47 protein-coding genes (1 of these 47 running past the window's edge) are annotated in these 51259 nt (G+C 74.0%); 30 read left to right on the top strand and 17 right to left on the bottom strand.

What is annotated here, in order from left to right:
• Window positions 1-1051, bottom strand: a 1051-nt coding sequence (locus AB0I42_RS14065) for a discoidin domain-containing protein (protein WP_357537333.1), incomplete at its 3' end; no start/stop codon positions are given.
• Window positions 1052-1569: 518 nt separating this feature from the next.
• Between AB0I42_RS14065 and AB0I42_RS14060 the strand changes: the two genes are divergently transcribed.
• The 3 genes from AB0I42_RS14060 (at window position 1570) to AB0I42_RS14050 (ending at window position 3336) form a co-directional block, all read left to right on the top strand.
• Window positions 1570-2436 (top strand): ATP-grasp domain-containing protein, encoded by an 867-nt coding sequence (locus AB0I42_RS14060; RefSeq protein WP_357537331.1) that lies wholly within the window; start codon window positions 1570-1572, stop codon window positions 2434-2436.
• A 128-nt stretch (window positions 2437-2564) separates the two neighbouring features.
• Window positions 2565-2876 carry an STAS domain-containing protein gene (locus AB0I42_RS14055; RefSeq protein WP_357537329.1) on the top strand — a complete coding sequence of 104 codons (312 nt, stop codon included), beginning with the start codon at window positions 2565-2567 and terminating at the stop codon, window positions 2874-2876.
• Between the two features lie 13 nt (window positions 2877-2889).
• Window positions 2890-3336 carry a response regulator gene (locus AB0I42_RS14050; RefSeq protein ID WP_357537327.1) on the top strand — a complete coding sequence of 149 codons (447 nt, stop codon included), beginning with the start codon at window positions 2890-2892 and terminating at the stop codon, window positions 3334-3336.
• Here AB0I42_RS14050 and AB0I42_RS14045 read toward each other — a convergent pair.
• Both AB0I42_RS14045 and AB0I42_RS14040 read right to left on the bottom strand, forming a co-directional pair.
• A complete protein-coding gene (locus tag AB0I42_RS14045) occupies window positions 3330-4679 on the bottom strand; it encodes an ATP-binding protein (RefSeq protein ID WP_357537325.1) in 1350 nt (449 codons plus the stop codon). The two genes, AB0I42_RS14050 and AB0I42_RS14045, sit on opposite strands and share 7 nt — an antisense overlap.
• Window positions 4676-5368, bottom strand: a complete 693-nt coding sequence (locus AB0I42_RS14040; protein ID WP_357537323.1) for a response regulator transcription factor — start codon at window positions 5366-5368, stop codon at window positions 4676-4678. Before AB0I42_RS14040 ends, AB0I42_RS14045 begins: the two co-directional genes overlap by 4 nt.
• A 35-nt stretch (window positions 5369-5403) precedes the next feature.
• Here AB0I42_RS14040 and AB0I42_RS14035 point away from each other — a divergent pair, with 35 nt between their 5' ends.
• Window positions 5404-6009, top strand: a complete 606-nt coding sequence (locus AB0I42_RS14035; RefSeq protein ID WP_357537322.1) for a hypothetical protein — start codon at window positions 5404-5406, stop codon at window positions 6007-6009.
• 23 nt (window positions 6010-6032) lie between these two features.
• On the opposite strand, the gene AB0I42_RS14030 is transcribed toward AB0I42_RS14035, so the two are convergent.
• Both AB0I42_RS14030 and AB0I42_RS14025 read right to left on the bottom strand, forming a co-directional pair.
• A complete protein-coding gene (locus tag AB0I42_RS14030; RefSeq protein WP_357537320.1) occupies window positions 6033-6809 on the bottom strand; it encodes an ABC transporter permease in 777 nt (258 codons plus the stop codon).
• Window positions 6806-7810 carry an ATP-binding cassette domain-containing protein gene (locus AB0I42_RS14025; RefSeq protein WP_357537318.1) on the bottom strand — a complete coding sequence of 335 codons (1005 nt, stop codon included), beginning with the start codon at window positions 7808-7810 and terminating at the stop codon, window positions 6806-6808. Before AB0I42_RS14025 ends, AB0I42_RS14030 begins: the two co-directional genes overlap by 4 nt.
• Before the next feature lie 105 nt (window positions 7811-7915).
• Here AB0I42_RS14025 and AB0I42_RS14020 point away from each other — a divergent pair, with 105 nt between their 5' ends.
• Window positions 7916-8686: a TetR/AcrR family transcriptional regulator gene (locus AB0I42_RS14020; protein WP_357537316.1), complete on the top strand. Its 771-nt coding sequence runs from the start codon at window positions 7916-7918 to the stop codon at window positions 8684-8686.
• A gap of 49 nt (window positions 8687-8735) precedes the next feature.
• A complete protein-coding gene (locus tag AB0I42_RS14015) occupies window positions 8736-9371 on the top strand; it encodes a hypothetical protein (protein WP_357537314.1) in 636 nt (211 codons plus the stop codon).
• Here AB0I42_RS14015 and AB0I42_RS14010 read toward each other — a convergent pair.
• The gene (locus tag AB0I42_RS14010) at window positions 9326-10456 is read right to left on the bottom strand and encodes a glycosyltransferase family 9 protein (RefSeq protein WP_357537312.1); all 1131 of its coding nucleotides are present in this window, start codon (window positions 10454-10456) and stop codon (window positions 9326-9328) included. The genes AB0I42_RS14015 and AB0I42_RS14010 overlap by 46 nt on opposite strands.
• Window positions 10449-11624 carry a glycosyltransferase family 4 protein gene (locus AB0I42_RS14005; RefSeq protein WP_357537310.1) on the bottom strand — a complete coding sequence of 392 codons (1176 nt, stop codon included), beginning with the start codon at window positions 11622-11624 and terminating at the stop codon, window positions 10449-10451. The genes AB0I42_RS14010 and AB0I42_RS14005 overlap by 8 nt, the downstream gene beginning before the upstream one ends.
• A 174-nt stretch (window positions 11625-11798) precedes the next feature.
• On the opposite strand from AB0I42_RS14005, the gene AB0I42_RS14000 reads away from it, so the two are divergent.
• The gene (locus AB0I42_RS14000; RefSeq protein ID WP_357537308.1) at window positions 11799-12569 is read left to right on the top strand and encodes an enoyl-CoA hydratase/isomerase family protein; all 771 of its coding nucleotides are present in this window, start codon (window positions 11799-11801) and stop codon (window positions 12567-12569) included.
• 9 nt (window positions 12570-12578) lie between these two features.
• On the opposite strand, the gene AB0I42_RS13995 is transcribed toward AB0I42_RS14000, so the two are convergent.
• Window positions 12579-13202 (bottom strand): LysE family translocator, encoded by a 624-nt coding sequence (locus AB0I42_RS13995; protein ID WP_357537306.1) that lies wholly within the window; start codon window positions 13200-13202, stop codon window positions 12579-12581.
• 70 nt (window positions 13203-13272) lie between these two features.
• Complete coding sequence (locus AB0I42_RS13990) at window positions 13273-16395, bottom strand: amino acid adenylation domain-containing protein (RefSeq protein ID WP_357537304.1); 3123 nt, start codon at window positions 16393-16395, stop codon at window positions 13273-13275.
• 211 nt (window positions 16396-16606) lie between these two features.
• Here AB0I42_RS13990 and AB0I42_RS13985 point away from each other — a divergent pair, with 211 nt between their 5' ends.
• The 3 genes from AB0I42_RS13985 to AB0I42_RS13975 are packed head-to-tail and all read left to right on the top strand — an operon-like array spanning window position 16607 to window position 19571.
• Window positions 16607-17785 (top strand): argininosuccinate synthase domain-containing protein, encoded by a 1179-nt coding sequence (locus tag AB0I42_RS13985; protein WP_357537303.1) that lies wholly within the window; start codon window positions 16607-16609, stop codon window positions 17783-17785.
• A gap of 53 nt (window positions 17786-17838) precedes the next feature.
• Window positions 17839-18822, top strand: a complete 984-nt coding sequence (locus AB0I42_RS13980) for an aldo/keto reductase (RefSeq protein ID WP_357537302.1) — start codon at window positions 17839-17841, stop codon at window positions 18820-18822.
• Window positions 18819-19571 carry a hypothetical protein gene (locus tag AB0I42_RS13975; RefSeq protein ID WP_357537300.1) on the top strand — a complete coding sequence of 251 codons (753 nt, stop codon included), beginning with the start codon at window positions 18819-18821 and terminating at the stop codon, window positions 19569-19571. The genes AB0I42_RS13980 and AB0I42_RS13975 overlap by 4 nt, the downstream gene beginning before the upstream one ends.
• A 263-nt stretch (window positions 19572-19834) precedes the next feature.
• Here the strand turns inward: AB0I42_RS13975 and AB0I42_RS13970 are convergent, their stop codons facing one another.
• The gene (locus tag AB0I42_RS13970) at window positions 19835-20722 is read right to left on the bottom strand and encodes a universal stress protein (protein WP_357537298.1); all 888 of its coding nucleotides are present in this window, start codon (window positions 20720-20722) and stop codon (window positions 19835-19837) included.
• Between the two features lie 207 nt (window positions 20723-20929).
• Between AB0I42_RS13970 and AB0I42_RS13965 the strand changes: the two genes are divergently transcribed.
• Window positions 20930-21586, top strand: coding sequence for a CBS domain-containing protein (locus tag AB0I42_RS13965; RefSeq protein ID WP_357537296.1), 657 nt, complete (start codon window positions 20930-20932; stop codon window positions 21584-21586).
• A gap of 168 nt (window positions 21587-21754) precedes the next feature.
• Here AB0I42_RS13965 and AB0I42_RS13960 read toward each other — a convergent pair whose 3' ends face one another.
• Together AB0I42_RS13960 and AB0I42_RS13955 are read right to left on the bottom strand one after the other, a co-directional pair.
• Window positions 21755-22636, bottom strand: a complete 882-nt coding sequence (locus tag AB0I42_RS13960) for a universal stress protein (RefSeq protein WP_357537294.1) — start codon at window positions 22634-22636, stop codon at window positions 21755-21757.
• Between the two features lie 189 nt (window positions 22637-22825).
• A complete protein-coding gene (locus AB0I42_RS13955) occupies window positions 22826-23023 on the bottom strand; it encodes a ferredoxin (protein WP_357537293.1) in 198 nt (65 codons plus the stop codon).
• Between the two features lie 333 nt (window positions 23024-23356).
• Between AB0I42_RS13955 and AB0I42_RS13950 the strand changes: the two genes are divergently transcribed.
• The 3 genes from AB0I42_RS13950 (at window position 23357) to AB0I42_RS13940 (ending at window position 26737) form a co-directional block, all read left to right on the top strand.
• Window positions 23357-24301 (top strand): serine/threonine-protein kinase, encoded by a 945-nt coding sequence (locus tag AB0I42_RS13950; RefSeq protein WP_357537291.1) that lies wholly within the window; start codon window positions 23357-23359, stop codon window positions 24299-24301.
• 286 nt (window positions 24302-24587) lie between these two features.
• Window positions 24588-25697, top strand: a complete 1110-nt coding sequence (locus AB0I42_RS13945; RefSeq protein ID WP_357537290.1) for a hypothetical protein — start codon at window positions 24588-24590, stop codon at window positions 25695-25697.
• Entirely contained in the window at window positions 25694-26737 is a 1044-nt protein-coding gene (locus tag AB0I42_RS13940; protein WP_357537288.1) for a fibronectin type III domain-containing protein, read from the top strand. The genes AB0I42_RS13945 and AB0I42_RS13940 overlap by 4 nt, the downstream gene beginning before the upstream one ends.
• A gap of 93 nt (window positions 26738-26830) precedes the next feature.
• Here the strand turns inward: AB0I42_RS13940 and AB0I42_RS13935 are convergent, their stop codons facing one another.
• On the bottom strand, window positions 26831-27124 hold the full coding sequence (locus AB0I42_RS13935; RefSeq protein WP_357537286.1) for a hypothetical protein: 294 nt from the start codon (window positions 27122-27124) through the stop codon (window positions 26831-26833).
• Window positions 27125-27494: 370 nt separating this feature from the next.
• Here AB0I42_RS13935 and AB0I42_RS13930 point away from each other — a divergent pair, with 370 nt between their 5' ends.
• From AB0I42_RS13930 to AB0I42_RS13895, 8 genes are all read left to right on the top strand, one after another.
• The gene (locus tag AB0I42_RS13930) at window positions 27495-29288 is read left to right on the top strand and encodes a carbohydrate-binding module family 20 domain-containing protein (protein WP_357537285.1); all 1794 of its coding nucleotides are present in this window, start codon (window positions 27495-27497) and stop codon (window positions 29286-29288) included.
• A gap of 180 nt (window positions 29289-29468) precedes the next feature.
• The gene (locus tag AB0I42_RS13925) at window positions 29469-30314 is read left to right on the top strand and encodes a hypothetical protein (protein WP_357537283.1); all 846 of its coding nucleotides are present in this window, start codon (window positions 29469-29471) and stop codon (window positions 30312-30314) included.
• A 214-nt stretch (window positions 30315-30528) separates the two neighbouring features.
• Window positions 30529-31770, top strand: a complete 1242-nt coding sequence (locus AB0I42_RS13920) for an MFS transporter (RefSeq protein ID WP_357537281.1) — start codon at window positions 30529-30531, stop codon at window positions 31768-31770.
• A 201-nt stretch (window positions 31771-31971) separates the two neighbouring features.
• Window positions 31972-32679: a response regulator transcription factor gene (locus tag AB0I42_RS13915; protein WP_357537280.1), complete on the top strand. Its 708-nt coding sequence runs from the start codon at window positions 31972-31974 to the stop codon at window positions 32677-32679.
• Between the two features lie 220 nt (window positions 32680-32899).
• Window positions 32900-33775 (top strand): enoyl-CoA hydratase/isomerase family protein, encoded by an 876-nt coding sequence (locus AB0I42_RS13910; RefSeq protein WP_357537278.1) that lies wholly within the window; start codon window positions 32900-32902, stop codon window positions 33773-33775.
• Between the two features lie 46 nt (window positions 33776-33821).
• A complete protein-coding gene (locus AB0I42_RS13905; RefSeq protein ID WP_357537277.1) occupies window positions 33822-34847 on the top strand; it encodes a beta-ketoacyl-ACP synthase 3 in 1026 nt (341 codons plus the stop codon).
• A gap of 4 nt (window positions 34848-34851) precedes the next feature.
• Window positions 34852-35637, top strand: coding sequence for a CatB-related O-acetyltransferase (locus tag AB0I42_RS13900; protein ID WP_357537276.1), 786 nt, complete (start codon window positions 34852-34854; stop codon window positions 35635-35637).
• Window positions 35634-36428, top strand: a complete 795-nt coding sequence (locus AB0I42_RS13895) for an SDR family NAD(P)-dependent oxidoreductase (protein WP_357537274.1) — start codon at window positions 35634-35636, stop codon at window positions 36426-36428. Before AB0I42_RS13900 ends, AB0I42_RS13895 begins: the two co-directional genes overlap by 4 nt.
• A gap of 124 nt (window positions 36429-36552) precedes the next feature.
• Here the strand turns inward: AB0I42_RS13895 and AB0I42_RS13890 are convergent, their stop codons facing one another.
• Window positions 36553-37548: a LacI family DNA-binding transcriptional regulator gene (locus tag AB0I42_RS13890; protein WP_357537272.1), complete on the bottom strand. Its 996-nt coding sequence runs from the start codon at window positions 37546-37548 to the stop codon at window positions 36553-36555.
• Between the two features lie 308 nt (window positions 37549-37856).
• Between AB0I42_RS13890 and AB0I42_RS13885 the strand changes: the two genes are divergently transcribed.
• Genes AB0I42_RS13885 through AB0I42_RS13850 form a run of 8 tightly spaced genes read left to right on the top strand, consistent with a single transcriptional unit; the run spans window position 37857 to window position 48736 of the window.
• Window positions 37857-39476, top strand: a complete 1620-nt coding sequence (locus AB0I42_RS13885; RefSeq protein WP_357537270.1) for an ABC transporter substrate-binding protein — start codon at window positions 37857-37859, stop codon at window positions 39474-39476.
• On the top strand, window positions 39473-40441 hold the full coding sequence (locus tag AB0I42_RS13880; protein WP_357537268.1) for an ABC transporter permease: 969 nt from the start codon (window positions 39473-39475) through the stop codon (window positions 40439-40441). Before AB0I42_RS13885 ends, AB0I42_RS13880 begins: the two co-directional genes overlap by 4 nt.
• Window positions 40438-42444, top strand: a complete 2007-nt coding sequence (locus AB0I42_RS13875; RefSeq protein ID WP_357537266.1) for a dipeptide/oligopeptide/nickel ABC transporter permease/ATP-binding protein — start codon at window positions 40438-40440, stop codon at window positions 42442-42444. Before AB0I42_RS13880 ends, AB0I42_RS13875 begins: the two co-directional genes overlap by 4 nt.
• Window positions 42441-43280 carry an ABC transporter ATP-binding protein gene (locus tag AB0I42_RS13870; RefSeq protein WP_357537264.1) on the top strand — a complete coding sequence of 280 codons (840 nt, stop codon included), beginning with the start codon at window positions 42441-42443 and terminating at the stop codon, window positions 43278-43280. The genes AB0I42_RS13875 and AB0I42_RS13870 overlap by 4 nt, the downstream gene beginning before the upstream one ends.
• A 2-nt stretch (window positions 43281-43282) precedes the next feature.
• The gene (locus AB0I42_RS13865; RefSeq protein WP_357537262.1) at window positions 43283-45283 is read left to right on the top strand and encodes a CocE/NonD family hydrolase; all 2001 of its coding nucleotides are present in this window, start codon (window positions 43283-43285) and stop codon (window positions 45281-45283) included.
• Between the two features lie 35 nt (window positions 45284-45318).
• Window positions 45319-47085, top strand: coding sequence for an AMP-binding protein (locus tag AB0I42_RS13860; protein WP_357537260.1), 1767 nt, complete (start codon window positions 45319-45321; stop codon window positions 47083-47085).
• Window positions 47085-47981, top strand: a complete 897-nt coding sequence (locus AB0I42_RS13855; protein WP_357537258.1) for an enoyl-CoA hydratase-related protein — start codon at window positions 47085-47087, stop codon at window positions 47979-47981. The genes AB0I42_RS13860 and AB0I42_RS13855 overlap by 1 nt, the downstream gene beginning before the upstream one ends.
• Window positions 47978-48736: an SDR family NAD(P)-dependent oxidoreductase gene (locus AB0I42_RS13850; protein WP_357537256.1), complete on the top strand. Its 759-nt coding sequence runs from the start codon at window positions 47978-47980 to the stop codon at window positions 48734-48736. Before AB0I42_RS13855 ends, AB0I42_RS13850 begins: the two co-directional genes overlap by 4 nt.
• Before the next feature lie 115 nt (window positions 48737-48851).
• Here AB0I42_RS13850 and AB0I42_RS13845 read toward each other — a convergent pair whose 3' ends face one another.
• The 3 genes from AB0I42_RS13845 to AB0I42_RS13835 all read right to left on the bottom strand — a co-directional run.
• Entirely contained in the window at window positions 48852-49871 is a 1020-nt protein-coding gene (locus AB0I42_RS13845; protein ID WP_357537254.1) for a hypothetical protein, read from the bottom strand.
• 262 nt (window positions 49872-50133) lie between these two features.
• Window positions 50134-50907 (bottom strand): TSUP family transporter, encoded by a 774-nt coding sequence (locus AB0I42_RS13840; protein WP_357537253.1) that lies wholly within the window; start codon window positions 50905-50907, stop codon window positions 50134-50136.
• Window positions 50904-51259, bottom strand: partial view of an ABC transporter permease gene (locus AB0I42_RS13835; RefSeq protein WP_357537251.1) — the 3' portion only. The gene runs 550 nt beyond the window's last position; the window shows 356 of its 906 coding nt (coding positions 551-906); its start codon lies off the right edge, out of view — the gene reads right to left on this strand; its stop codon occupies window positions 50904-50906. Before AB0I42_RS13835 ends, AB0I42_RS13840 begins: the two co-directional genes overlap by 4 nt.

Raw genomic sequence — 51259 nt, 5'->3', positions numbered from 1 at the left:
AGCCGGTGACGCCGACGTTGTCGGTGGCGGCGTTCCAGGTGAGGCGGATCTGGCCGGTGGCCGGCTGGGTGTAGGCGAGGTTCGTCGGGCCGGACGGCGGCTGGGTGTCCCCGGTCGTCGGGCCGTAGACCTCGAACTCCGACAGTTGCGCGGCCGGCCACACATTGTTGGCCGTCACGTGCACCCGCAGGTAGCGCACCGTGGTGGTGTTGAAGTCGATCGTCACGGTGTTGTTGGCGGCCGGGTTGAAGACCCGCCCGGCCGACGCGGACACGGTGCTGAAGGTGCTGCCGTCGGTGCTGCCCTGCACGCTCAGCGTCTGGGTGCGGGTCTCCCAGCCGGCCGGCAGCTTGAGCACGGCCCGGTTGACGGCGACGGCGGCGCCGAGGTCGACGCGGAGCCACTGCGGGAAGGCGTTGTTCGCGCTCTCCCAGTAGCTGGCCTGGTTGCCGTCACCGGCGTTGCCCGGCCCGTACGGCGCGTTGCTGCTGCTCGACGTCAGCGGCCGGCCCTGGGCCAGGTTGCCGCTGCCGCCGGTGGTGGCGCCGTAGACCTCCAGTTCGGCGATCTGCGCGGCCGACCAGCCGGTGTTCGCGGTGACGTGCAGCCGGACGAAGCGGGTGTTGGTCGCCGGGAAGTTGATCGTCACCGTGTTGCCGTTGCCCGGGTTGAAGGCGTACCCGGTCGAGCCGACGATGGTGGCGAAGCTGGTCCCGTCCGGGCTGCCCTGCACGGCCAGGGTCTGGGTCCGGCTCTCCCAGCCCGTCGGGAGCTTGAGCACCAGCTGGTCGATGCCGACGCTGCTGCCGAGGTCGATCTGGGCCCACTGCGGGAAGGCGTTGTTGGCGCTCTCCCAGTAGGTGCCCGGGTTGCCGTCGTTGATCCGGTTGGCGGTGTGCTCGGCGTTGGAACTGCTGGCCGTGGCCGCCTTTCCCGCCGCCAGGTTGGGGCCGCCGGCCGCCGCGGCCGGCAGGGCCGGTGCCGCCGACACGGCGAGCCCGGTCGCGAGCGCCGCCGCGATCAGCCGCCACGCTGCATGTTTCCTTCTCATTCGTTCCTCAAGCTCTCATGGTCTCGGGGGTGTGCGAGGAGCCGGGACCTGGTCGGGTGGTGGCCGGGCGTCGCCGGTCGGGCCGACCGTCTGGTGTGGTTGCCGTGGCGCGGATCGTGGCGGCCGGGGGAGTGCCACGTGGTGTCGGGGGCGGTGCCCACGGTGGACCCCGGTCGCGCGGCGGGTTGGTCATCGCGGGCCTCCCGGTGACCGGTCCTGAACGGACGTGAACATGGATGGTGAGCCTGTCCAGAAGTTGCGGACAGAAGTTCGGTGTCAAACATGTCCTTGCCGCAATTTTGCGGAGGGTCGGCCAAATGTTTCAGACGCGCGACGGTCGCGTCAACGGTTGAAGTCGATGGATGTAGTCCTGGCCGGACCGTCGCGGCGATTCATGGTGATACGTCCCGATCGACACCACCCACCCCGCCGGCACCTCGCCGGACCCGTCGGCACCGAGCAGGTAGGGATGGCCCCGCCGGCCCGGTCCGGTGGCCTCCCTGCGGCACGATGTGCCGGTGATCCTGCTGCTGCCCGCCGACCCGATGCGCCCGCGCCGACCCGACGAACACTTCGCCGCCGAGGCGACGGCAGCCCGCGACCTGGGATTCGACGTCGTCCTCGTCGACCACGACGCGCTGGCCCGGCCCGCCGACCCCGAAGGGCCGGCGCCCGCCCGCACCGTGGCCCGCACCGCCGCGACCGGCGCAGCCTTCTACCGGGGCTGGATGCTGCGCGCCGGGCGGTACGCCGCCCTCGCCGCCGTGCTGCGCGAGCGGGGCATCGCCCTGCGCACCACGCCGGAGCAGTACCGCCGGGCACACGAGTTGCCCGGCTGGTACACCGACCTGGCCGACGTCACGCCGTACTCGGTCTGGACCACCGGCGCCGACCGGGCCGGCTTCGACCGGGCCCGCGCCGCGTTCGGGTCCGGTCCGGCGGTGCTGCGCGACCACACCAAGTCGATGAAGCACCACTTCGACGAGGCGGCCTACATCGCCGACGTCGCCGACGCCGACGCCGCGTGGCGGGTCGCGTCCCGGTTCCTGGAACTGCGCGACGACGAGTTCGTCGGCGGGCTGGTGCTGCGCCGCTTCGAGCGGTTCGTCTCGGCCGAGGTGCGCACCTGGTGGGTCGACGGGCGGCCGGCGCTGGTCACCGCCCACCCGGACACCCCGGACCGGCCGGCCCCGGCGGACGTCGACCTGTCCGAGGTCGCGCCGCTGGTCGCCGCCCTCCGGCTGCCGTTCGTCACGGCCGACCTGGTCCTGCGCGACGACGGCCGGTGGCGGGTCGTCGAACTCGGCGACGGCCAGGTCAGCGACCGCCCGGCCGGCACCGACTCGGCCGACCTGCTCGCCGCCCTGCGGCCCGCCGCCCGCTAGCCGGCGTCGAACCGGCCACCGGCCACCGGCCACCCGGGCGTACGGCAGACCGACCGCCCGTCGATACGGTGTGGTCGGCGGCGCGTACGCTTGCTCCACGGCAACTATCGGGACGAGGGAGAGCGGTCTTGACGCTGGCCATCACGCGCGGTGAGTCCGACGGCACGGCCGTACTGCGCCTGTCCGGCGAACTGGACATGGCCACCGTGCCCGTGCTCAACTCCGGTGTCGACGAACTGCTGGGCGACGGTCGGCACCACATCCTTCTCGATCTGGAGGGGTTGGCCTTCTGCGACTCCGCCGGCATGGCCAGCTTCGTTCGGGGCGACAACGAGTGCGCCGCACGTGGCGGCTGGCTGCGGCTGACCGGCTTCACCGGTCCGGTCGAGCGGGTCCTGCGGGTCACCGGGCTGGTCGAAGTCCTCAACTACGAACACTAGGCAGGTAGCAACGATGGTCGAAGCCCCCGCCACCCCCGTCCGGATCCTCGTCGTCGACGACGACGCCGGCGACGTGCTGATGATCGAGGAGGCGCTGGCGGACTCCGGCATCGACAAGACCATCGACATCGTCGGCGACGGTGAGGAGGCCATGGAGTTCCTGCGCCGCGAGGGCCGCCACCACGACGCCCAGCGGCCGGACATGATCCTGCTGGACCTCAACATGCCCCGGATGGACGGCCGTCAGGTGCTGACCCAGGTCAAGAGCGACGAGAGCCTGCGGACCATCCCGATCGTCGTGCTCACCACGTCCAGCGCCGACAACGACATCCTCGGCAGCTACACGCTCCAGGCCAACGCCTACGTCACCAAGCCGATCGACCTCGACGAGTTCAACGAGGTCGTACGGCACATCGACCAGTTCTTCGGCCGGATCGTGGTGCTGCCCCGGCGTCAGTGACCCGGCGCGCCGCGCGCCGGCTCCGGCCGGCCCCGGCGGAACCGCCGCCCCCGGCCGTCCGCCGGGGGCGCGGCAACCGGGCGGTACGACATCTCCACCCGCGCCCCGCCCAGCACGTCACCACGGTCGATGACCAGCCGCCCGCCTGCCTCGGCGGCGACCCGGCGCACGATGTCCAGCCCCAGCCCGGTCGACCGGGCCCCGCTGACCCCGCGCCGTACGGCCGACGCCGAGTCGGCGATCCCCGGCCCGCCGTCCTCGACGGTGAGCGCGTCGCGGGTCAGCGTGATCCGGAACGGCGTGCCGGCGGCGGTGTGCCGGAAGACGTTGCCGAGCAGGGCGTCGACCGCGCCGATGACGTCGGCCCGGCCGGCCGCCAGCCACACCGGCTCGGACCCGCCCCGCACCTCCCACCGCCGGCGCTGGTGGGTCGCCGGCACCGTCCAGAACGCCAGCCGGTCGGCCAGCACCTCGGTCAGGTCGGTCACCTCCGGTTCCGCGCCGGGTGGCGGCCGGCGGGCGCTGAGGATGATCGCGTCGATCTCCGCATCGAGCGCGTCGACCGACTCGCGTACCCGGTCGGCCGCCCCGCCGGGCGGTAGCGCGTCGGCGTCCAGCCGCAACGCGGTCAACGGCGTACGCAGCCGGTGCGACAGGTCGGCCGCCCGCTCCCGTTCGGCGTCGACCAGCGACACGATCCGGTCCGCCATCGTGTTGAACGCCGTACCCGCCTCGGCCAGCTCGACCGGGCCGGCGGGGCGTACCCGGGTGGTCAGGTCCTCGGCGCCGAACCGGCGGGCGGCGCCGGACAGCTCGCGGGCCGCGGTCACGACCCGGGCGCCGAGCCGGTCGGCGAGCGCCACCGACCCGGCCACCAGGACCGCGGCCAGCCCGGCCATCGCCAGCCACGCCGTGCCGACCCCACGCCGCAGGTCGGCCGTCGGCACGAACACCTCGACGACCGCGGTCCGGCCGCCGTCGAGCGCTGTCGGCTGCAGGTAGGCCAGCCCGCCCGGGACGTGCGCGGTCACCGGGTGGCGGCGGTCGCGGACCAGGGCCACGTCGGCGGCCGCGGCCCGGGGCGTGCCGACCGGTTGCTGGTCCGGCAGGTGCAGGACCAGCCGGTCGTCGGCGCCGGCGGCGGTCGTGGCGGCGGCGCGGGCCAGCACCGCCCGGTCGTCGGTGACCGCGATCGCGGCGACGATCGCGGTGGCCTGCTGGCGGGCGTCGGCCAGCGCCCGGTCGTGCGCGATCTGCTGCGCCAGCAGGGCCAGCGGCAGCAGGAACGCCAGCGCCACCATCGACGTCGCCGCGAGCGCGCCGCGGACCAGCGCCGACCTCACGACGGACCGACGAGCATGATCCCCACGCCGCGTACGGTGCGCAGCAGCCGGGGCTGCGCCGCCGTCTCGCCCAGCTTGCGGCGCAGCAGCGAGATGTGCGCGTCGAGGGTCTGGTCGCCGCCGACGAACGGCTGCCGCCACACGTTGACGAACAACTCGTCGCGCGGCACCACCCGGCCGGCCCGCTCGCCGAGGTACGTCAGCAGGTCGAACTCCTTGCGGGCCAGCAGCAGCGGCTGCCCGTGCAGGGTCGCGGTGCGGGTGTTCGGGTCCAGCCGCAGCGGCCCCACCTCGACCGGCGGCGGCAGCTCCGACCCGGCCGGCACCGACCGGCCCCGGCGCAGCACCGCCGCGATCCGGGCCTGCACGTGCGCGGCCGAGAACGGCTTGGTCACGTAGTCGTCGGCGCCGGCGTTGAGCAGCCTGATCACGTCGTTCTCGCCACGCCGGGCCGTCGCCACGATGATCGGCACGTCGCTGACCGCGCGGATCATGACGAGGGCGTCGGCACCGTCCATGTCGGGCAGTCCCAGGTCGAGGATGACGACCGCCGGTGGCCGGGCGGTCACCTCACGCAGCGCCGCGAGGGCACTGTCCACCGGGCAGACCGCGTAACCGGCCTCGGACAGCGCGTGGGTCAGCGCGCGCCGGATCGCCGGGTCGTCTTCGACCAGGAGCACGAGGGGCATGGTGGCACCGTACCGACGTTGACAAGATGGGCGGCATGGGTGGATGGCGGGCGGTGGGCCGGTTCGCGGCGTGGGCGACGGCCACCGCGCTCAGTGCCGGGCTGGTCTGGCTCGGCCTCCAGCCGGTGCTGCGGACCGCCGTACCCGACCGGGTCGAGGTCGAGACCGGCGCCGCGCTGCGCGATGCCGGCGACGGGGTGACCGCGCCGCCCACCCCGACGCCGCCGGTGCCGGTCACGCCGTCGACCGGCACCGGGTCGCCCGGACCGGCCACCCCCACCCCGACCGGTCCGGGCACCCCGACGCCGCGCCCGTCCGGCTCCCGGTCGCCGGAGCCGACGGTGGTCCGTACCACCGCGCCCGCGGCCACCGTGGACGGCTGGACGGTGATCACCGAAGGCGACGGGAGCACGTCCTACCTGCGCCAGTTCGACGTGCCCGGCGGTACGACCACGATCCGGATGACGCCGGGGCGGGTGCACCTGGTCTCGGCCACCCCGCGTCCGGGGTACACGATGGACACCCTCCAGGGGCAGCCGGACCGGCTGGTCGTCCGGTTCTGGACCAGCGACCGCATCCACACGGTCGACGCCATTTGGTGGAACGACCGGCCGTACGCCGAGGTCTCCGACAACGCCTGAGCCGGTCCGGCTACCGGGGCCGGCTACCGGGGCCGGCGGTGCCGGAAGAGCACGCTGGACGCGGCGTAGCCGACCACCAGGAGGCCGCCGAACCAGGCGACCGCCGCCGGGACCGGGTTGTCGACCGGTACGTCGGTCAGCAGCCCCCGGATCGCCTCGATCATCGGCGTGATCGGCTGGTGCTCGGCGAACCCGCGCAGGAACCCCGGCATCGTGTCGGTCGGCACGAAGCCGCTGCTCAGGTACGGCAGGAAGAGCACCACGAAGGTGAACGCGCTGGCCGACTCGACCGAGCCGGCCAGCATGCCGAGGAAGACCGACACCCAGGACATCGCGAGCATGAACAGCACCAGCAGCCCGATCGCGGCCAGCCATTCCAGCGGCCCGGCGGTGGGCCGGAAGCCGGACGCGAACGCCACCGCCAGCACCAGCACGGTGGCGAACAGGTTGCGGGTGACGCTGGCGACGACGTGGCCGGTCAGCACCGAGGAGCTGAGGATGGGCAGCGACCGGAACCGGTCGACGATGCCGTTGACCATGTCGGCCGCGACGGCGACCGCGGTGTTGGCCGACCCGTAGCCGGCGCAGAGCAGCATCACCCCCGGCACCACGTACGTGACGTAGGCGGTGCCGGTGTCGATCGCGCCGCCGAAGATGTGCACGAACATCAGCATCAGCATGGTCGGCAGGATCGCGCCGAGCAGCAGCGTGTCGACACTGCGCATGGTGTGCCGCAGGCTGCGCCCGATCATGACCAGCGAGTCGCTGGCCGCCCAGTAGAGGCGGGCGTGGGTGCTCATCGGTTCTCCTTCACGGCGGTGGACGCGCCGCCGGTCCGGGCCGGGGCGGTGGCGGGGGTCGGCCCGGCGGTGGTAGTGCCGGTCAGGGCCAGGAACGCGTCGTCGAGGGTCGGGCGGTGCAGTTCCACCCGGGTGACGGCGACGTCCCGGGCCGCCATCGTGTCGAGCAGGGCGCGCAGCTGGGCGGCGCTGCCGTCGGTGGGCACGCTCACGGTGCGGCTGTCCCGGTCGGGGCGTACGGCCCGGTCGCCGAGGTCGCGGACGGCCCGGTCGAAGTCGTCCAGGCCGGCCAGCCGCAGCTCCACCCGCTCGTCACCGACCTGCGCCTTGAGCTGTTCGGCGGTGCCCTCGGCGATCACCCGGCCGCCGTCGACCAGGGTGATCCGGTCGGCGAGCCGGTCGGCCTCCTCCAGGTACTGGGTGGTCAGCAGCACGGTGACGGCGGTGGCGGCGAGTTCGCGGACCATGTCCCACATCGCCTGGCGGCTGCGCGGGTCGAGGCCGGTGGTCGGCTCGTCGAGGAAGATCAGCGGCGGTTCGGTGACCAGGCTCGCGGCGAGGTCGAGCCGGCGGCGCATCCCGCCGGAGTAGGTGCGGACGATCCGCCGCCGGGCGTCGGTGAGGTCGAAGCGTTCCAGCAGTTCGACGGCGCGCCGCCGGGCGGCCCGGCCGCCGAGGCGCCCGAGCCGGCCCATCATCACCAGGTTCTCCTCGCCGGTGAGCAGTTCGTCGACGGCGGCGTACTGGCCGGTGAGGCTGATCGAGGCGCGCACCCGGTCGGGGTGGCGCAGCAGGTCGTGGCCGGCGACGGTCGCGCCGCCGCCGTCGGGGCGCAGCAGGGTGCTCAGGATCCGGACCATCGTCGTCTTGCCCGCGCCGTTGGGGCCGAGCAGGGCGTGGATGCTGCCCCGGGCGACGGCGAGGTCGACGCCGCGAAGCGCGGTGAACTTTCCGAAGGATTTCGTGATCCCGCTGGCCCGGATGATCGGGTCGTCGGTCATGGCAACCTCTCAGGAGCGAAACTGTGTATGTCGTACACGTATCTGTGTAGGTTATACGCAGTTTTAGGATGGGGGTCAAGTGCCGACCGACCGACGCGGGTGACGATGGACGACAACGCCATGACCGAGCTGCCGCCGACCCTGGAACTGCTCTGGGGGCGGCGCGAGCGGCCCCGCCGCGGGCCCAAACCCGGGCTCAGCCTGGAGCGCATCGTCGCCGCCGCCGTCGAGATCGCCGACCGCGAGGGACTCGCGGCGGTGTCGATGAGCCGGGTCGCCGAAGAGGTCGGGTTCACCACGATGTCGCTCTACCGGTACGTCGCCAGCAAGGACGAACTGCTCGCCCTGATGGCCGAGACCGCGATGGGCTCGCCGCCCGAACCGCCACCGGCCGAACAGGGCTGGCGGGCCGGCCTCGCCGGCTGGGCGCGGGCGCTCATGGCCGGATACGAGCGGCACCCGTGGTTCCTGCAGGTCCCGATCAGCGGCCCGCCGCTCGGCCCGGTCCAACTGTCCTGGCTGGAGAGTGGCCTGCAGATCCTCGCCCCGACCCGGGTCGAGGACTACGAACGGGTCGCCGTCATGCAACTGCTCAGCGGCTTCGTACGCAACGAGGCGCAACTGCGGATCGACCTCGTCCGGGCGGCGACCGCCGCCGCCGCGCAGGAGGGCGGCCCGCCGCCGTCGTACGGGGAGATGCTGCGCCTGCTCGTCGACGCGCGGCGGTATCCGGAACTGTCCCGGATCACCGCCGCCGGAAGTTTCGACGACGCCGGGGGATACTCGGACGAGGAGTCGGAGTTCGGTCTCCAGCGCATCCTCGACGGCGTCGCCGCCCTGGTCGACGCCCGCGAGCGCGAGCCGGCCGCCGGCTGAGGGCGGCGCTGCGGCCGCCGTGTCGCACCGCACCGCTAGCCTGGCCGGCGTGTCGAACCGGTCATACCTGTGCGTGAGCACCTACACGAGCATCTATCCCGCCTTCGCCAAGTCCGACTACGACCCGAAGCTCAACACCGTGGCCGCCGACGTCAACTGCGTACCGCTGCTGTGGCTGGCCATGTTCCGCGCCGCCGACCTGCGGACCGAGACCTTCGAGGTGACCGAGGGCAGGCACACCGAGAAGGTGGTGGCCACCGCGCCGGTCGCCCCGGTCGAGCGGGCCCTGACCCAGCTCGACGTGGCGGTGCCGGTGCTGGAACGGCTGTTCGGCGAGCCGCTGGCGGCATACGCCGCGCTGCTCGGTGCCGGCGTACGGGCCGGCGAGGGCGACCACGTCACCATCGAACTGGAGGAGATCGCCGTCCTCGAGGGCGACGAGGAGGGCTACTACGACAAGCTCCGGCTGGCACTGGCCAGCCTCGACGGGCCGGGCGACGCCACCGCCGACCGGGACCGGCTGGCCGACCTGGCCCAGCTCGGCCCGGCCCGGCCGTTCCCGCCGGCCCGCCTTCTGCTCGACGACATGGACGCGACCGACGACGACTACTGGAACTACTGCCGGCTGATCGGGGCGAGCTACCTGCGCCCGGTGCCCTGGGAGACCGAGGACGACGCGGCCTGACCCCGGTCCGGCCCGGCCGCCCGGCGGACCGCGGCGGCGACCGTGCCGGGGTCGATGTCGGCCATGCACGCCGGCCCGGCCGGCGACAGCGGGCAGTCCGCGGTCCACCAGCAGCTCTGCTCGCTGATCGTGGTCGGCTGCCGGTGCGGGCAGTCCGGCCGGCCCTGCAGGTCGACCGACAGGCCACCGGGCGACGCCGGGCCGGTTCGCGTGGGGTTGGCCGGCGCCCCCGTGCCGGCCGCCAGCGGTGCGGCGGCGGCCAGGCCGTACCGGCGGGCGTCGGTCGGGCCGAACAGGGCCACCGTGCCGGCCCCGGCCGCTGCCGCCACCCGCACCGGTCCGGTGTCGGCGCCGACGACCACCCCGCCGCGCCGGCCGGCGGCGGCGAACAGCGCGGCCAGCCGGCGCAGGCCGGTCCGGGGCAGCAGCGGGCACGGCGGCGGCCGGCCGTCCGGGCCGCCGACCGCGAGCACCGGGTAACCGTCGTGGCGCAGCAGCCGCACCAGTGCCTGCCAGTGCCGCCGCGGCCAGCGCTTGACCCCCATCCCGGCGTCGACCACCAGCAGCACCGGCGGCCGGCGGTTCTCCCGGGGCAGCCACGACGCCATCATCAGCTCGCCGTCGTCGAGTTCCTCGGGGCGCAGCCGCAGGCGGGGGCGGGTACCGACGTCGGCGGCGTCGATCAGCCCCTCGGCGTACAGGATCCGCAGGTAGCGCTCGCCGACCGGCTGGTCCGGCGGCGGCCGGCGCCACAGGTCGGTCACCGCCCGCCCGGCACCGTCCTCGAGCAGGGCGGGGATGGCGTCGTACCGGGTCGTCGTCACCGCCAGGTCGGGCCGGTGCAGCGCCAGCGCGTCGACCACCGCGGCCCGCTCGGCCCCGGAGTGCCCCTGACCGATAGTGATCACTTCGGTGACCGCCGGGTCGCCGCGCAGCAGGTCGCCGCCCGGCTCGTGGGTCAGCACCCGCAGCGCCGCCGCCGGATGCCGCCGGGCCAGGGCGTGCACCGCCGGGAGCAGCATCACCAGGTCGCCGAGCCCGCCGAGCAGGTCGACGACCAGGATCTCCCGGTACGGCTCAGTCATCGCCGACCCCCAGCAGACGCTCGTACGCGGCCCGGTGCGCCGCGGCGACGCCCGGCCAGGAACGGCGGGTCGCCACCAGCCGCCCGGCGCGGGCCAGCCGCCCGCGCAGCGCCGGATCGGACAGCAGCCGGTCGGTGGCGCGGGCCACCGCGGCCGCGTCCCGCCGCCGGTCGATAACCGCCACCGTCACGCCGTCGACCAGGTCCGGGTCACCCGCCGGCGCTGTGGTGACCGCCGTCGGCAGCCCGTGCGCCAGCGCCGCCACCAGCGCCCCGCTCTTGGTCGTCACCCCCTCGCAGAACGGCAGTACGGCGCCGTCCGCCGCGTGCAGCGCCTCCGAGACCTCCGGCGCCGGCAGGTAGCCGGTGAACGTGACCGCGTCGCCGACGCCGTGCGCGGCCGCGATCCCGGCCAGCTCGGCCCGGAAGGCGTCGGCCTGCGCCTCCGGCAGCGCCCGCGACGTGAAGCCGCCGACCACCGCCAGGTGCAGCGCCGGATGCCGGGCCCGCAGCCGGGGCAGCGCCTCCAGCAGGTAGCGCACCCCCTTGACCGGATGCACGAACCCGAAGAACACCAGCAGTACGGTGTCGGCGGGAAGCCCCAGCCGGCGGCGGAACCGGCGCCGGGCACCGGTCGTCGCCGCACCGTGGTCGTCGACGTTCGCCGGCACCGGCACCCGCAGCGGGCGGCGGCCGGTCCGCTCGGTCACCACCGCCGCGTGCGCGTCGTTGGTGACCAGCACCAGCTCGCTGCCGGGCACCAGCCGCCCGCTCTCCCGGTCGACCCGGGCGGCGCGCTCCAGCCGCCGCCACACCCGGTCGGGCAGCCACGACGGCGCCGCCCACGAGCCGTACTCGTGCAGGGTCGTCACCAGCGGGACCGAACGGGGGAGCAGCGGCGGCAGCAGCAGGCCGGGGCGGCCGGAGAACCGGAACGCCGACGGGGCGAACTGCACGTGCACCAGATCCGGGGCCAGCCGGCGGACACTCCTGGCGGCCCCGCGTACGGCGCCGAGCCAGCCCCCGGCCCGGCCCGGTGCGACGGACACCCGCGACACGTGCACGTCGACCTCGCGCAGGGCCGCCTCGAGCCGGCGGGTGTAGTCGGCGACCCCGTCGAGGGTCGGGTCGCCCGCCCCGCACACCATCGCCACCCGGACCGGTCGCACGCCACCCCCGTCCACCGGCGCCGGCTTCCCGTACCGGGGCCCGGCAAACCACCCCGGGGACCTGCCCGAACCTCCGACAGGGCCGCCTCGGTGGTCGCGCTACTCGATGTACTGGCGTACGTTGGCGACGCGGCAGCCTGGGTGGGCCGCGCACCAACGGACCTCGGAGACCACGTGAACGGACCGGACGACTCGGTGACACTGCGACGTGACGGGAGGCTGGCCAGCGTCATCCTCAACCGTCCCGCGCGCCGCAACAGCTTTGATCTGGCGATGCTCGGTCGCTTCGAGGAGGTGTTGCACGAACTGGGCCGGGACTCCCGGGTGGAGGTGGTGGTGCTCACCGGCGCCGGCACCGAGTTCTGCGGCGGCACCGACCTCGACGCGCTGGCGACCCTGGACGTGGCCACCACGATGCACGTGCAGCGGCGCACCGCCGAACTGGTGGAGCGGTGGTTCCGCCTGGAGCAGACGACGGTGACGGCCTTCAACGGGCCGGCGAGCGGGGCGGGGGCGGTGCTCGGGCTGGCCAGCGACCTGCGGGTCGCCGCCGACACCTGCTTCTTCACCTTCCCGGAGGTGACCTTCGGCGCCCCGCTCACCTGGAGCGGGATGGCGATCCTCGCCGACCTGGTCGGTGCCGACCGGGCCAAGCGCTGGCTGCTGCTCGGCGACCGGATCGAGCCGGCCGGGATGCTGCGCTACGACCTGGTGACCGAGGTGGTGCCGGCCGAGCGGCTGGCGGTGACGGCGGCGGTGCTGACCGACCGGCTGCTCGGCGTGTCGCCGGTGGGCCGTTCCATGATCAAGCGGGCGGCGCGGCTGGCCGGTCCGCGCTTCGAGGCGTCGGCGGCCGACTCCTACCTGGGCGCGCTCAGCCTGGCCCTGCTGCCCGCCGGCGAGAACGGCCACGAGGTGGTGACCCACCGGCGGGCGGCCGGGTGACGGCCGGCCTCAGGTGATGACCAGCCGGGCGGCCAGCGCGAGGAAGACCGTGCCGGCGATCCGGTTGAGCAGCTTGTCGACCTGCCTGCGGCGCAGCAGGAACGCGCTCGCCTTGCCGGCGACCAGCGCGATCAGCGCGTCGATGACGAAGCCGACGATGACGAACAGCAGGCCGAGCACCAGCAGCTGCACGGCGGTGCCGCCCCGCTCGCGGTCGACGAACTGGGGCAGGAACGCCAGGTAGAACAGCACGATCTTGGGGTTGAGCAGGTTGGTGACGGTGGCCCGCCAGAGCACCGTACGCAGCGGGACCCGGGGGCGGTCACCCACCACCGGCGGCTTGCCGCTGTCGATCCAGGACCGGATTCCGATGTAGACCAGATAGGCCGCGCCGGCCCACTTGATGACGTCGAAGAGCATGGGGGCCGCCGCCATCAGGGTGGCCAGTCCCAGGGTGACGGCGAGGGTGTGCACGAGCATGCCGACCGCCATGCCCGCCGACGCGACGACCCCGGCCATCGGCCCCTGACTGATCGCGTGCGCCAGCACGTAGATCATGTCCGGCCCCGGGGTCAGGCAGATGACGACGATGGCGACGACGAAGATTGCCAGGACCCCGGGGTCGATGGGCATGAGTTGAACACCGTTTCACTGGGCGGGTCGGGCGGACGCGCGGCGCTGTGCCGGCGGCCGGCGGGTGATGTTATCGATGTATCACCTCGTCGGCCAGCCCCTCGACGAATGCGGTGAGATCGTCCAGCGGCGAACCGGTGAGCAGCGTGACGCCGGTGGCGGCGTGGTCGTCGGCCCGGCGCACCGTGAACCTACCCGAACTGTCGGTGAAAAGTGTGTCCACGGCGGCCGGCGTCTCGTCGCCGTCACCGTCCGGAGCGGGCAGCAGCATGGCCACCCGGACCAGCCGCTGGTCGGCGCCGTGCCGCTCGACCAGGTCGGTCAGCCGCTCGTGGAACAGCGCGTAGCCGCCCCACCGGGCGCCGGTGCGTTCGACCAGCCGGTCGAAGAGGTCGCCGAAGCGCAGCGACACCGGCCGCAGCAGGTGGACCCGGTCGCCGCCGGGCCGCCGGCCGCAGGCGGCCTCGGCCAGGAAGCGGCCGATCAGGTCGGCCGGCAGATGGTCGATCACCGCCGAGGTCGGGAAGACGATCCCGGTACGGGCACACGCGTAGACCAGCGACTGGGCCAGTGACGCCGGGTTGGCCACCCCGGTGCGCCGCGACGGCCAGACCTCGCCCAGCCGGTAGACGACCGAGTCCAGCCCCTGCGCCCGGGCGTTGTCCAGCAGTTGCTCCATCACGTACTTGGACTGGCTGTAGCCGTCGGACGGCAGCAGTTCCGGCACCGGTGCCTGGTCCTCGTCGAACCGGCCGGCGGCGTCCGGGACGTGCCCGGCGGCGAGCGCGGAGAACGTCGACACCGCGTGCACCCGGCAGCCCCGCCCACGGGCCGCCAGCCGCAGCAGTTCCCGCGTGCCGAGCACGTTGGGGGCCCGGTGGTCGGCGTAGTCGTGCAGGAAGTTGACCAGCGCGCCGGCGTGGACGATGCCGTCGGTCCGCTCGGCGAGCCGGTCGAACGCCTCCGGCGCCAGGCCGAGCCCGGACGTCGCCAGGTCGCCGGCGAGCACCCGCAGCCGGTCCTCGGCGAACGCCTTCTCGGCGTGGGCGAGCGCGTCGAACAGCCCGTAGTCGCGCAGCGCGGCGGTCAGCCGGTGCCGGGCCGCCTCGTCGTCGCGGGCGCGGACCAGGCAGGTCAGGTCGACGTCGGGCCGGCCGAGCAGCTCGGCGAGCAGGTGCGCGCCGACGAACCCGGTCACCCCGGTGACCAGCAGCCGCCGCGACCGGTCCGGCGGCCGGGGCAGGCCGGTGGCCGGCGGCGGGTCGGGCAGCGCGTCGCGGGCCAGCGCGGCCGGGTCCAGTTGCGCGCGGACCGGTGCCCCGCCGGCGACGAGTTCCGCCTGGGCCCGGACGGTGTCGGCGGCGAGCAGGTCGGCGATCGCGACGGGCCGGCCGAGCCGTACGCCCAGCAGCGCGCCGAGCCGGTGCGTGAGCAGGGAGGTGCCGCCCTGGTCGGCGAACCGTTCGGTGACCGACACCCGGTCGCGGCCCAGCACCTCGCGCCAGACCGCGGCGACCAGTTCCTCCTCGGGCGACCCGGGCGGGGTGTACGGCAGGTCGGGCGCCTCGGTGTCCGCGTCGGCCCGTAGCGCCAGCGCGCGCCGGTCCACCTTGCCGTTGGGGGTCAGCGGCATCCGGTCGAGGATGGTGAGTCGTTTCGGGACGGTCTCGGCCGGCAGGTGCTTGCCGGCGCTGAGCAGCAGTTCGGCGGTGTCGACCGGGGGCTCGCCGGCGCGCAGGGTCACGTACGCGACCAGGGCCCGGCTGTCCTGGTCGCCACGGGCCACCACGACCGCGTCGCGGACCGTCTCGTGCTCGCGCAGCGCCCGCTCGATCTCGGCCAGTTCGACCCGTACCCCGCCGATCTTGACCTGGTCGTCGCGCCGGCCGCCGAACATCAGCAGGCCGTCCGCGGTGACGTGGCCGAGGTCGCCGGTGCGGTAGATCAGCGGCCCGGTGATCTGGGGGAACGGGTTGGGCACGAAGACCTGGTCGGTGCGGGCCGGGTCACGCAGGTAGCCGGCGCCGACGCACTCGCCGCCGATCCAGATCTCGCCGGTGACGCCGGCGGCGATCGGGCGGAGCTGGTCGTCGAGGACGACGGCGGCGGTGTTGGGGATCGGCCGGCCGAGCGGGACCGGATCGTGGTCCGGTCCGATGTCGTGGAAGACCGACCCGATCGAGCACTCGGTCGGACCGTACGTGTTGGTGATCCGCAGGTGCGGCACGAGCTGCTGGAGGCGGCTCAGCACGGGCAGGGTGGCCGCCTCGCCGCCGACCAGCATCCGGCGCAGCGGGGCGAGTTCGGCCCGCAGGTCGGGGCGGACCTCGATCAGTGTGACCAGCGCGCTGAGCACCGACGGTACGAAGTCGGTGATGGTGACGCCGTAGCGGCCGATGGTGCGGCAGGTGCCCTCGAGGTCGAGGATGCCGTCGCGGTCGGGCAGGACGACGGTGCCGCCGGTGACCATCGGCCACAGGATCTGCCACATCGAGGAGTCGAAGGTCGGCCGGCTGTTCTGCAGGACGATCTGTTCCCGGCCGTCGCCGAAGTGGCCGGACATCGCGGTGAGCCGGTTGACCAGACCGCGGTGCCGGTTCAGCGCGCATTTCGGGGTGCCGGTGGAACCGGAGGTGAAATAGCCGTAGATCAAGTCCTGCGGGGCGGGGCGGGGCACGTCCGGCCGCTCGGCGTCGAGGGTGCGCAGCGGCTCGCCGGCCGGGGTGACGCCCTCGTGGTCGAGCACGACGGTCCGGTCGCCGAGGTCGAGCGCGCGCAGCGTGTCGAGGGTCGGCGGAACCGCGAGTACGGCCCGGGGGGCCAACTGCGAAAAGATGACCTCGAGCCGTTCTATCGGCCAACCTGGATCGATTGGAACGAATGCTGCGCCGAGTTTGACTGTCGCGAGTAGACCGGCGACGAAGTCGGGTCCGTCGGCGATGAACAGTGGGACGAGGTCGCCGTGGCGAACGCCGATTCGGTCCAGTCGTTGTGAATATAGGTTGGCAATGTTGTTAATTTCACGGAAGGTCAGTTGTAGGTCCCGGTAGCGGACCGCGATCCGGTCGGGATTCGTGGTGACCTGCTGTTCGAACAGGTCAATGACGGTCAGGTGGCCGGGGAAGTCGCGTTTTGTGCCAATTCCCGAGCGCAGTACGCCCTCGTAAGGCGTATCGGGCAAATGAACATCCATGCCTCATACCTCGGCTATTGTTAAATGTCCTCTAGGTGGCACGTGCTATCGCTGATGATGGGCGGCGCGGACCTTCGCACAGTAGATATGTATCTATGTTGATTGCAATATTGACATCCGGCTATGGCGCTGTTAGCGTGGCGCAGCAGTGATTCCGGCACGCCCTGACGCGTGTCCTATTTGTCAGCTCGAAGTGCGGAGGCGTCCGGCTGTGATCATCGAGGATCTCGCCGCCCGGCGGGTGGGCGTCGTCCAGGGCGGAGGGCTGTCCAGCCTCGCGCTCGGGCTCTGGCTGCGCGAGCGGGGCGTCGACGCCCATCACTACGTCGCCGACATCGGCCAGGGCGGCCCGGACGACCTCGCCGCCCTCGTCGACTCGCTGCGCGGCGCCGGCCTTCCGGCCACCCTCGTCGACCTGCGCCCGGCGATGGCCGAACTCGGCCTCGACCTGCTGCGCTACCAGGCCCGCCACGACGGCGGCTACTGGAACACCACCGGCGCGTCCCGGCTGGTCCTGGTCGAGCGGCTCGCCCCCGCGCTGCGGGCCGACGGCCGCACCGTGCTCGCCCACGGCTGTGTCGGCGGCGGCAACGACCAGCGCCGCTTCGCCCGCTACGGCGCCCGGCTCGCCCCCGACCTCGGCGTCTACGCGCCCTGGATCGACCCGGCCGCGCTGGCCCGGTTCCCGAACCGCGCCGCCATGTACGCCGCCGTCACCGGCGCCGGCCTGTGGCTCGACCCCGGCAGCGACGCCGACCGCTCCACCGACGCCAACCTGGCCGGCGCCTCGCACGAGTCGACCGAGCTCGAAGACCTCGCCACCCCGGTCGCACCGAAGACCCTCGCCCCACGCTGGAGCGCCTGGCCCGCCGACGCGCCGGCCGACGGCGGATCCGTCACGGTCACCATCGAGGCCGGCCGGGTCACCGACGTCGACGGTCAGGGGCCCGACCCGGTCGCCGTGCTGACCGCCGCCAACACCCTCGGCGCGACGCACGGGAGCTGGCTGCGCGACGTCGTCGAGCGCCGCATCATCGGCACCCGCTGCCGCGGCGTCTACGAGGCCCCCGGCCTGGAGGTGCTCGACGTCGCCTGGCACAAGGCGCTCGAGGTCACCCTCGACCCCTACTCCCGCACCCTCTACGAGCAGCTTGCCGGCGCCCTCGGCGCCGCGGTCTACGAGGCCCGCTACCGCGACCCGGTCGCCGCCGCGGCCCGGGCCGCCCTCGACGCGCTGACCGGGTCGGTCAGCGCCACCGTCGAGCTGACCCTGCGCGGCGGTGCCGTCACCGCGGCCGGGGTGCACACCCCCGGCGGTGACGCCGACCGGCAGACCCGGTTCGGCACCGGCGGCCACCAGTGGCGGAACCTCGCCCCGGCCGCCGCCTGACAACCTCTCACCGGGCGACCCCCGGGAACACTTCCACGGCACGGAGGCGATGCATGCGTTACCGCAGGTTCGGGCGGCTCGGCTGGTCGGTCGGCGAGGTCGGCTACGGGATGTGGGGGATCGCCGGCGGCGAGGGCGGCTGGAGCGGCGCCGACGACGAGACCGGCAACGCCGCCCTGCGCGCGGCCGTCGAACTCGGCTGCAACTTCTTCGACACCGCCTGGATCTACGGGCGGGGCCACAGCGAGGAACTTCTCGGCGACCTCCTGCGGGCGGAACCCGACCGCCGGCTCTACGTCGCCACCAAGATCCCGCCGAAGGACCGGCGCTGGCCGTCCACCCGCGAGTCCCGCCTCGAGGACGTCTTCCCGCCCGACCACATCCACGAATACGTCCACAAGAGCCTCGCCAACCTCGGCGTCGAGCGGATCGACCTGCTCCAGTTCCACGTCTGGGAGGACGCCTGGGCCGACGACCCCAGTTGGCAGAAGGCCGTCACCGACCTGCGCGACCAGGGCCTGGTGGAAGGGATCGGGATCAGCATCAACCGGTGGGAGCCGACCAACGTGGTCAAGGCCCTGCGCACCGGGCTGATCGACGCCGTCCAGGTCATCTACAACATCTTCGACCAGGCGCCCGAGGACGAGCTCTTCGGCGTCTGCGACGAACTCGACATCGCGGTGATCGCCCGGGTGCCCTTCGACGAGGGCACGCTCACCGGCACCCTGACGCTCGACAGCACCTGGCCCGAGGGCGACTGGCGCAACAGCTACTTCGTACCGGAGAACCTGGCCGCCAGCGTGGCCCGCGCCGAGGCGCTCGGCAAGGACGTCCCCGACGGCTGGACCATGCCCGAACTCGCCCTGCGCTTCATCCTCCAGCACCCGACGGTGAGCACCGTCATCCCGGGCATGCGCAGCCTGCGCCACGTCCGCGCCAACCTTGCCACCAGCGGCGCGGCGCCGCTCGACGACCAGCTCATGGCCACCATGCGCCAGCACCGCTGGGACCGCGAACCGACGGAGTGGTCGCAGTGACCGACCCCGTCATCGCCCTCTGGGCGGCACCCCGCACCAGGTCGACCGCCTTCCTGCGCATGATCATCGAACGCGGTGACCTCATCGTCGTGCACGAGCCGCTGTCCAACCTGGCCGCCCTCGGCACGGTCGACATCGGCGGCACCCCGGCCACCTCCGAGACCGAGGTCCTCGACCTGCTGCTCGACCTCGCCGCCACCTCCGGCAAGCGGGTCTTCGTCAAGGAGACCACCGACTACCGCTACCCGGCCGTGCTCGCCGACCCCCGGCTGCACACCCACCTCGTCAACACGTTCATGATCCGTGACCCGGCCGCCGTCGTCGCCTCGCACTACGCGATGAACAAGTCGGTCGACCTCGACGAGATCGGCTTCGAGCGGCTGCACGAGATCTTCGAGGCGGTTCGCCTGCCGCTGGGCGAGGCCCCGGTCGTCATCGACGGCGACGACCTCGTCGCCGACCCGGAGGGCGTCGTCGCCGCGTTCTGCGCCCGCACCGGCCTGCCGTTCGACCCGGCCGCCCTGCGGTGGGAGCCGGCCACGCGCAAGGAGTGGGACCGCACCCGCGACTGGCACCAGGACGTCGAACGCAGCACCGGCTTCACCAGCCAGAGCACCGCGCACGCCGTACGCGTCGACAACGACCCCCGGCTGGCCGCGCTCGCCGCCCACCACCGGCCGTTCTACGAGCGGCTCCACGAGCACCGGCTGCCGCCGCGTGCCGCCGCCGGGCAGCCCGCCGGTTCCTGACCCGGACCGCCGGCCCGTCTCCCCGCGGGCCGGCGTCGCACGAGGCACCCCACCGACCGGTCACCGGTCCGTGGGGTGCCTCGCGGGTGCCGGAGGATCCGCCCGACCCGCCGATCCGTCCGGCCCGTCGCGGGGTGATCGCTGGCCGCCGGGGTCGCCGGGGGAGTCGGACCGCGCGGCGGCCAACGATCACCAGGGCCCGACCTGGCCGTGCGGTCGGGCCGGGGTGGGGCGCCGGTCGGCAACCCGGCGCCGCCCACCCGTCACAGGTCGTCCGTCGCCCCCCCGCCGGGCAGTTCGCGTACGACCGCCACCGGGCAGTGGCCGTGGTGCAGGAGCTGCTGGCTGACCGAACCCATCAGCAGCCCGCGGAAGCCGCCCCGGCCGCGCGAGCCGACCACGACCAGCTGGGCGTGCCGGGTCGCGTCGATCAGCGTCCGGCCGGGGGCGTCGGCGACCACCTCGCTGGTCACCCGCACCTCGGGCCAGCGGTCCTGCCAGCCGGCCAGCAGGTCGCGCAACTCGGCCCGCTCCAGGGCGCCGACCGCCTCGGGGTCGAAGGCGACCGGGGGTGCCTCCGCCGCCGGCGGCTTCCAGGCCCGCACCACGTGCAGCGGTACGTCCCGCCCGGCCGCCTGCGCGAACGCGTAGCCGAGCGCCAGCACCGAGCACGGTGAGCCGTCGACGCCGGTCACCACGTGCCCGCCGAAGCGGGGGGCGGTGCCGCGGACGACGACCACCGGGCAGTGCGCGTGGGCGGTCACCGAGACCGTGGTCGAGCCGACCAGCAGGCCGGCGAACCCGCCGTGCCCCCGGCTGCCCAGCACCACCAGCCCGGCCCGCCGGGACAACTCCTGCAGCCGTACGCTCGGCGGCCCGTCGACGGTGCCGGCCCGTACGGTGACCGTCGGATGGCTGGCCGCGGCGGCCGCGACCGCCTCGTCCAGCATCGACGCGATCTCCTTGCGCGCGGTGTCGTCGGGCCACAGCAGCGGCGCCGGTGCCAGCGGCACCGAGGCGCCGAACGGCTCGAACGCGTACGTGGGGTGGACCGGCGCACCGGTCCGGGCCGCCTCGTCCAGCGCCCACCGCAGCGCTTCCCGCGCACCGGGGGAGCCGTCGTAGCCGACGACGATCGGTCGGATCTCCATCACTGCCTCCTACCCGGCGGGCCTTCCGTGGTCACCTCCATCAGACGCCCCGGGCCGGCCGGCGGGGCAGAGGCGTACGGCCCGGCCGGTCCGGGCGCAGGTCCCGACCTCTGGCGGACCGCCGGCCCTGGGGCGCCGGCCCGTCACCTGCGTAAGGTCGGGCGGTGGCCGGCAAAGGGGCCGGGCCACGGGACCGGGGAGATCGGGATGCGAACCTGGCAGGTGCGGGACGTGATGACCACCGACGTGGTCGCGGTGGCGGAGGAGGCCGGCTACCGGCGGATCGTCGACGCGGTGGCGGGTCGCCGGGTCAGCGGCGTGCCAGTGGTCGACCTGGACCGGCGGGTCGTCGGCGTGGTGTCCGAAAGTGATCTGCTGCACCGGGCCGGTGCCGGTCTGCGCCGGCCGTGGCCGAGCCGCCGCCGCGCACCCGTCGACGCGCTGACCGCCCGCGACCTCATGACCGCCCCCGCGGTCACCACGTACGGCGACACCGCGCTGGTCGACGCCGCCCGCCGGATGGACCGCGAGCGGGTCCGTCGGCTGCCGGTGGTCGACGACCTCGGCCGGCTGGTCGGCATCGTGACCCGCGGTGACCTGCTGCGGGTGCACCTGCGCCCCGACGAGGACATCCGTGTCGACGTGGTGCGCGAGGTGCTGCACCGCATCCTCGCCCTGCCCGACGTACGGGTCGAGGTGCGCGACGGGGTGGTGACGCTGGCCGGCCCGGTGCCGAGGCGGGCCAGCGCGGTGCATGCCGTGCGGCTGGCCGGTCAGGTCGGTGGCGTCGTACGCGTCGTCGACCGGCTGCACGCCGCCCCGGCGCCCGCTCCCGGTACGCCGGCGACACCGGCCACCGGCTGAGCCGGCCGGCCTGTCCGCCGGCCGAGCTGGTCCCGCCGGCGTACCCGCCGGTCGAGTCGTTCCGGCCGCCCCCAGCCCTCAGTCGACCCGGCCAGGCCGCCCCCCAGCCTTAGCCAAACCGGTCGGGCCGGCCCGGCGGCCGCTCTGCCCGGTCGCCGGGCCGGCGGCTCAGGCGGCCGGCTCGGGCTGCCGCTCGTGTACGACCGCGACCGGACAGCGGGCGTGGTGCAGCATCTGCTGGCTCACCGAGCCGAGCAGCAGCCCGCGCAGCCCGCCGCGCCCCCGTGACCCGACCACCAGCAGTCGCGCCCCGGCACTGGCCTGCATCAGCGCGTGCGCGGGGGAGTCGGCGACGACCTCGGTGCGTACGGCCACCGCCGGATGCCGGTGCCGGCGCTCCTCGACCAGTTGTTCGAGGGACCGCCGCTCGGTCGCGGCCATCTGTTCGACGTCGACACCAGGCGGCCGCCACGGCACCGACGGGATGTTCCAGGCACCGACCACGAGCAGCGGGGCGTCCCGTTCGGCGGCGGTGTCGAAGGCGAAGTCCAGCGCCGTCACCGAGCACGCGGACCCGTCGACCCCGACGACGACGTCACCGGTGGCCACCCCCGGCTCGTCGGGGCGGACGACGACCACCGGGCAGTGGGCGTGGGCGGCCACCGAGACCGAGGTCGAGCCGAGGAGCAGCCCGCTGAAACCGCCGTGTCCCCGGTTGCCGAGGACGGCCAGCGCGGCGTCGCCGGTCAGTTCGGTCAGCCGCTGGTTCGGCGGCCCGTCGGCCAGTACGCCGCGGACGACCACGCCGTCACGGCGTTCGCTGGCCGCGGCCACGGCCGCGTCGAGCGCCTGCTGGGCGGCTTCGCGGGCCCGCTCGTCCGGCCACGGCTGGGCCCCGATGATCACCGGCGGGCTGATCGTGAGCCACTCCGAGGCGTGGGCGACCAGCACGGACCGGCCGGTCCGGGCGGCCTCGTCGAGCGCCCAGCCGAGCGCCGCCTCGCTGCCGGGGGAATGGTCGTATCCGACCAGGATCGGACGTTCCGCCACGGTTACCTCCTCCGCCGCCCGGATACCCCCATCCTGCGTGGCCTACGCCCCCGACGTGCGACTTTCCCCGCCACTTCTCCGTCCGCCCGCGGTCCCACGCTCCGCGATCTTGCACTTGTCGCCCGACAAATCACAACGAAAGGGGGAGACAACCGCAAGATCGCCGGAAAGGAGGGGCGGGGGAGGGGGTCAGTCGTCGGAGATGGAGATCGATCCGGAGGGGCAGGTCGTGGCCGCCTCGCGGGCGTCGTCGAGCTGCGACCCGTCGGGTTCCTCCCGGAGCAGGCGGACGATGCCCATCTGGTCCTGGTCGAACACCTCCGGCGCCAGGAACGCGCACTGGCCGGCGCCGATGCAACCGTCAACGTCCACAGTGACCTTTGCCATGCCCACTCCTACCAGCGGGGCCCACTCCGACCGGCGGGCCGTGACCGGGTGCACGCCGAACAACACGCATCGTACTTCAGTGGCGGCCCGGCGCCAGGGGCCGCGAGTGCCGGTGGCCGCGCGTCCGGCCGTCGCGCGTCCGGCCGCGCGGTGCGTCCGGCCGCCGCGCGTCCGGCCGCCGACGGCCGGGGCGCGGGTACACGTTGGACCGTGCCCCGCGCCGGTCCGGCCGCCCGCCGCAAGATCGAGTCGAACCGGTTTGCCCTGCGTGCGCCCAGGGTAGGGGCTTCGACGGCGGCCGTGTCGCCGGGAAGGAAGGCGGGGTGGGACCGGATGCGGACGTTGGGCGGGCGGTACCAGCTACGGCAGCGCATCGGTGTCGGCGGGATGTCGGAGGTCTGGCGCGGGCACGACGAGGTGCTCGACCGGCCGGTCGCGGTCAAGCTCATCGCGCCCGGCGACCGCGACGACGGCACCGGTGTGGATCCCGTCGAGCGGGTCCGGGCGGAGGCCCGGTCGGCGGCGCGGCTGGCCCACCCCAACGTGACCGGCGTCCACGACTTCGGCCTGTCGACGCCGTACCCGGGCGCGCGGGCGCCGTACATCGTGATGGAACTGGTCGAGGGGGAGACGCTGGCCGACCGGCTCGCCGGTGGGCCGCTGCCGTGGCGCTTCGCGGTGCGGGTCTGCGCGCAGGTGAGTGCCGCGCTGGCCGCCGCGCACCTGCACGGCATCGTGCACCAGGACGTGAAACCGTCCAACGTGATGCTCACCCCGACCGGTGTGAAGGTCCTCGACTTCGGCATCGCGGCGTCGGCCGGCGAGTCCGATCCGCGACTCGACGGCATGCTGCTCGGCACCCCGGCCTTCCTGCCGCCGGAGCGGTTCGGCGGGGCCCCGCCGGCGCCGTCGAGCGACATGTACGCCATCGGCGTCCTGCTCTACCTCTGCCTGGCCGGCCGGCTGCCGTGGCCGGTCGATCCCGAGGTGTGGCGGCTGGAGCAGTACCGCGAGCCCGAGCCGCTGCCGCACATCGACGGCCTGCCGCCGGAGGTCGCCGACCTGTGCTTCGAGTGCCTGGCCGCCGACCCGGCGGCCCGGCCGAGCAGTTTCGTCGCCGCGCTGCTGCTCGGTGACGTGGTCGACGCCCGCGTGTACGTGCCGACGGTGGAGCCGACGGCCCTGCCGGGGCGGGTCTCGCCGTGGAACAGCCGGGCCGCGGCCGAGCCGACCGGCGCCGTGGCGGTACCGGGGCACGTGGGTCGCCACCGCGCCTGACGTGGGGCGCAAGGTGTTTTCCGGGTGGTCGGCGGCGCCCGGTCCGGGTGTCCGGAGGCCCCGCCACCTCGGCTTGGCCGGTCGAGCCGGCCCGGGTGGGCCGGCGGTGCCGTCACCGACCCGACAGTCGGGTTGCGGCGCGCGAACTGTCGAGGAGCCGATTTCAGTCGCGGACCGTCCACCGGCCGTGCGACCTTCTTTCCGGACCCGCCAAACGTCCTAAGTGGACCTGGTGGGTGCCGGGGCGGCGCTGGGGTGCCGCCCTCTCCACGAGAGAGGAAGATCGTTGAAACGACGTATCCGTGCCGCGATCCTGGCGGTACTGGCCGCGAGCGTGGGGCTGGTGGCGCAGGCGAACCCTGCGTACGCCCGCCCCGACTGTGACGTGCCGGATCCGCCGCCGATCTGCGACGGCGCCGGCTCGCACGACCCCGAGGGAGACCTGACCGGGGCGACCCGGGTACCGGCCGGGGTGTCGGTCACCGGCTGGGCGACGGACCCGGACGGTGGCCGGGTCCAGGTGGACATCAGCATCGGGGGCACCAAGGTCGGCACCGTGACCGCCAGCAGCGGCGGCTCGTTCTCCGGCACTGTGCCGGCGCGGCCCGGCGGCACCGTCTGCGCCCGGGCGCTCAGCAACGGCGCGGGGTCCAGCAAGCTGATCGGCTGCGTCAACCTGGCCGTCGCGGTCGACCCGGTCGGCGCCTTCGACCGGATCGAGCGGTCCGGCACCAACCTGGTCCTGCACGGCTGGGCGATCGACGGCGACACCGCCGACGCGATCTGGCTGCACGTCTACCAGGACGGCGTCTTCGCCACCGCCGCCCCGGCCGACCGGGCGCTGTCCGCGCCGCCGGCCGGCTATCCCGGCTACGGCACCGGCCACGGCTTCGCGGTCACCGTTCCGGAACGGCCCGGCGACGGCGAGCACAACGTCTGCGTGTACGCCATCAACGTCGGCGCCGGCACCGTCAACACCGAGCTCGGCTGCCGTACGTACACGGTGCGGCACGACCCGACCGGCGCGCTCGACGAGGTGACCCGGACCGGGAACACCCTGCGGGTGCGGGGCTGGTCGGCCGATCCCGACGAGCCGCAGACCCCGACCGAGGTGCACATCTACGACAGCGGGGTGTTCGTCCGGTCGGTGACCGCGAACGGCCACCGGCCCGACCTGCCGGGCGAGTACGGCCCGACCCACGGGTACGACGTGACCGACCTGCCGGCGAACATGACGCCCGGGCCGCACACCGTCTGCGCGTACGCGATCAACCGGTCGCACGGCGTCCACAACACGCAGCTCGGCTGCCGGAACTACTCGGTGCCGGCTCCGTTGCCGCGCCGACGATCAACCCGTTCGGCGAGTGGGACATCTACTCCAACGAGATCCACGTGAGCTGGACCGACAACTCGACCAGCGAGGACGGATACCGGGTGGAGCGCTCGGTGGCCGGTGGGCCGTGGGTGGAGATCTCGCGGCGTACCGACGCCTTCCGTTCGCTGACCGACCGCAACCTGAGCCCGAACACCCGGCACTGCTACCGGGTGATCGCGTTCAACGAACTGACCGAGGCGGCGGCGGAGGTCTGCGCCACCACCAAGCAGCCGCAGCTGCCGCAGCCGACCGGGCTGACCGTGGTCGGCCGCACCGACACCACCCTGACGGTGCGGTGGACCGACAACGCCGAGGGGGAGGACCACTACCTCCTCGGCTGGGGCCGGCCGACCGACCAGGTCCTGCCGCGCATCATCAGCATCCCGGCGAACCCGGGTACCGGTGAGATGACGTACACGGTCACCGGCCTGGATTCGTCGACCGACTACCGGGTCGCCGTGTCGCCCCGCAAGGCGGGTCACGACGCCGGATCCCCGGTCGACACGACCGCCTGGACCACCGGCGGACCGATCGTCAACGGCTTCACCTCGTCGGTCGGCGCGGTGCAGGCGTGCACCCCCACCGAGGTCACCCTGAACTGGAAGACCACCGGGGCGACCCGGGTCGTCGTCAAGCGGGGCAGCACCACGCTGTCCGACAAGACCCAGTCCGGGCCGGGGGTCTGGGAGGGGTCGGTCTCGGGCGGCAGCCACGACGGCAACGTGCTCTACACGCTGACCGCGTACGCCGCCGACGGCCGCACCGCGACCGCCAACGTCACCGTGTACCGCTCCACCGCGTACCCGCTGATCAAGAGCATCGAGTTCAACAACACCGGCTGGTACAGGCTGGAGGCCTGGTACTACGACCTCTACGACAACCAGCTCCAGAAGATCGGCGACGTGGCGTCGGGTGGAAAGATCAACATCAACCCGGGCCACTGCCAGCTGCGCCGGATCAAGGTGATCGACCCGAACACCGGCCGGGTCGCCTTCCTGACCAACCCGCAGATCGTCCTCGGCCACAACGAGGGCGGCACGAGCCAGGTCGCCGCCGGCTGACCTGATCCGTAACGCCTCCGGCGGGTCGCGCGCGTCGCGGCCCGCCGGTCCCGTCGTGTCCGGTCGCCGTCCGTGGCGGCCGGTCGGCCCGGATCAGTCCAGGGTGAGGTTGCGGACGTCGCCGGACTGCGCAGACCAGCAGAAGACGTCGGCGTAGCCGGTGCCGAAGGTCGTCGTCGGGCTGGTCACCCAGCTGCCGTCGGCGCACTGGCCCTTGAGCTTCCACGGGATGTTGCCGGACCAGGTGCAGTGGGCGTGGGCGTGCCAGCCGATGACCACCGCGGAGCAGTTGCCGGGGATGTAGGCCTGGGCCGGGGCGGCGGCGGCGAGCGCGCCGGCCGTGCCGAGGACGGTGGCGGCGGCCAGGGCGAGGGTACGTCGGAACATCGGTCCTCCGGTGTCGTGCGGATGGGGTGCACCCATCCAAATATCAGTTAACAAACCTGTCGATAAGCGCTCACTCCTTGGGATCGGCTGGCGACCGCATGTGATCAACTTATGCAAGTGCTTGCGGTCCTTGCGGCGCCCAGGTGGGTGATAGTGCCGCGATGTCGCATCTTGCGGTCGCGCTCCCAGCTCTCGGCGAGGTCGATCTGCTGGTGTTCGCCCTGCTGTGCGATCTGCGGGGAAGGTTCTTCTTGACTTAGGTGGGGGTCGATGTCTACCTTCCTTCGCAAGGATTTCCAGCAAGTTTCAGAATGCTTGCTGAAAGGTGTCCCGCGCATCCCTCGAACTCCCGTCCCCGAGGAGAGCTGCCGTGATCGCAACCTCGCGCGCCCGCGACCGGGCCCGCCACCGCCCCCGTCTCCGCACCCGGCTCGGCGCCGCCCTCGCCGTGGCCGCCCTCGCCCTCACCACCGGCCTCGCCGTCACCGGCGCGGTCACCGGGCCGCCCGCCCGGGCGGCCGCCCCCGGCGACAAGAAGGTCACCGCCGTCCTCTTCGAATGGCGGTTCGACTCGATCGCCCGCGAGTGCCGGGAGACCCTCGGCCCCAAGGGCTACGGCTACGTCCAGGTGTCCCCGCCCCAGGAGCACATCCAGGGCCACCAGTGGTGGACGTCGTACCAGCCGGTCAGTTACCGCATCGCCGGCCGGCTCGGTGACCGGGCCGCCTTCGCCAACATGGTCGCCGCCTGCCGCGGCGCCGGTGTCAAGGTCATCGTCGACGCGGTCATCAACCACATGAGCGCCGGCTCGGGCACCGGCACCGGCGGCACCACCTACACCAAGTACGACTACCCCGGCGTCTACCAGGTCCAGGACTTCCACTCCTGCCGGACCCAGATCAACAACTACGGGGACCGCCACGACGTGCAGAACTGCGAGCTGGTCGGGCTGTCCGACCTGAACACCGGCAGCGACTACGTCCGCGGCCGGATCGCCGGCTACCTCAACGACCTGCTGTCGCTCGGCGTCGACGGGTTCCGGATCGACGCCGCCAAGCACATGGCGGCCGGCGACCTCGCGGCGATCAGGTCCCGGATGTCCAACCCGAACGCCTACTGGGTGCAGGAGGCGATCCACGGCGCCGGCGAGGCGGTCAGCCCGAGCGAATACCTGGGCAACGGTGACGTGCAGGAGTTCCGCTACGCCCGCGACCTCAAGCGGGTGTTCCAGAACGAACGGCTCGCCCACCTCAAGGAGTTCGGCGAGAGCTGGGGCTACATGCCGGGCAACCAGGCCGGGGTCTTCGTCGACAACCACGACACCGAACGCGGCGGCGACACGCTCAGCTACAAGAACGGCGCGCAGTACACGCTGGCCGGCGTCTTCATGCTCGCCTGGCCGTACGGGTCGCCGCACGTGCACTCCGGCTACGAGTTCAGCGACCGCGACGCCGGCCCGCCGAACGGCGGCACGGTCAACGCCTGCTACGCCGACGGCTGGAAGTGTCAGCACAAGTGGCAGCAGATCGCCAACATGGTCGGCTTCCGCAACGCCGCCGGCGACGGGGCTGTCACCAACTGGTGGGACAACGGAAACGACCAGATCGCGTTCGGGCGCGGCAACCGGGCGTACGTCGCGATCAACGCCGAGGGTGGCACGCTGACCCGTACGTTCCAGACCTCGCTGCCGGCCGGCACCTACTGCGACGTCCAGCACGGCGACCCGACCCCGGGCGGCGGCTGCACGGGCACGACGTACACGGTCAACTCGTCCGGCCAGTTCACCGCCAGCGTCCCGGCCAACGACGCGGTGGCGCTGTACGTCGGCGCGACCGGACAGCCGAACCCGAACCCGACCACCCCGCCCGCCGGCACCAGCGGTGCGTCCTTCGCGGTGAACGCGACCACCTCCTGGGGGCAGGACGTCTTCGTCGTCGGCAACGTGCCCGGCCTGGGCAGCTGGAACCCGGCGGCGGCGCTGCCGCTGTCCTCGGCGACCTACCCGGTCTGGCGGCGCGACGTCGACCTGCCCGCCGGCACCACCCTGGAGTACAAGTACATCCGCAAGCAGGGCGGCACCGTCACCTGGGAGAGCGGCGGCAATCGCACCGCCACGGTCCCGGCGTCGGGCCGGGTGAACCTGAACGACACCTGGCGCAACTGACCCCCACGCCACTCTGGTCGCCGGTCGGGTGCGGACCCGGCCGGCGACCGCGTTTACCGGGTGAGGCGCCGGGGACTCGACGCGGGATCGGCCGCGTGACACGGGGCGGCGTACCGCCCGGCGCGGCACCGGAGCCGGCGGTCCTCGGGCGTGCCGGCGGATCGGCCGCAGGGAGGACCTATGCGTGATCAACTAGCCATACCCCAGGTGGACATCCGCACCGACGTGAACAACGTGGTCGGCGACATCGTGCGATTCGTCCCGCGGGCGATCGCCTTCATCGCCATCCTGGTCATCGGGTGGATCATCGCCCGGCTGCTGGCCAGGGCCGTCAACGGCATCCTGGAGCGGGTCGGCTTCGACCGGGCCGTCGAGCGTGGCGGCATCAAGCGGGCGTTGGAACGCAGCAAGTACGACGCCTCGGACATCGTGGCCAAGCTCGTCTTCTACGCCGGTGTGCTGTTCACGCTGCAACTGGCGTTCGGGGTCTGGGGCCCGAACCCGGTCAGCAGCCTGATCAACAACATCGTCGGCTGGCTGCCACGCGCGGTCGTCGCCGTGATCATCATCGTCGTGGCGTCGGCCATCGCCAGCGCCGTACGCGACCTGCTGTCCAGCACGCTGGGCGGGCTGTCGTACGGCCGTGTCCTGTCGGACGTGGCCGGCTGGTTCATCGTCGCGCTCGGTGTGATCGCCGCGCTCAACCAGATCGGGGTGGCGACCACCGTCACGACCCCGGTGCTGATCGCGGTGCTGGCCACCGTCGGCGGTGTGATCGTGGTCGGCGTCGGCGGCGGACTGATCCGGCCCATGCAGACCCGCCTGGAGCGGGCGCTGCAGAAGACCGAGCAGGAGGCCGGCCGCGGCGGCGCGCAGCAGGGTGGTGCGCAGCAGGGCGGCGCCCAGCAGGGCCGTGGTGGCATGCGGCAGCCCGAGCCGGCCGGCGCGTCCGCCGGCGGGGGCGACGGCCACCGTTCCGGCGACGGGATGCGGCGGCCGCATTCCCAGCCGGCCGGGCGGCACTGAGTCGCACCCCCGGCCCAGTGGGGTCGGGGCGGTAACCCGGTCGGGTGGCGCGATCCCGCGCTACCCGACCGGTCTGTGTAACCGGTTGGACACGTACCGCTGCGAGACTCGGCGGGCGGTGGTGTTGACAGGCCCGGTACCGGGCCTGTCCAGTAAAGCAATGAATAGACGATTATCGATCTTATTGTCCCCTTCCGGCTCCCCCTACCGGCCGGTGTTCACCCATCCCGTCCTGCGCCGGATCCTGCCGGGTTTCGCGCTCTCGTCGCTCGGCGACGGGATGGCCGTCGTCGCGGTGCCCTGGCTGGCCCTCGAACTGGCCCCCGCCGACCGCCAGGGCACCTGGGTCGCGGTCGCGGTGGCCGCGTACACCCTGCCGGCCGCCGCCGGGGCGGTGCTCTTCGGCCGGTGGCTGCGCCGGCACGGGGGAGCGCGCCTCGCCGGCTGGGACGCCGTCCTGCGGGCCGGGGCACTCGGCGCCATTCCGGTCGCCCACCTGCTCGGCGCGCTGACCATCGGGGTGTTCGTCGCGCTGCTCGCGCTCTCCGCACTGCTGCACTCGTGGGGTACGGCCGGCCGCTACACCCTGCTCGCCCAGGTGCTGCCGGCACGGCACCACCTGGCCGCGAACGCCGTGCTCACCACGCTCGCCGAACTCGCCATCGTGCTCGGGCCGCCGGTCGGCGCCGCGCTCATCGGCGGGATCGGCGCGGTCGGCGTACTCGCCGTCGACGCGCTCACCTTCGCGGTGCTCGCGCTGACGTACCGGTGGGCGATCGCCGCCGGACGCCCGACCCCCGCGCCGGTCGGTGCCGGCGTGCCGGACGCGCCGGCGGTGCCGCGCCCCGACCCGGCCCCCGCCGGGGCCTCCGGCTGGCGGACCATCCGGTCGGACCCCCGGCTGCTCGGGCTGCTGCTGCTGTCGTTCGGCTTCTTCGCGCTGTACGGCCCGATCCAGGTGGCCCTGCCGCTGCACGTCAGCCAGGACCTGGGCGGCTCGGCCGGCGACCTCGCCGCCCACTACACCGCGTTCGGCGCCGGCGCGGTGGCCGGCGGGCTGGTCACCGGCTACCTGCGCCGGTGGCCGCTGTGGCCGCTGACGGTCGGCATCGTGGTCTGCTTCGGGCTGACCCTGCTCCCGCTCGGGCTCGGCGCCCCGCCGCCGGTGGCGCTGGCCGGCTTCGCGCTGGCCGGGCTGTCCTGGGGGCCGTACCTGTCGACCTCGATGGCACTGTTCCAGCGCGTCACGCCACCGGAGTCGCTGTCGCCCGTGCTCGCCGCGAACGGCGCGGTGACCGTCGTCGCGGTGCCGCTCGGGGTGCTGGCCGGTGGGCCGCTGACCGCGCTCGTCGGCGCGCGGTCCACCCTGTTGCTGACGGCGGTGGGGACCCTCCTGCTCGGGCTCGTCGCGCTCGGGTACACCGTGCTGCGGCACCGGGCCGGCCGAATACGGTAGCAGTTCGCTGTTTCGATCGGCGCCGATAGCAAATTGTGAACATGACGTTCCGGGGCTCCGGTGAGGAGCTGGGGCGAGGTGGCGTGGCACCAATCGAAGGGCTATGGTGGAAGCGCTTCTACCAGGACACTACGGGCACACCACGACACCCGAAAAGGGCGATCTTCCGGAGATCGCGACACCCCGAAAAGGTTGTGGAATGTGAAAGTGGTCGAGGAAAACCGCGGCATCCGCGTGGATCCCGGCTCGAATCCGACGGCGCCCCCGGGTGCGACCGGCACGATCCGGCTGCTACTGCTGGTCGACCGGCCGATCATCCGGGACGCCATCCGTGCGCTGTTCGAGGCGGCTCCCGACTTCGTGCTGACGGCCGGTCACGACGCCGGCCGGCCGGTCCCGGCCGGCGTCGACGTCATCCTGGTCGACCTGCAACTACGCGACCGCGACGGCATCGCCGTCGCCGCCGACCTCGTGCGCGGCGACGGTCCCGGCGTGGTGATGCTCGCCGACACGGCCGACGACGCCGACGTCGACCGGGCCGCCCGCGCCGGGGTCCGCGGCTACCTGCTGGAGGACGACGAAACCGCACTGCTGATGGCCGGGGTCAAGGCCGTGGCGGCGGGGGACGCCTGGTGGTCGCCGCGGGCCGCCCGCCACCTGCTGGCCGCCTACCGGCGGGTCGCCGCGGCCGACACACCCCGCCGCGACCCGCAGGTGGCCGGCCTGACCCCGCGCGAGCGCGGCGTGATCCGGCTGATCGCGCTCGGCCGCTCCAACGCCGAGATCGCCACCGAGCTGCTGCTCGGCCGGGCCACGGTCAAGACCCACGTCTCGCGGGTGCTGACCAAACTCAAGCTGCGCGACCGCACCCAATTGGCGGCGTTCGCCCACCGCAACGGGCTGGTGTGAACAGTTCGTTTCGGTGCGGTGGCCCGAACGTTTCTGGAATGTTCGCGACCGGTCGTTTTTCTCCGATGGTCGGAATGCGGTCGCCAGCATTCCGTCTGCCGATGGAATGACAATTCGTCGCACGGCTCCTTCCCGACCCGGGGCAACGGTCATAGGTTGAGTCCGGCCGATCGAATCCACGATCGGCGGAATTCCTCGATCAATTGGAAGGGGCTGTTGCATGTCAGTTTCCCGCGTAGCCGGGTCGGTCGCGACCCGTACCGCAGCCGGACCGGACGCCCCGCCCCCACCCACCCCGGCCCCCGGCGCGGACCCGGCGCCGGCGGTCCTGACGGCCGTCGAGCCGTACGTGGTCCGGGCGACGATCAACCGCCCGGCCCGCCGCAACGCCATCGACCTCGCCGTGATCGAAGGACTCGAACGCGCCATCGACCTCGCCGACGCGACCGGCGCCCGGACCCTGGTGCTGCGCGGCGCCGCCGGCACCTTCTGCGCCGGCGCCGACCTGCGCGTCCTGGAGGAGATGAGCGTCGACCCGCACCGGGTCGAGACCTTCATGGTGCGGCTCGCCCTCGTGCTGCGCCGGCTGGAGACCGCCCGGTTCGTCTCGGTCGCGGTCGTCGAGGGGCACGCCGTCGCCGGCGGCTGCGAGATCCTGCTCGCCTGCGACATCTCCGTCGCCGCCACCGACGCCCGGATCGGCGACCGCCACCTCGAATACGGGCTGGCCCCCGCCGCCGGCGGCTCGGTACGGCTGGCCCGGACCCTGCCCAAGGCCCGCGGCAACTACCTGCTGCTCACCGCCGACCTGCTCACCGGGCGGGAGGCGGCCGACTGGGGGCTGGTCAGCGTCGCGGTGCCACCGGCCGACCTGGAGTCGCGGGTGGACGCCCTGGTCGACCGGCTGGCCGGCCACAGCGCGGACGCGCTCGCCGTGGTCAAGAAGATGGTCTGGACCGCCGACCACGAGCCCCGGCCGGACGCGATGTCCTGGGAACGCCGCCTCTTCCTGCGCCACCTCGGCTCCGACGACGTGTCCGAGGGACTGCGTGCCTTCCGCGAGCGGCGCCGACCGGCGTTCCGCGCCGATGACTGACCCCGCGCGTCCGCCCGGCCCGACGGCCCGACCGCAAGGAGACCCGATGTCGACCTCGACCGTGATCGGAACCGGATCGTACCTGCCCCGGCGCGTCCTCAGCAGCGAGGAACTGGCCCGCCGGGTCGGCGTACCGGAGAACTGGATAGTGGACAAGACCGGCATCCGGGAACGCCGGGTGGCCGCCGACGACGAGGCCACCTCCGACCTGGCCACCCGGGCGGCCCGGCGGGCGCTGCGGACCGCCCGGCTCGACCCGGCCGACCTCGACCTGATCGTGCTGGCCACCTCCACACCGGACCGGCCGATGCCGGCCACCGCCAGCACCGTGCAGGCCAACCTCGGCGCCCGCCAGGCGGTGGCGTTCGACGTCGACGCGGTGTGCAGCGGCTTCGTGTACGCCCTCGTCGTCGCCCACTCGATGCTGAACAGCGAGGGCTGGGCCCGGACCGCGCTGGTGGTCGGCGCCGACACCTACTCGCGGGTGCTCGACTACACCGACCGGCGTACCGCGGTGCTCTTCGGCGACGGGGCCGGCGCGGTCGTCCTCGGCCGGGACACCAGCGGCGGGAGCGGGATCCGGGCGACCACGCTGGGCGCCGACGGCACCCTGGCCGACCTGGTCCAGATCCCGGCCGGGGGCAGCCGCCGACCGGCGAGCGCGCAGACGGTCGAGGCCGGCGACCACTACTTCGCGATGCGCGGCGGCGACGTCCGGCGACTGGCCAACCAGGTCTTCCCGGCCCTGGTCGGCCAACTGCTCAAGGCGGCCTCGCTCGAACTCGACCAGGTCGACCTGATCGCCGCCCACCAGGCCAACGGGACGATGCTCACCGACTGGTCGCGCGAACTCGGACTGCGACCCGGGGTGCTGCACCGCACCGTCGAGCGGTACGGCAACACCGGCGCCGCCTCCGTCCCGGTCACCCTCGACGACGCGGTACGCGCCGGACGGCTCGGCGCCGCCGCCAAGCTGCTGATGGTCGCCTTCGGCGGCGGGATGACCTGGGGCGGCGTCGCCCTCGACTGGGCCGCCGACCCGGCGGTCCTCCGTTCGAACTGTGTGAGGTGAGCCAGTGACCACGTCCGCCCTCGGCGCCGAACAGGGCGCCACCCAGCCGCCGCCCGCCCCGCCGGTCGCCCACGACCTGTCCGGCCGGATGCCCCGCACGATCAACCGGTGGCCGCGCCCGTTCGCGCCGCGCAACATCCTCGGCGTGCTGCGCGCCCGCGCCCGCGGCGCCACCATCAGCCTCAACCAGGTCAAGCTCGACGAGTCCACCGTGGAGCGCAACGGCCTGGTGATGGAGCACGCCCTGCTACGGCACAGCCACGTCGCCCGGTACGCCATCGTCGGCCCGTTCACCTCGCTGTTCAAGGTCCGGGTCGGCCCGTACGCCGGCATCGCCGAGAAGGTGACCGTCGGCGCCCTGCCGCACTGGCCCGAGCTGCCGACCAGCCACGTCTTCCCGGTCAACGCCGAGTTCGGCTTCTGCACCGGGGAGTGGCCCGAGGTTCCGGGCACCGAGGTCGGCGCCGACGCCTGGATCGGCGCGGGCGCGGTGGTACGCGCCGGCGTACGCATCGGGCACGGCGCGATCGTCGCGGCCGGCGCGGTCGTCACCCGCGACGTCGCCGACTACGAGATCGTGGCCGGGGTGCCGGCCCGCCGGCTGCGCGCCCGGTTCCCCGACGACCTGGCCGGACGGCTGGTCGCGCTGCGCTGGTGGGACTGGCCACCGCCGTTCCTGAAGGCCAACATCGACCTGTTCCAGCGGCCGCTGACGGCCGATACCCTGACCGCGCTGGAGGAACGGGCCCGGTCCCTGCCCGGCCGGCCGACCGACGGCGGCGCACGGTGACCGCCGGCACCGGCCAGCCGGTCGTCGCCCCGCCCGCCGGGGCGGTCGCCGACCGGGTGGTGGTGGTGACCGGCGCCAGCCGGGGCGTCGGCCGCGACCTCGCCCGGGTCTTCGCCGGCCACGGGGCCCGGGTCGGCCTGCTGGCCCGCAGCCGCGACGCGCTCGACGACCTGGCCGGCACGCTCACCGCCGGCGGCGCCGACGTCTTCGCCGCCGCGTGCGACGTCGGCGAACCGGACTCGCTGGCCGGGGCGGTCGACGCCGTGGCCGGCCACTTCGGACGGATCGACTCGGTCGTCGTCAACGCCGGCATCTCGCCGGTCGCCCGCCGGGCGCATCACCTGCCGATCGAGGCGTGGCACGACGTGCTGGCGGTCAACCTGACCGGCGGGTTCGTCACGGCGCGGGCGGCGTACCCGCACCTGGCCCGCTCCGGCCACGGCCGGCTGGTGTTCACCACCTCGGTCATGGCGGCCACCCCGCGGCGCGGGCTGAGCGCGTACGCGGCGTCGAAGGCCGGCCTGGAGGGGCTGACCCGGGCGTTGGCCGCCGACTGGGCCGGTGACGGCATCCTGGTCAACGCGGTCGCGCCGGGCTTCTTCGACACCGGGCTCGGTGCCGCGTTCCACACCTCGCAGCGTCTGCGCGAGCAGGTCGTGGGCCGCACGCCGGTGGCCCGGTTCGGCCGGGCCGACGAACTGGCGGCGGCGTTCCTCTTCCTCGCCGGCGACGCCTGCGGCTACCTGACCGGCCAGGTGCTCGCGGTCGACGGCGGCTACGGACTGGGCTGACCGGCCCGGGCACCCCCCGCGCGGGAGCGGTACGTTCCCGCGCGGGGCCGCCGGTCCCGCGACCGTGCGGGACCGCCGCCCGCGACCGTACGGAGCTGCCCGCCCGCGACCGCGGGCCGCCGGCTCACGTCGTGTCGCGCTCGACGAGCGTGAGGCGCAGCACGATGTGCCGCATGCTGCGGTCGGGATCGGACAGTTGGTCGAGCAGCGTCTGGACGGCGATCGTTCCGCTCTCCTCCAGCGGCTGCCGGACCGTGGTCAGGCCGAGCGGCTCGGCGACGTCGCTGTCGTCGAAGCCGACGACGGCGAGGTCGCCGGGCACCCGGAGGTCACGTTCCCGGGCCGCCTTGAGCACCCCGACGGCGATCAGGTCGTCGTGGGCGAAGATCGCCGTCGGCGGCTCCGGCAGGTCGAGGAGTTCGTGCGCGGCCCGGCGGGCCGGCTCCACGCCGTAGTCGACCCGGCGGACCAGGCTGTCCGGCAGTGGGGTGCCGAACCCGGCGAGGGTGCTGCGGAACGTGTCGAGCCGGGCCTCCTGCGGCAGGGTGGCCCGCTGGCCCTTCTTGCGTTCGGTGACGCAGCCGAGCCGGGTGTGGCCGCGGGCGTGCAGGTGTTCGGCGACGATCCGGCCGCCCTCGGCGTCGGCGATGGCGACGCTGCTGAAGCTGGGATGTTCGAGGTCGACCAGCACCGTGGGCAGCCTCTGCTCGACCAGCCGGTGCGCGACCTTGGGGTCGACCGGCAGCGACATGATGACCAGCCCGTCGAGGCGGCGGGTCAGCGGGATGGTGGACAGCGTCGGTGAGGTGGCCGCCGCCGAGCCCTGGTCGTAGACGACGATCTCCCAGGGCAGGTCCCGGGTGGCGCGCAGGACGCCGTTGAGCCGCCGGGCGAACGAGGGGTACGACGTGAACGGGGCCATCACCCCGATCCGGCCGACCCCGCGCCGGGCCCGGGTGACCGCCTCGGTCTTGGGCAGGTACGACAACTCGTCCGCGGCGGCGAGCACCCGATCCAACGTGGACTGGGTGACCCGTACCGGGTTGTTGAAGGCCAGCGAGACGGTGGAGATGCTCACGCCCGCCCGCCGGGCCACGTCGTAGATCGTGCTCGCCGCCAAGCCGGTCTCCTCCCGTCGAAGTCCTCGCCCGTCGAAGTTCTTCGACAGTCACTCTACTCGACGCTTCGACGACCCCGGCCGGCGGCGTTAGCCCGTCCGGCGTACGTCTCCGGGCGTACGTGCGGGAGCGGTCTTCGCAGCCAACCGCCCGATTTTCAGGTGAATTGCCCTGATCATCCGGCGGCAGCCCGGACTCTTGACGGTCTGAGTAACTCCGGCGTAACCTCCTCGACACGCTCGAAGTCCTTCGATCGTAGTAGTTCCGTCGAGGTCGATCCCGCGAACTACCTCTCGGGATGGAGGTCGCCATGACCCAACAGCGTCTTCACATAACCCCCGCACCGGGCCTGTCCCGGCGACGCCTGCTCTATCTGGGCGCCGCCGCGTCCGGCGCACTGCTCACCGGCTGCACCGGACCCGGTGCCGGCGGCACCGGCGGGCCGGCGACCGGCACCCCCCGCACCGGCGGCGCCGCGGTCGTCGGCGGGCTCGCCCCCTTCACCACCTTCGACCCGCAGAACGCCTCCGACGCCATCGGCGTCACCCGGCACCTCTTCGACTCGCTCTACGAGGTCGACGAGACCTCGCCCGAACTGGCCGTCCGGCCGGTCCTCGCCACCGCACCGCCCACCCGGACCACGCCGACGGCCTGGCAGGTCACCTTCCGGACCACCGGATTCCACGACGGCACCGCGATGACCGCCGACGACGTCGCCTTCTCCGTCCAGCGGGTGGCGGCCCCACCCGACGGCCAGGTCTCCTTCTACAGCCAACTGCTCGGCTTCGTCACCGGCGTCCGCGTCGTCGCCGCCGACACCATCGAGATCACCACCGCCCACCCGGTCAACGACGACGTCTTCGCCCGCCGGCTCGCCCTGCCCGCCCTCGGCATCGTGCCGAAGGCGCTGGTCGAGGCCCAGGGGGCCGAGTTCGGCACCCGGCCGGTCGGCAGCGGGCCGTACGAGTTCGTCAGCTACCGCGAGAACCAGAGCGTCGAACTGCGCCGCTTCGCCGGCTACACCGGCCCCAGCGGCGGCTGGTTCGACACGATCAGCTGGCGGGTCCTGGTCGACGACACCGCCCGCGCCTCCGCGCTGCGGGCCCGGCAGGTCGACGTCGCCCAGAGCCCGCCGTTCCGGGACCTCGAACTGCTACGCGGCAGCGGCTTCGAGGTGGTCATGGCACCCACCCCGGCCGCGGTCTTCCTCACCTTCAACTGCGCCAAGGCCCCGTTCACCGACCCCCGGGTCCGGCAGGCCCTGCACTACGCGATCGACCACGACTCGATCACGCAGATCGCGTACGCCGGCAACGCCGCCTTCGCCACCTCGGTGCTGCCCGACTGGCACCCCGACCACGCCCGCCCCACCGCCGTCTTCGACCGCGACCCCGACACCGCCCGCTCGCTGCTGGCCGCCGCCGGCGTACCCGCCGGGCTGAAGGTCGTGTTGCAGGCGCAGCAGACCGGCTACATGCAGCAGACCGCCACCGTCATCCGGCAGAACTGGCAGGACCTCGGCCTCGACGTCGACCTGCGCATCGAGGCCGGCACCACGCTCGCCGGCAAGATCCTCGGCGGCGGCGACTTCGACGCGGTGATCAGCAGCGGCAACCCGGTCGGCCAGTCCTTCGACGTACCCGGCGCGCTCAGCTCCTTCTACGCCCCCGGCGCCTTCCGCGACAAGTTCCTGCGCTGGTCCGGCCCGGCCGCCGACCGCTTCGCCCAACTGCTCGACACCGCCCCGGCCCTGCCCGCCGACCAGGCCCCGGCCCGCTACGCCCAGCTCCAGCAACTGCTCGCCGACGAGGTGCCGACCTACCCGATGCACTTCCTGTCGGTGCCCAACGTGGTCGACACCGGGGCGGTCGCCGGCCTGGGCGCCCAGCGCTGGGAACACCTCGACCTGCGCCGGGCATGGCGGGCATGAGCGGCACGGCACGCGCGCTGGCCGCCGTCACCCGGCGGGCCGCCTCCGGCGCACTGCTGCTGGTCGGCGCCTCCGTCCTGCTCTTCGCCCTGGTCGACCTGGCCCCCGGCGACCCCGTCCTGGCCCGGTTCGGCTTCCAGGCCGCCGGCCTGTCCGACGAGGACCTGACCCGGCTGCGCCACGAGTACGGGCTCGACCGGTCGCTGCCGCAGCGGTACGTCGACTTCGTCCGCGACCTGTCGGCCGGCGACCTCGGCACCTCCGCCCGCAGCGGCCAGCCGATCGGCGACCTGGTCGCCCAGGCGTTCCCGGTGACCGCGTCGCTGACCCTGGTGGCCGCCGCCGTCACCGCCGTACTCGCCCTCGGGCTCGGGATCACCGCCGCGCTGTACCGGGGCCGCTGGCCGGACCGGCTGATCACCGCCGCGTCCGCCGTCGGGCTCGCCGCCCCGGTGTTCTGGGTCGGCCTGCTCGCCATCGACACGTTCGCGATCGACCTGCGCTGGCTGCCCGCCGGCGGCTACCAGCCGGTCAGCGCCGGCCTCTGGCCGTGGCTGTCGACCCTGCTGCTGCCGGCCGTCACCCTCGCCCTCGGCGTCGCCGGCATCCTGGTCCGGGTGGTCCGCGCCTCCGTCGCCGACCAACTCGACCAGGACTACGTACGCACCGCGCTGGGCGCCGGCCTGTCCCGCACCCGGGTGCTGTGGCGCAACCTGCTGCCCAACGCCCTCGTCACCCCACTGACCGTCTTCGGCCTCTACGTCGGCTACCTGCTCGCCGGCGCCGTGCTGGTCGAGGTCGTCTACGCCCTGCCCGGCATGGGCCAGCTCCTGGTCAACGCCGCGATCGACGGCGACTTCGCGGTCACCCGGATCGTCGCGCTGGTCACCATCGCCGTCTTCCTGGCCGTCAACCTGTGCACCGACGTCGTCGCGATGCTCATCGACCCGAGGACCCGGACATGACGCCACTCTCCGCCCGCAAGCTGTCCGGCCGCATGCGGCGGCTGCTCGCCGCCCCGACCGCCGGCCTCTGGCGGCGGCTGCCGACCGGCGCCCGGGTCGCCGCGTTCGTCGTCGCCGGCCTGGTGCTGCTCGCGGTCCTCGGACCGGCCGTCGCCCCGTACCCGGCGACCCGCAACCTGGTCGGCCCGCTGGCCGCCCCGCCGGACGCCGCGCACTGGTTCGGCACCGACGTGTACGGCCGCGACGTGCTCTCCCGGATCATCCACGGCACCCGCGTCTCGGTCGTCGCCGGCCTGGTCACCCCGCTGCTGGCGCTGGCCGCCGGCACGGTCGTCGGCGCCGCCGCCGCGCTCGCCCCCGGCCCGCTGCGCCGGGTCCTGGAATGGCTGCTCGACCTGCTGGTCACGTTCCCCGGCATCGTGCTCGCCGTGGCGCTGGCCGCCCTGCTCAGCCCGGGCCTGCCCACCACCGTCGTCGTACTCGGCCTGCTGTTCGCCCCGGCCGTCGCCCGGGTCGTCCGGGCCGCCGTCGTCGCCGAGTACGGCAAGGACTACGTCCTCGTCGGCCGCTTCATGGGCGCCGGCCCGGCCTGGCTGCTCGCCCACCACGTCGCCCGCAACGTCGCCGGCCCGGTCCTGGTCTTCACCAGCTCGCTGGCCGGCACCGCCGTGCTCACCGAGGCGTCGCTGTCGTTCCTCGGCCTCAGCGTGCAGCCACCGACCCCGTCCTGGGGCAACGTCGTCAACGACGGCCGCGACCTGATGGCCTCCGGCGGCTGGTGGGTGACCACCTTCGCCGGCCTGGCCACCCTGGTCGCCGTACTCGCCCTGTCGGTGCTCGCCGACGGCCTGGCCGCCGCGCTCGGCACCACCGCGCCGGGGGAGGCGGCCCGCGCCGGCGGCGCGGTCGCCGCCGGGCCGGGCGGCGCACCGGCCCGGTCCGGCCGTCCGTCCACACCCGGGGGTGCCGGGCCGGCGGCCCCGGCCGGACCGCGTGCCGCAGTGCCGGCCCGCCGCGGCGAGCCGCTGCTGGCCGTACGCGACCTCGGCATCAGCTTCCTGGCCGCGAACGGTGGCGCCGAGGTGCTGTCCGGCGTCTCCTTCGACGTCCACGAGGGCGAGAGCGTCGGCCTGGTCGGCGAATCCGGCTCCGGCAAGTCGCTGACCACGCTCGCCGTCATGGGGCTGCTCCCGCCCGGCGCGACGGTCACCGGCTCGATCCGCTTCGCCGGCCGGGAACTGACCACGATGCCGGCCCGGGAACGCCGCAGACTGCTCGGCACCGGCCTCGCGATGGTCTACCAGGACGCGCTGTCGGCGCTCAACCCCGCCATGCGGGTCGGCACCCAACTCCGCCAGGTCTGCCGGCGCAGCGGCCGGCACCGCCCCGCCGACCTGCTGCGGAGAGTCCACCTCGACCCGGCCAGGACGCTGCCGGCCTACCCGCACCAGCTCTCCGGCGGCCAGCGGCAACGGGTGCTGATCGCCATGGCCCTCGCCGGCGACCCGGCCCTGCTGCTCGCCGACGAACCGACCACCGCCCTCGACGTCACCCTCCAGGCCGAGATCGCCGGCCTGCTGCGCGAACTGACCGCCGGCCGCGGCCTGTCGATGCTGCTCGTCTCGCACGACCTGGCGTTCGTCGCCCAGCTCACCAGCCGGGTCAACGTCATGTACGCCGGCGAGGTCGTCGAGGTCGGCCCGGTCGCCCCGGTGCTCGCCGACCCCCGGCACCGCTACCTGGCGGCGCTCACCACCGCCATCACCAGCCTGGAACGCGGCGTCCGCGCCGACCGGCCGCCCGGCGGCGCCGTACCGCAGCCCGGACGCTGGCCGGCCGGCTGCCGGTTCAGCGGCCGGTGCCCGTACGCGACCGCCCGCTGCCGGGACACCGCACCGGGATGGGCCGGCGACGGCGAGCGGGGCTTCGCCTGCCACCACCCGGCCGGGCTGCCGGCCGGCCCGCGACCGGTCGCCGTGACCAGCGGTGGTGAGGCCCGGTGAACGCCACCGGCCCGCTCGGCGTCGACGGGGTCGGCGTCGAGTTCCGCGGCCGGGGCGGTCGGGTCACCGCCCTGCGCGACGTCCACCTGCGGGTACGCCCCGGCGAGGTGCTCGGCGTCGTCGGCGAGTCCGGCTCCGGCAAGACCACCCTGACGAAGGTGCTCGCCGGGCTGCACCGGCCCACCACCGGCGACGTCACCCTCGCCGGGCAGCGGCTGTGGACCATGCCGGCCCGGCAGCGCCGTGCGCTGCTCGCCCGGACCGTCGGGCTGGTCTTCCAGGACCCGGCGTCGTCGATGAACCCGCGACTGACCGTCGGCGCGATCATCGAGGACCCGCTGCGGATCCAGCGCCGCGGCGACCACACCGACCGGCGGCGACGGGTCGGCGAACTGCTCGACACCGTGCAACTGCCCCGCACCGTCCTCGACCGGCGGCCCGCCGAGATCTCCGGCGGGCAGCGGCAGCGGGTCGCGGTCGCCCGCGCGCTCGCCCTCGGACCGGCGTTCCTGCTCGCCGACGAACCCACCTCCGCGCTCGACGTGTCGCTGCGCGCCCAACTCCTCGACCTCCTCGCCGACCTGCGACGCGACCACGGGCTCGGCATCCTGCTCGTCTCGCACGACATCCAGGCGGTGCGCTACCTGGCCGACCGGGTCGCCGTGATGTACCTCGGCCGGGTCGTCGAGTCCGGGCCGGCCGCCGCCGTCATCGACCGGCCCACCCACCCGTACGCCGGGCGGCTGTTCGCCGCCGTACCCACCCTCACCGGCGCCCGGACCGGCCCGGCGGACGGCACCTCCCTCGACAAGCCAGGCACCGGACGGAGCGAATGACCATGACCGACAGCGACCGTGAGCCGTCCGCCCGCTACCGCGTACGGGTCGTACGCGACGTACGCATCCCGACCGACGACCCGGCGGTGACCCTCGCCGGAGACCTGTTCCTGCCCGACGGCGCCGGTCCGGTCCCCGCCCTGGTCTCGGTGCTGCCGTACCGCAAGGACGGGCTCGGCGGCATCGGCGGCTGGGCCTCCTACCACTGGTTCGCCGAGCGCGGCTACGCCAGCCTGCTCGTCGACTTCCGCGGCACCGGCTCCTCCGACGGCGAGCCCCGCCCACCCTTCGACCCGGCCGAGGCCGACGACGGCGTACGCGCCGTCGGGTGGGCCGCCGCCCAGCCCTGGTGCGACGGCACGGTCGGCATGTGGGGCGTCTCGTACGGCGCGGTGATGTCGCTGCGTACGGCGGCCCGCCGGCCCCCGGCGCTGAAGGCGATCATCCCGGTGCTCGGCATGATCGACCCCGGGTACGACTTCGTCCACCCGCACGGCGCCCGCGGCTGCCTCGGCTCGCTCGGCATGTGGGGCCTGAGCACCCTGCTCAGCCAGTTGCTGCCGCCGCTGCACGGCCACGACACCGTCGACGAGCAGCGGCGCTGGCGGCGCCGGCTGGAACACGCCGAGCCCTACCTGCTGGACCTGCACCGGCACGGTCCCGGCGACCCGGTGTGGCGGGAGCGGGCGGTCGACCCGGCGGCGGTCGGGGTGCCGGCGTTCTGCGTCGCCGGCTGGCGCGACCTGTTCTGCGACGGCTCGATCCGCGCCTTCGAGCAGTTGCCGGGCCCGAAGAAGCTGCTGGCCGGCCCGTGGATGCACACCCCGCCGCACGAGTCGCCGTTCGAACCGGTCGACTTCCACACGCTGGCGCTGCGCTGGTGGGACCGGTGGCTGCGCGGCGTCGACGCGGGGACCGGTGACGAACCGGCGGCGACCGTCTTCGTGCAGGGTAGGCCGGATCCGGCCGCCCACGACTCTGCCACCGGCAGCCCTGTCACCGACGGCCCCGCCGGGCGGTCGGCGTGGCGGGCGTACGAGTCGTGGCCGCCGCCGGCGAAGGAACTGGCCCTGGCCGGCACCCCCGGCGGCGGCCTCGGCCCGGCCACCGACACCGGCCACGACCCCGGCGCCCCGGTCCTCGGCACGGTCCGGCCCGATCCGACCGTCGGGGCGCTCAGCGGGCTGTGGGGCGTCCCGACCACCGGCTTCGGCCTGCCGCTGGACCAGCACGACGACGACCTGCGCGCCCTCGCCTTCACCGGCGAACCGCTCACCGCCCCGGTGCTGATCGCCGGCCGGCCGGTGGTCACCGTCGAGGTCGCCGGCGCCGCCGGCGACCTGGTGGTGAAGCTGACCGACGTCGACCCCGACGGCCGGTCCACGCTGATCACCGCCGGCCGCGCCGGTGCCCCGCCCGGTCCGGCCGGTGACGCCGGCCCGGCACCGGCCGGCGGGCCGGTCCGGGTCGTCCTGGTGCCGACCGCGTACCGGCTGCCGGCCGGGCACCGGCTGCGGGTCGTGGTCGGCGGGACCGACTTCCCCCGGCACTGGCCGGGCGCCCCGACGCAGACCCGGCTCACCCGGCTCGCGCTGGCGGTGCCGGTGGTGTCGGAGACCGAGGGCACGCCGGTGACCCCGCCGGTACCGGGACCGCCGCCGGCCGGCACCGCGTCCCTGCACCTGCGCGGCACCCCGCGCTGGGACGTCACCCGCGACCTCATCCGCGACGGCGTCACCGTCACCGTCGGCGAGGACGTCGCCGCGTACGCCCCGCAGCGCCAGCACGTCCTGGAGGTGTGCAGCACCATCGCCGCCAGCGCCCAGCGGGACCATCCGGCGGCGGCCCAGGTCCGGGCGACGTCGACCGCGACCGCCCGGATGAGCACCGGCGAGACCGTCGTCGTCGAGGTCGGGGTGCACGTCACCGCCGACTCGGCCGGCGCGACCGGCCGGGTCACCGTCGACGGCGTCGAGACGTTCGCCCGCCGCTGGACCGCCTGACCCGAACCCCGCGACTGCGACCGAGAGGAAGTCCGATGACAGCCACCCCGGACCGGTTGACCGCCCACGTCCACGACCTGCTGGCCCGGTACGGCGACCCGGGCGCCAGCGTCGCCGCGCTGCTCTGCGACGACCATCCCGCCGACGCGGTCGCGTACACCGTCGTTGACCCCGACCTGTCCCACACCGTGCTCACCTACGGCGAGCTGCGCGAGCGCTCCGAGCGGTGCGCCGCCGCCCTGGCCGGCCTCGGCGTCGGCCCCGGCGACCGGGTCGCCACCCTGCTCGGCAAGAGCGTCGAATACCTGGTGACGCTGCTCGGCATCTGGCGGCTCGGTGCGGTCCACGTGCCGCTGTTCACCGCCTTCGCCGCCCCGGCGATCCTCGACCGGCTCGCCGACAGCCGGGCGAAGGTGCTGGTCTGCGACGCCGACCAGCGGACCAAGCTCGCCCCCGGCGACGGCGTACCGGCCGACCCGCCGTGGCGCACCGTCGTCGTCGGCGGGGCCACCGCACCCGACCTCGACCTCGCCGACCTGCTCGCCGCACATCGCCCCGGCCGGCCGGCCGCCGCGCTCGGCGGCGCCGCGCCGATCATCCACATCTACACGTCGGGCACCACCGGCCGGCCGAAGAGCGTCGTGGTGCCGACGGCGGCCCTGGCCGGCTTCCGGGCGTACGCCGAGTTCGGGCTCGACGTCCGCCCCGGCGACGTCTACTGGTGCGCGGCCGACCCCGGCTGGGCGTACGGCCTCTACTTCGGCATCCTCGGCTCGTTCACCCTCGGCGTGCCCAGCGTGCTGCTGCGCGGCGGGTTCTCGCCGGCGGCGACCTGGCAGGTGCTGGACCGGTTCGGGGTCACCAACCTGACCGCGGCGCCGACGGTCTACCGGGCGTTGCGGGCGGCGGACCTGCCGGTGCCGGGCGGGCTGCGGCTGCGCTGCGCGTCCAGCGCCGGCGAGCCGCTGACCCCGGACGTCAACACCTGGGCGCGCGACGCCCTCGGCGTGCTGGTCTACGACCACTACGGCCAGACCGAGGCCGGGATGCTGATCAACAACCACCACCATCCGCTGCTGCGCCGGCCGCCCCGACCGGGCTCGATGGGACACCCGATGCCGGGCTGGTCGGCGGCCGTACTGTGGCCGGACCGCGACGACGTGGCCCCGCCGGGCGTGCTCGGCCGGATCGCGATCGACCGGGCCGCGAGCCCGCTGGCCTGGTTCACCGGGTACGGCGTACCCGCCGACGGCACCGCCGGGACGGCCGGGACCGACCCGCGGTTCGCCGCGGCGACGGGGGAGAAGTTCACCGCCGACGGCCGCTGGTACCTGACCGGCGACACCGGCAGCGTCGACGACGACGGCTACTTCCACTTCTCGGCCCGCGACGACGACGTCATCATCATGGCCGGCTACCGGATCGGCCCGTTCGACGTCGAGTCGGTGCTGTGCACCCACCCGGCGGTGACCGAGTGCGCCGTCGTCGCCGTACCCGACCAGGTCCGTGGCGAGGTGCTGGAGTCGTACGTCGTGCTGCGCGACCCGGCGCGGGCGTCGGCCGACCTGGCCGGGGAACTCCAGCGGTGGGTGAAGACCCGGTTCGCCGCGCACGCCTACCCGCGCACCGTCCACTTCGTCGACGCGCTGCCGAAGACACCGAGCGGCAAGATCCAGCGGTTCGTCCTGCGCGCCCGCCGCCGCGCCGAACTCGACGCCGCCGGGCCGGGGCCGGCCGGCGGCGCGGTGCCCCGGCCCGCCGTGCCGGCCGTGCCCACCTCCGCGCCGGCCGGCGGCGCCTGATGGCCGGCGACCCCGTCCTCGCCGCCCCGGCCGCGCCGGTGCCCGGCAACGCGGACCCGGTGCGGCCGGTGCCCGGCAACGCAGATCCGGCCCTGCCGGTGCCCGGCGCCGCGGACCCGGTCGGGCCGGTGCTGGTCGAGCAGCGGGGCGAGGTCCGCTGGCTGCGGCTCAACCGGCCGCGGCGGCGTAACGCCATCGACCCCGCCCTGCTGTCCGCGCTGGACACCGCGGTCGCCGCGGCGGCCGCCGACCCGGACACCGCCGTCGTCGTGCTGGCCGGCACCGGCCCCAGCTTCTGCGCCGGCGCCGACCTGCGCCACCTGCGGTCGGTCGCGGCCACCGGCGCCGACCCGCTCGACTTCCTCGGGCGGGTGTCCGCCAGCCTCGACCGGATCGAACGCGTCGGCAAGCCGGTCGTCGCCGCCGTACACGGGCACGTCGTCGCCGGCGGCCTCGAACTCGCGCTCGTCTGCGACGTCGTGGTCGCCCGCGAAGGCACCCTGATCGGCGACGGCCACGTCCGCAACGGGCTGCTGCCGGCCGCCGGGTCCAGCGTCCGGCTGCCGCGCCGGGTCGGCGAGCCGCTGGCCCGGTGGCTGGCGCTCACCGGTGAGCTGCTGCCGGCCGAGGTGTTCACCGCCTCCGGGTTCGTGCACGCGGTGGCACCGGCGGACCGCTTCGACGAGCTGGTCGCGGCCACCGCCGGGCGGCTGGCCCGCGCCGCCGGCCCGGCCCAGACCGGGTTCAAGAACCTGCTGTACGACGTACGCGACCCGCCGGCCGGTCCGGCGCTGGCCGCCGAACTGGACGCCTTCGGCGCGCACTGGGCGGCCACCGACATGACGGCCGCGCTGGACCGGTTCCTGGGAACGGCAACGGGAGAGGGACGCCGATGAACCGCTACACCGGCCGGGTGGCCATGGTGACCGGCGCCGGCCAGGGCCTGGGCCGGGCGATCGCCGAACGGCTGGCCGCCGAGGGCGCGGACCTCGCCCTCGGCGACCGCAACGCCGGTACGGTCAAGGAGGCCGCCGCCGCCATCGCCGACTCCACCGGCGCCACCGTCGTGCCGTCGGCGGTCGACGTCACCGACGCCGCCGCGGTCCGGACCTGGTTCGGGTCCACACTGGACGAGTTCGGTCAGGTCGACGTCCTGGTCAACAACGCCGGGGTGTTCCGCGACAGCCGGCTGGAGTTCATGACCGACGACGACTGGACGACCGTGGTCGACGTCAACCTGCGCGGCGCGTTCCACTGCGGCCGGGCCGTCTTCGGCCACATGAAACAGCGCGGGTACGGCCGCATCCTGTCCCTGTCGTCGATGTCCTGGCGCGGCAACTTCGGCCAGGTGAACTACGCCGCCGCCAAGGCCGGCGTGGTCGGCCTGGCCCGTACCATCGCGCTGGAGGGCGCCGGCCACGGCGTCACCTCCAACGTCATCGCCCCCGGGCTGATCGACACCCCGATGCTCGCCGCGATGGACGCCCGCGCCCGCGACAAGCTCGCCGGCCGGGTGCCGGCCCGCCGGATCGGCCGCCCGGCGGAGATCGCGGCGGCGGCCGCGTACCTGTGCGCGGAGGAGGCCGCGTTCGTCACCGGCGTGGTCCTCGACGTCGACGGCGGCATCAGCATCGGCTCCAGCCTGCGCTGACGCCCGGCGGGCGCGGACCGGTCCACCGGTCCGCTCTCGATCGTCTGCGGCTCAGGCGCCCGACACGCCGGTCGGGGAGTGTCTGAACCGCAGACGATCACGACGGTCGGCGGGCTCAGGGCGTGTAGTCGAGCCGGAAGTTGAAGCCTTGGGCGTTGTGGCCACCGCCGGCCACGCACCGGCCCTTGTCAGGCTGGCCGTTCCAGAACATCACCCGGCACCGGTCGCAGAACCGCCACTGTTCCTGGCCCGGGCCGTTGTGGTCGTGCGGCAGCACGAAGCTGTAGCCCTGCCGATTGTGCGCGCCGCCGGCCGGGCAGCGCCCCTGGTTGGCCGGGTCCCCCGCCCAGAACATCGCGAAGCACCGGTCGCAGAAGCGCCGGTCCCACTGCCCGCCCGACGGTCCGGCGGCGCCGTGCGGCAGGTAGAACGTCCACCCGGCCGCGGCGTGTCCACCACCGGCGGGGCAGACGCCCTTGCCCGCGGCGCCGTCGAAGAACAGGCTGCGGCAGGGGCCACAGAACCGCCACGCGGCCTGGCCCCGGTTGCGGGCGGCGAAGGTGAGCGTGTAGTCGCCGCCATCGCCGCGGTACCGCAGTGACCGGCGGGCCGGGTTGCCGGTCTCGGCCAGCACGATGTCCTCGCGGGTGAACCGCACCTCCTGGCCGAGGCCGATCCACTCGTCGGTGCTCGGGCCGCCGGTCGGGGTCTGAATGGCCGAGTTGAACGCCTGGAGGACCAGCCCAACCCGGGTCGCCCGGTCGGTGACGCCGAGGCTGGCGAGCAGGGCGCTGTTGACCGAGCCGGCGACGATGTTGCGCAGGGCGTGCGCGTTGCCGTCGTCCCACTCCATCAATGCGGCGAGGAAGATGGCGTCGTCCGGGTTGGGCAGCGTGCGTTCCTCGCCGAACAGGCCCCAGAAGGACTGGAAGGGAGCCTGGTGGGTCTCCTGCTCGTCGACGTCGCCGAACGCGCCGTAGACGAATACCCGGGACGCCGGGATGGGAATGGAGATCCCCTGGACGTTGACGGATGACCGCAGGTCGACCGCCGCTACGATCATGTACGGCTCGTCCGAGCCCAGTTCGTCGGTCTCGGTGTGGCAGCGGAAGCTCTCGAGGTAGATGTAGATCATGGTCTCGTCCTGCCTGCACCAGCCGGTCACGGCTGACGCTGTTCCGGTTGAACGTGTGCGGACCACCTGATCAGGAGTGGGGCTACCGGTTCCGACAGTGTCGTACCGGAGTTCGTGGCGCAGGAAGGCAAGGGTTCGGTTTCCGTCAGCGGGCGCATCACCAGTCCCCGGCCGGTCGCCTGCACCGCCCGGCGGCAAGGAGGTCCCTGCCGCCGACGCCGGCGATGGGCTGCGAAGCCCGGGGCCACCGCGCCGGCCGCCCTCAGCCGAAGACCAGGCGCAGGGCGCCGAGCGTGACCAGGACGGCGAGCGTACGGCGCAGCAGCCGGTCGGGCAGCCGCCCGCCGTACCGGGCGGCGAGCCAGCCGCCGACCAGGCCGCCGGTGCCCAGCGCCAGGCCGAGCGGCCAGTGCGGGGTGTCGACGGTGGTCTGCCCGGCGATGTCGAGCGTGGCGTACGTGACCAGCCCGGTCACCGACACGGTCAGCGTGGTGACCAGGGCGGCGCCGGCGACGCGGGCGACCGGCCAGCCGGTGAGCAGCAGTGCGGCGGGCGCGGCCAGCACCGCGCCGCCGAGCCCGTAGAAGCCGCCGAGCAGCCCGCTGGCCATGCCGGTGAGCAGCAGTGCCCGCCGTACCGCCGACGAAAGCTCCACATCGGACCGCCGGGCCGGACGGCGGCGCGCGAGCAGGCTGCCGCCGACGGCGACGAGCAGCACGGCGACCAGCACCCGGAAGGCGGGGGAGTCGCCGAGCAGGAAGACGTTGACCAGCGCCCCGGCGACCGCGGCGGGTGTCGCGGCGCCGACGAGGAGTCGCGTCAGCGCCCGGTCGATCCGGGGTTGCCGGAGGATGCCGACGGGGGTCGAGACGACGTTGAACAGCAGGTTGGTGGCGCTGGCGACGGTGCCGCCGAGCCCGAAGACGGTCAGCAGCACCGGCAGTAGGAGCAGCCCTCCGGAGACCCCGGTCGGGGTGCCGACCGCGGCGGCGAGGGCGCCGAGCCCCACCGCCGCGATCAACTCGTAGGGGCTCAACTCTGGGTCAGGCCCCAGCGCTTGCGCAGCGCGTTGTCGAACGCGTTGAACGCGATGTCGACCAGGATGCCGATGACCAGCACCACGATGATCCAGGAGAGCAGCCGGGGCGCGTTGTTGAACTCCCGGGCGCCCTGCATGAGTACCCCGATCGACCCCTGCCCGGCGACGATGACCAGCAGCTCACCGGCCATCAGACTGCGCCAGGCGAAGGCCCAGCCCTGCTTGAGCCCGCTGACGAACGACGGCAGCGACGCCGGCAGGATCAGGAACCGGTAGAGGTTGAGCCCGCGCATGCCGAGCACCTTGCCGACCCGCAACCAGACCCGCGGCACGTAGTCGATGCCGCTGA

The organism is Polymorphospora sp. NPDC050346 (assembly GCF_040655695.1).
GTDB lineage: Bacteria > Actinomycetota > Actinomycetes > Mycobacteriales > Micromonosporaceae > Polymorphospora > Polymorphospora lycopeni.
The sequence above is the reverse complement of the archived record's forward strand: the minus strand, read 5'-3'. Positions and strand labels throughout refer to the sequence as shown.

Coding starts and splice junctions, on each gene's coding strand:
- AB0I42_RS13995 (WP_357537306.1), bottom strand. CDS start 13,202: ATGCCCATCGACCCCGGGGTCCTGGCAATCTTCGTCGTCGCCATCGTC.
- AB0I42_RS13875 (WP_357537266.1), top strand. CDS start 40,438: ATGACGCCACTCTCCGCCCGCAAGCTGTCCGGCCGCATGCGGCGGCTG.
- AB0I42_RS13905 (WP_357537277.1), top strand. CDS start 33,822: ATGTCGACCTCGACCGTGATCGGAACCGGATCGTACCTGCCCCGGCGC.
- AB0I42_RS13865 (WP_357537262.1), top strand. CDS start 43,283: ATGACCGACAGCGACCGTGAGCCGTCCGCCCGCTACCGCGTACGGGTC.
- AB0I42_RS14040 (WP_357537323.1), bottom strand. CDS start 5,368: ATGCCCCTCGTGCTCCTGGTCGAAGACGACCCGGCGATCCGGCGCGCG.
- AB0I42_RS13910 (WP_357537278.1), top strand. CDS start 32,900: ATGTCAGTTTCCCGCGTAGCCGGGTCGGTCGCGACCCGTACCGCAGCC.
- AB0I42_RS14020 (WP_357537316.1), top strand. CDS start 7,916: ATGGACGACAACGCCATGACCGAGCTGCCGCCGACCCTGGAACTGCTC.
- AB0I42_RS13950 (WP_357537291.1), top strand. CDS start 23,357: ATGCGGACGTTGGGCGGGCGGTACCAGCTACGGCAGCGCATCGGTGTC.
- AB0I42_RS14010 (WP_357537312.1), bottom strand. CDS start 10,456: ATGACTGAGCCGTACCGGGAGATCCTGGTCGTCGACCTGCTCGGCGGG.
- AB0I42_RS13980 (WP_357537302.1), top strand. CDS start 17,839: ATGCGTTACCGCAGGTTCGGGCGGCTCGGCTGGTCGGTCGGCGAGGTC.
- AB0I42_RS14025 (WP_357537318.1), bottom strand. CDS start 7,810: ATGACCGACGACCCGATCATCCGGGCCAGCGGGATCACGAAATCCTTC.
- AB0I42_RS14035 (WP_357537322.1), top strand. CDS start 5,404: ATGGGTGGATGGCGGGCGGTGGGCCGGTTCGCGGCGTGGGCGACGGCC.
- AB0I42_RS14030 (WP_357537320.1), bottom strand. CDS start 6,809: ATGAGCACCCACGCCCGCCTCTACTGGGCGGCCAGCGACTCGCTGGTC.
- AB0I42_RS13860 (WP_357537260.1), top strand. CDS start 45,319: ATGACAGCCACCCCGGACCGGTTGACCGCCCACGTCCACGACCTGCTG.
- AB0I42_RS13990 (WP_357537304.1), bottom strand. CDS start 16,395: ATGGATGTTCATTTGCCCGATACGCCTTACGAGGGCGTACTGCGCTCG.
- AB0I42_RS13850 (WP_357537256.1), top strand. CDS start 47,978: ATGAACCGCTACACCGGCCGGGTGGCCATGGTGACCGGCGCCGGCCAG.
- AB0I42_RS13965 (WP_357537296.1), top strand. CDS start 20,930: ATGCGAACCTGGCAGGTGCGGGACGTGATGACCACCGACGTGGTCGCG.
- AB0I42_RS13970 (WP_357537298.1), bottom strand. CDS start 20,722: ATGGAGATCCGACCGATCGTCGTCGGCTACGACGGCTCCCCCGGTGCG.
- AB0I42_RS13855 (WP_357537258.1), top strand. CDS start 47,085: ATGGCCGGCGACCCCGTCCTCGCCGCCCCGGCCGCGCCGGTGCCCGGC.
- AB0I42_RS14050 (WP_357537327.1), top strand. CDS start 2,890: ATGGTCGAAGCCCCCGCCACCCCCGTCCGGATCCTCGTCGTCGACGAC.
- AB0I42_RS13880 (WP_357537268.1), top strand. CDS start 39,473: ATGAGCGGCACGGCACGCGCGCTGGCCGCCGTCACCCGGCGGGCCGCC.
- AB0I42_RS13935 (WP_357537286.1), bottom strand. CDS start 27,124: ATGTTCCGACGTACCCTCGCCCTGGCCGCCGCCACCGTCCTCGGCACG.
- AB0I42_RS13925 (WP_357537283.1), top strand. CDS start 29,469: ATGCGTGATCAACTAGCCATACCCCAGGTGGACATCCGCACCGACGTG.
- AB0I42_RS13885 (WP_357537270.1), top strand. CDS start 37,857: ATGACCCAACAGCGTCTTCACATAACCCCCGCACCGGGCCTGTCCCGG.
- AB0I42_RS13845 (WP_357537254.1), bottom strand. CDS start 49,871: ATGATCTACATCTACCTCGAGAGCTTCCGCTGCCACACCGAGACCGAC.
- AB0I42_RS13955 (WP_357537293.1), bottom strand. CDS start 23,023: ATGGCAAAGGTCACTGTGGACGTTGACGGTTGCATCGGCGCCGGCCAG.